The sequence below is a fragment of the Phocaeicola sp. genome (assembly GCF_057861905.1).
Genome location: NZ_DBMACV010000012.1, coordinates 1 through 57,671, shown reverse-complemented (window position 1 = coordinate 57,671; position 57,671 = coordinate 1). Strand labels below are relative to the sequence as shown.

56 protein-coding genes, 1 pseudogene and 1 riboswitch (1 of these 58 running past the window's edge) are annotated in these 57,671 nt (G+C 43.7%); of the genes and pseudogenes, 28 read left to right on the top strand and 29 right to left on the bottom strand.

The genetic code is table 11. The features are described from left to right. From ACZM60_RS04030 to ACZM60_RS04020, 3 genes are all read right to left on the bottom strand, one after another. Positions 1-383 carry the 5' end (the start) of a lytic transglycosylase domain-containing protein gene (locus ACZM60_RS04030; RefSeq protein ID WP_489520886.1) on the bottom strand. It extends 523 nt beyond the left edge of the window, so 383 of the gene's 906 nt are visible here — the first part of the coding sequence; its start codon is at positions 381-383; its stop codon lies off the left edge, out of view. 115 nt (positions 384-498) lie between these two features. Continuing rightward, positions 499-969, bottom strand: coding sequence for a hypothetical protein (locus tag ACZM60_RS04025; RefSeq protein ID WP_489520884.1), 471 nt, complete (start codon positions 967-969; stop codon positions 499-501). After that, on the bottom strand, positions 966-1,193 hold the full coding sequence (locus ACZM60_RS04020) for a DUF2007-related protein (RefSeq protein WP_021970015.1): 228 nt from the start codon (positions 1,191-1,193) through the stop codon (positions 966-968). The genes ACZM60_RS04025 and ACZM60_RS04020 overlap by 4 nt, the downstream gene beginning before the upstream one ends. Before the next feature lie 167 nt (positions 1,194-1,360). Here ACZM60_RS04020 and ACZM60_RS04015 point away from each other — a divergent pair, with 167 nt between their 5' ends. Together ACZM60_RS04015 and ACZM60_RS04010 are read left to right on the top strand one after the other, a co-directional pair. Further along, positions 1,361-2,608 carry a glutamate-5-semialdehyde dehydrogenase gene (locus ACZM60_RS04015; protein ID WP_489520883.1) on the top strand — a complete coding sequence of 416 codons (1,248 nt, stop codon included), beginning with the start codon at positions 1,361-1,363 and terminating at the stop codon, positions 2,606-2,608. 94 nt (positions 2,609-2,702) lie between these two features. Continuing rightward, positions 2,703-3,668 (top strand): Rossmann-fold NAD(P)-binding domain-containing protein, encoded by a 966-nt coding sequence (locus ACZM60_RS04010; RefSeq protein ID WP_021970017.1) that lies wholly within the window; start codon positions 2,703-2,705, stop codon positions 3,666-3,668. A gap of 81 nt (positions 3,669-3,749) precedes the next feature. Here ACZM60_RS04010 and ACZM60_RS04005 read toward each other — a convergent pair whose 3' ends face one another. From ACZM60_RS04005 to rpmH, 7 genes are all read right to left on the bottom strand, one after another. Next, a complete protein-coding gene (locus ACZM60_RS04005) occupies positions 3,750-4,148 on the bottom strand; it encodes a rhodanese-like domain-containing protein (protein WP_021970018.1) in 399 nt (132 codons plus the stop codon). Positions 4,149-4,160: 12 nt separating this feature from the next. Then, a complete protein-coding gene (locus ACZM60_RS04000) occupies positions 4,161-4,823 on the bottom strand; it encodes a NigD1/NigD2 family lipoprotein (protein WP_489520882.1) in 663 nt (220 codons plus the stop codon). Then, entirely contained in the window at positions 4,820-5,974 is a 1,155-nt protein-coding gene (locus tag ACZM60_RS03995) for a 1-acyl-sn-glycerol-3-phosphate acyltransferase (protein WP_489520881.1), read from the bottom strand. Before ACZM60_RS03995 ends, ACZM60_RS04000 begins: the two co-directional genes overlap by 4 nt. A gap of 46 nt (positions 5,975-6,020) precedes the next feature. Further along, positions 6,021-7,001, bottom strand: a complete 981-nt coding sequence (locus tag ACZM60_RS03990) for a D-alanine--D-alanine ligase (protein WP_489520880.1) — start codon at positions 6,999-7,001, stop codon at positions 6,021-6,023. 10 nt (positions 7,002-7,011) lie between these two features. Continuing rightward, positions 7,012-8,079 (bottom strand): RluA family pseudouridine synthase, encoded by a 1,068-nt coding sequence (locus ACZM60_RS03985; protein ID WP_021970022.1) that lies wholly within the window; start codon positions 8,077-8,079, stop codon positions 7,012-7,014. A 26-nt stretch (positions 8,080-8,105) separates the two neighbouring features. Then, positions 8,106-8,756 carry a PASTA domain-containing protein gene (locus ACZM60_RS03980; protein WP_340319381.1) on the bottom strand — a complete coding sequence of 217 codons (651 nt, stop codon included), beginning with the start codon at positions 8,754-8,756 and terminating at the stop codon, positions 8,106-8,108. 127 nt (positions 8,757-8,883) lie between these two features. Further along, entirely contained in the window at positions 8,884-9,045 is a 162-nt protein-coding gene (gene rpmH, locus ACZM60_RS03975) for a 50S ribosomal protein L34 (protein WP_489520879.1), read from the bottom strand. Positions 9,046-9,234: 189 nt separating this feature from the next. On the opposite strand from rpmH, the gene efp reads away from it, so the two are divergent. Continuing rightward, complete coding sequence (efp, locus tag ACZM60_RS03970; RefSeq protein WP_021970464.1) at positions 9,235-9,801, top strand: elongation factor P; 567 nt, start codon at positions 9,235-9,237, stop codon at positions 9,799-9,801. Between the two features lie 85 nt (positions 9,802-9,886). Here efp and ACZM60_RS03965 read toward each other — a convergent pair whose 3' ends face one another. The 4 genes from ACZM60_RS03965 to ACZM60_RS03950 are packed head-to-tail and all read right to left on the bottom strand — an operon-like array spanning position 9,887 to position 12,240. Next, a complete protein-coding gene (locus ACZM60_RS03965; RefSeq protein WP_489520878.1) occupies positions 9,887-10,774 on the bottom strand; it encodes a hypothetical protein in 888 nt (295 codons plus the stop codon). 28 nt (positions 10,775-10,802) lie between these two features. Then, on the bottom strand, positions 10,803-11,252 hold the full coding sequence (locus tag ACZM60_RS03960) for a DUF6108 family protein (RefSeq protein ID WP_489520877.1): 450 nt from the start codon (positions 11,250-11,252) through the stop codon (positions 10,803-10,805). An 8-nt stretch (positions 11,253-11,260) separates the two neighbouring features. After that, positions 11,261-11,761 (bottom strand): hypothetical protein, encoded by a 501-nt coding sequence (locus tag ACZM60_RS03955; protein ID WP_340319384.1) that lies wholly within the window; start codon positions 11,759-11,761, stop codon positions 11,261-11,263. Further along, positions 11,734-12,240: an RNA polymerase sigma factor gene (locus tag ACZM60_RS03950; protein WP_489520876.1), complete on the bottom strand. Its 507-nt coding sequence runs from the start codon at positions 12,238-12,240 to the stop codon at positions 11,734-11,736. The genes ACZM60_RS03955 and ACZM60_RS03950 overlap by 28 nt, the downstream gene beginning before the upstream one ends. Before the next feature lie 374 nt (positions 12,241-12,614). On the opposite strand from ACZM60_RS03950, the gene ACZM60_RS03945 reads away from it, so the two are divergent. The 4 genes from ACZM60_RS03945 to ACZM60_RS03930 are packed head-to-tail and all read left to right on the top strand — an operon-like array spanning position 12,615 to position 15,464. Further along, positions 12,615-13,604 (top strand): glycosyltransferase family 2 protein, encoded by a 990-nt coding sequence (locus tag ACZM60_RS03945; RefSeq protein WP_021970459.1) that lies wholly within the window; start codon positions 12,615-12,617, stop codon positions 13,602-13,604. Then, entirely contained in the window at positions 13,605-14,294 is a 690-nt protein-coding gene (radC, locus tag ACZM60_RS03940; RefSeq protein ID WP_340319387.1) for a RadC family protein, read from the top strand. Positions 14,295-14,354: 60 nt separating this feature from the next. After that, on the top strand, positions 14,355-14,675 hold the full coding sequence (locus ACZM60_RS03935; RefSeq protein ID WP_021970457.1) for a metal-sulfur cluster assembly factor: 321 nt from the start codon (positions 14,355-14,357) through the stop codon (positions 14,673-14,675). Positions 14,676-14,696: 21 nt separating this feature from the next. Next, the gene (locus ACZM60_RS03930) at positions 14,697-15,464 is read left to right on the top strand and encodes a UDP-2,3-diacylglucosamine diphosphatase (protein WP_418586231.1); all 768 of its coding nucleotides are present in this window, start codon (positions 14,697-14,699) and stop codon (positions 15,462-15,464) included. A gap of 119 nt (positions 15,465-15,583) precedes the next feature. On the opposite strand, the gene ACZM60_RS03925 is transcribed toward ACZM60_RS03930, so the two are convergent. The 3 genes from ACZM60_RS03925 to pta all read right to left on the bottom strand — a co-directional run bounded on the left by ACZM60_RS03925 (position 15,584) and on the right by pta (position 19,095). Next, positions 15,584-16,624, bottom strand: a complete 1,041-nt coding sequence (locus ACZM60_RS03925; protein WP_418586226.1) for a PfkB family carbohydrate kinase — start codon at positions 16,622-16,624, stop codon at positions 15,584-15,586. 150 nt (positions 16,625-16,774) lie between these two features. Further along, positions 16,775-17,980 carry an acetate kinase gene (locus tag ACZM60_RS03920; RefSeq protein WP_021970453.1) on the bottom strand — a complete coding sequence of 402 codons (1,206 nt, stop codon included), beginning with the start codon at positions 17,978-17,980 and terminating at the stop codon, positions 16,775-16,777. Positions 17,981-18,084: 104 nt separating this feature from the next. Continuing rightward, positions 18,085-19,095, bottom strand: a complete 1,011-nt coding sequence (gene pta, locus ACZM60_RS03915) for a phosphate acetyltransferase (RefSeq protein ID WP_489520875.1) — start codon at positions 19,093-19,095, stop codon at positions 18,085-18,087. A gap of 246 nt (positions 19,096-19,341) precedes the next feature. On the opposite strand from pta, the gene ACZM60_RS03910 reads away from it, so the two are divergent. The 4 genes from ACZM60_RS03910 (at position 19,342) to ACZM60_RS03895 (ending at position 22,400) form a co-directional block, all read left to right on the top strand. Further along, a complete protein-coding gene (locus tag ACZM60_RS03910) occupies positions 19,342-19,692 on the top strand; it encodes a CidA/LrgA family protein (RefSeq protein WP_418586447.1) in 351 nt (116 codons plus the stop codon). Further along, a complete protein-coding gene (locus ACZM60_RS03905; RefSeq protein ID WP_021970450.1) occupies positions 19,673-20,368 on the top strand; it encodes an LrgB family protein in 696 nt (231 codons plus the stop codon). The genes ACZM60_RS03910 and ACZM60_RS03905 overlap by 20 nt, the downstream gene beginning before the upstream one ends. 110 nt (positions 20,369-20,478) lie before the next feature. Further along, positions 20,479-21,369 carry a DUF2156 domain-containing protein gene (locus tag ACZM60_RS03900; protein ID WP_489520874.1) on the top strand — a complete coding sequence of 297 codons (891 nt, stop codon included), beginning with the start codon at positions 20,479-20,481 and terminating at the stop codon, positions 21,367-21,369. Beyond that, entirely contained in the window at positions 21,366-22,400 is a 1,035-nt protein-coding gene (locus tag ACZM60_RS03895; RefSeq protein ID WP_489520873.1) for a GNAT family N-acetyltransferase, read from the top strand. Before ACZM60_RS03900 ends, ACZM60_RS03895 begins: the two co-directional genes overlap by 4 nt. A 2-nt stretch (positions 22,401-22,402) precedes the next feature. Here ACZM60_RS03895 and cdaA read toward each other — a convergent pair whose 3' ends face one another. Continuing rightward, entirely contained in the window at positions 22,403-23,182 is a 780-nt protein-coding gene (gene cdaA, locus ACZM60_RS03890) for a diadenylate cyclase CdaA (RefSeq protein ID WP_021970447.1), read from the bottom strand. A 10-nt stretch (positions 23,183-23,192) separates the two neighbouring features. Continuing rightward, positions 23,193-24,056: a dihydropteroate synthase gene (gene folP / locus ACZM60_RS03885; protein WP_489520885.1), complete on the bottom strand. Its 864-nt coding sequence runs from the start codon at positions 24,054-24,056 to the stop codon at positions 23,193-23,195. A gap of 114 nt (positions 24,057-24,170) precedes the next feature. Between folP and ACZM60_RS03880 the strand changes: the two genes are divergently transcribed. Further along, positions 24,171-25,454 (top strand): UDP-N-acetylmuramoyl-tripeptide--D-alanyl-D-alanine ligase, encoded by a 1,284-nt coding sequence (locus ACZM60_RS03880; protein ID WP_489520872.1) that lies wholly within the window; start codon positions 24,171-24,173, stop codon positions 25,452-25,454. 410 nt (positions 25,455-25,864) lie between these two features. Here ACZM60_RS03880 and ACZM60_RS03875 read toward each other — a convergent pair whose 3' ends face one another. After that, positions 25,865-26,749, bottom strand: coding sequence for an NAD kinase (locus ACZM60_RS03875; protein ID WP_340319390.1), 885 nt, complete (start codon positions 26,747-26,749; stop codon positions 25,865-25,867). Between the two features lie 109 nt (positions 26,750-26,858). On the opposite strand from ACZM60_RS03875, the gene ACZM60_RS03870 reads away from it, so the two are divergent. From ACZM60_RS03870 to ACZM60_RS03835, 8 genes are read left to right on the top strand one after another with little or no spacing between them, the layout of a single operon-like run. Next, on the top strand, positions 26,859-27,572 hold the full coding sequence (locus ACZM60_RS03870) for a pyridoxine 5'-phosphate synthase (RefSeq protein WP_021970443.1): 714 nt from the start codon (positions 26,859-26,861) through the stop codon (positions 27,570-27,572). A gap of 3 nt (positions 27,573-27,575) precedes the next feature. Beyond that, positions 27,576-28,295, top strand: coding sequence for a MotA/TolQ/ExbB proton channel family protein (locus ACZM60_RS03865; RefSeq protein ID WP_340319391.1), 720 nt, complete (start codon positions 27,576-27,578; stop codon positions 28,293-28,295). A gap of 6 nt (positions 28,296-28,301) precedes the next feature. Continuing rightward, complete coding sequence (locus ACZM60_RS03860; RefSeq protein WP_021970441.1) at positions 28,302-28,721, top strand: ExbD/TolR family protein; 420 nt, start codon at positions 28,302-28,304, stop codon at positions 28,719-28,721. Between the two features lie 11 nt (positions 28,722-28,732). Next, positions 28,733-29,584, top strand: coding sequence for a TonB family protein (locus ACZM60_RS03855; protein ID WP_021970440.1), 852 nt, complete (start codon positions 28,733-28,735; stop codon positions 29,582-29,584). Positions 29,585-29,620: 36 nt separating this feature from the next. After that, positions 29,621-30,169 (top strand): DJ-1 family glyoxalase III, encoded by a 549-nt coding sequence (locus ACZM60_RS03850; RefSeq protein ID WP_340319392.1) that lies wholly within the window; start codon positions 29,621-29,623, stop codon positions 30,167-30,169. Beyond that, positions 30,169-30,834, top strand: a complete 666-nt coding sequence (locus ACZM60_RS03845; RefSeq protein ID WP_489520871.1) for a 2-C-methyl-D-erythritol 4-phosphate cytidylyltransferase — start codon at positions 30,169-30,171, stop codon at positions 30,832-30,834. The genes ACZM60_RS03850 and ACZM60_RS03845 overlap by 1 nt, the downstream gene beginning before the upstream one ends. Positions 30,835-30,838: 4 nt before the next feature. After that, entirely contained in the window at positions 30,839-32,938 is a 2,100-nt protein-coding gene (gene recG, locus ACZM60_RS03840; protein WP_340319394.1) for an ATP-dependent DNA helicase RecG, read from the top strand. 21 nt (positions 32,939-32,959) lie between these two features. Continuing rightward, on the top strand, positions 32,960-33,766 hold the full coding sequence (locus ACZM60_RS03835) for a hypothetical protein (protein ID WP_489520870.1): 807 nt from the start codon (positions 32,960-32,962) through the stop codon (positions 33,764-33,766). Positions 33,767-33,783: 17 nt separating this feature from the next. Here ACZM60_RS03835 and dnaG read toward each other — a convergent pair whose 3' ends face one another. The 3 genes from dnaG to ACZM60_RS03820 all read right to left on the bottom strand — a co-directional run bounded on the left by dnaG (position 33,784) and on the right by ACZM60_RS03820 (position 38,888). Further along, on the bottom strand, positions 33,784-35,979 hold the full coding sequence (dnaG, locus tag ACZM60_RS03830; RefSeq protein WP_489520869.1) for a DNA primase: 2,196 nt from the start codon (positions 35,977-35,979) through the stop codon (positions 33,784-33,786). A 105-nt stretch (positions 35,980-36,084) separates the two neighbouring features. Further along, entirely contained in the window at positions 36,085-37,482 is a 1,398-nt protein-coding gene (locus tag ACZM60_RS03825; RefSeq protein ID WP_489520868.1) for a phosphatase PAP2 family protein, read from the bottom strand. 404 nt (positions 37,483-37,886) lie between these two features. Next, positions 37,887-38,888 carry a malate dehydrogenase gene (locus ACZM60_RS03820; RefSeq protein ID WP_340319398.1) on the bottom strand — a complete coding sequence of 334 codons (1,002 nt, stop codon included), beginning with the start codon at positions 38,886-38,888 and terminating at the stop codon, positions 37,887-37,889. 318 nt (positions 38,889-39,206) lie between these two features. Between ACZM60_RS03820 and ACZM60_RS03815 the strand changes: the two genes are divergently transcribed. The 3 genes from ACZM60_RS03815 (at position 39,207) to tatC (ending at position 40,987) form a co-directional block, all read left to right on the top strand. Then, positions 39,207-39,779 (top strand): superoxide dismutase, encoded by a 573-nt coding sequence (locus tag ACZM60_RS03815; protein WP_021970728.1) that lies wholly within the window; start codon positions 39,207-39,209, stop codon positions 39,777-39,779. A gap of 195 nt (positions 39,780-39,974) precedes the next feature. Beyond that, the gene (locus ACZM60_RS03810) at positions 39,975-40,190 is read left to right on the top strand and encodes a Sec-independent protein translocase subunit TatA/TatB (protein ID WP_021970729.1); all 216 of its coding nucleotides are present in this window, start codon (positions 39,975-39,977) and stop codon (positions 40,188-40,190) included. A 5-nt stretch (positions 40,191-40,195) separates the two neighbouring features. Then, the gene (tatC, locus tag ACZM60_RS03805; RefSeq protein ID WP_489520867.1) at positions 40,196-40,987 is read left to right on the top strand and encodes a twin-arginine translocase subunit TatC; all 792 of its coding nucleotides are present in this window, start codon (positions 40,196-40,198) and stop codon (positions 40,985-40,987) included. A 400-nt stretch (positions 40,988-41,387) separates the two neighbouring features. On the opposite strand, the gene ACZM60_RS03800 is transcribed toward tatC, so the two are convergent. After that, the gene (locus tag ACZM60_RS03800; RefSeq protein ID WP_489520866.1) at positions 41,388-42,221 is read right to left on the bottom strand and encodes a hypothetical protein; all 834 of its coding nucleotides are present in this window, start codon (positions 42,219-42,221) and stop codon (positions 41,388-41,390) included. A 103-nt stretch (positions 42,222-42,324) separates the two neighbouring features. On the opposite strand from ACZM60_RS03800, the gene ACZM60_RS03795 reads away from it, so the two are divergent. The 5 genes from ACZM60_RS03795 (at position 42,325) to ACZM60_RS03775 (ending at position 50,734) form a co-directional block, all read left to right on the top strand. Further along, entirely contained in the window at positions 42,325-43,743 is a 1,419-nt protein-coding gene (locus ACZM60_RS03795) for a CCA tRNA nucleotidyltransferase (RefSeq protein ID WP_021970732.1), read from the top strand. Positions 43,744-43,995: 252 nt separating this feature from the next. Continuing rightward, positions 43,996-44,190, top strand: a riboswitch (cobalamin riboswitch). Positions 44,191-44,220: 30 nt separating this feature from the next. Then, entirely contained in the window at positions 44,221-46,608 is a 2,388-nt protein-coding gene (locus tag ACZM60_RS03790) for an anaerobic ribonucleoside triphosphate reductase (protein ID WP_489520865.1), read from the top strand. Positions 46,609-46,751: 143 nt separating this feature from the next. Then, on the top strand, positions 46,752-47,219 hold the full coding sequence (gene nrdG, locus ACZM60_RS03785) for an anaerobic ribonucleoside-triphosphate reductase activating protein (RefSeq protein ID WP_021970734.1): 468 nt from the start codon (positions 46,752-46,754) through the stop codon (positions 47,217-47,219). A 672-nt stretch (positions 47,220-47,891) separates the two neighbouring features. Beyond that, complete coding sequence (locus ACZM60_RS03780; protein ID WP_021970735.1) at positions 47,892-48,239, top strand: DUF8478 family putative metalloprotein; 348 nt, start codon at positions 47,892-47,894, stop codon at positions 48,237-48,239. Positions 48,240-48,439: 200 nt separating this feature from the next. Further along, positions 48,440-50,734: a TonB-dependent receptor gene (locus tag ACZM60_RS03775; RefSeq protein ID WP_445323127.1), complete on the top strand. Its 2,295-nt coding sequence runs from the start codon at positions 48,440-48,442 to the stop codon at positions 50,732-50,734. Between the two features lie 123 nt (positions 50,735-50,857). Here the strand turns inward: ACZM60_RS03775 and ACZM60_RS03770 are convergent, their stop codons facing one another. The 5 genes and pseudogenes from ACZM60_RS03770 to ACZM60_RS03750 form a co-directional block, all read right to left on the bottom strand. Beyond that, positions 50,858-52,801: a BT_3987 domain-containing protein gene (locus tag ACZM60_RS03770; RefSeq protein WP_489520864.1), complete on the bottom strand. Its 1,944-nt coding sequence runs from the start codon at positions 52,799-52,801 to the stop codon at positions 50,858-50,860. A gap of 58 nt (positions 52,802-52,859) precedes the next feature. Next, a complete protein-coding gene (locus tag ACZM60_RS03765) occupies positions 52,860-54,053 on the bottom strand; it encodes a DUF1735 and LamG domain-containing protein (RefSeq protein ID WP_021970739.1) in 1,194 nt (397 codons plus the stop codon). 8 nt (positions 54,054-54,061) lie between these two features. After that, positions 54,062-55,081, bottom strand: a complete 1,020-nt coding sequence (locus ACZM60_RS03760) for a glycoside hydrolase family 18 (RefSeq protein WP_489520863.1) — start codon at positions 55,079-55,081, stop codon at positions 54,062-54,064. 28 nt (positions 55,082-55,109) lie between these two features. Next, positions 55,110-56,741 carry a RagB/SusD family nutrient uptake outer membrane protein gene (locus ACZM60_RS03755; protein WP_021970741.1) on the bottom strand — a complete coding sequence of 544 codons (1,632 nt, stop codon included), beginning with the start codon at positions 56,739-56,741 and terminating at the stop codon, positions 55,110-55,112. 12 nt (positions 56,742-56,753) lie between these two features. Next, positions 56,754-57,572, bottom strand: a pseudogene (locus ACZM60_RS03750) (SusC/RagA family protein); the annotation flags it as partial. Between the last annotated feature and the right edge of the window lie 99 nt (positions 57,573-57,671).

Below are 57,671 nucleotides of genomic sequence, written 5' to 3'. Positions count from 1 at the left end.
CTGTGTCCAACTTCCAGACCGAAGTCACGCGCTGTACCCGGCATTAGTTGCCAGAGTCCGGCAGCTCCGGCTCCCGAACGTGCCAGCGGGTTATTATTACTTTCTATCGACATCAGGTATTTGAAATCGTCGGGAATTCCGTTCTCACGCAGAATGGATTCCACTATCGGGAAATACCGGTTAGCCCGCTTGATCATTTGGATGGAGGTACTGTGCATATACGTGAAAGCCAGTAATTCACGATCGATACGTTCACGCCGGTCAAATCGGGTCAGGTCAATATTTTTCCCGCAGAAAGTTATGCTTTTGGGAATATCCTGACAACTATAAGTTAAGGCTGTGGTTTCATTGTAATCTTGAGCTGTTGCTGGCAGAACTCCCATCGGCAATAAAATGGCCAATAAAAACAAAGTGTTCCACCAGCGAGTTGAAATATAGGTTGGTATAGGTTGTTTCATTATATCGTATCTTTTTATAATGCCTTTGGATAGTGGCATATTATTCCTCCAGCGTAAAGCTTTTCAGAATAGCCTCGGGAGTATTGTCTTTCTTGTCTGTATAAGTGATGGACACGTAAAAACCGCTGCTTCCATCTTTTGTCAGCAGATAAGAATATACGCATTGTTCGGTTTCACAGTTCCCTTTCAGTTGCGCACCATAAAACTGAGGAAGTTCGAAAGTGGTAACAGGCGTTTGATTAGTCACTTCATCGTCAGTCGCAATGTTTTTCAACTCTTGTGAAAGTTCCGAAGGCTGAATACCTTCTCCTTCCAAAAGCTGTACCATAATGTAATAGGTTGGCGTACTGATAATGTATCCTTCTTCTGAATCATCTTCGACATTAAAGCCTGCGGGAGCTTTAAAACTAACCCCGTAGGCTTTCCATGTAGTTGATTTTAATGTTTGTGCATTCATGCTGAATGCTGAAAAAGCCAGAACAGCCATCGCTGCAAAGATCTTTCTTTTCATACTTTTCTTTCCAATACTACTTTTTTAGCATAAACTTCTTCCTCTTTATTAACCATTACCAGTACATCTCCCGTTGGTAAATAAGGAGAGGTGACAGCTGATAATGTTTCATTCTTCAGCATAGCTGATACTCCGGCTGATTCTAACAAACCTTTTATTAATTCTGCTTCCCAGAGGCTGCCTCTGAAAACTTCTACCAGTGATCCGTACGTTTTAGTTTCCATAGCTCGTTGTTTTAGTGGTTAATAAAAAGGGTTGATACTCTCTGTATGTTTATCCAAAGATAAGAAAGTTTTCGTAATATCTTATATAAAAATAAAGAAAAGAATTGAAATCATGGAAATAATGATATTTTTGCAGATAATCATTGTATTGAGTAACAAATAGTCGTATGAATATAAATGAAGTTTTACACGATGTCCGTCAGGCTTCCCGCCGGCTGCCATTGTTGGACGAAGAACAGATAAACAAGGTGTTGCTTGCAGTTGCAGATGCAGCCGTGAAGCATAGTAGAGAAATACTGGAAGCCAATCGGGAGGACCTTCAGCGGATGGATCCTGCAAACCCGAAGTACGACAGGCTGAAGCTGACGGAAGAACGTTTGGAAGGAATTGCATCCGATATGCGGAATGTGGCAGCTCTGCCTTCCCCACTTGGCAGAATCTTGGAGGAAACCGTTCGTCCGAACGGGTTGCATCTGAAGAAAGTAAGTGTTCCTTTCGGGGTTATCGGCATTATTTATGAAGCACGTCCCAATGTCAGTTTCGATGTCTTTTCGCTTTGCCTGAAAAGTGGAAATGCATGTGTGCTGAAAGGTGGAAGTGATGCCGACTGTTCGAACCGGGCAATAGTAAAAGTGATACACGAAGTCTTGGCACAACTGGGAATAGATACACATGTAGTAGAGTTACTGCCTGCAAGTCGTGAGGCAACAGCCGAATTACTTCACGCCGAAGGACTGGTCGATCTGATTATTCCGCGTGGCAGCAGCAATCTGATTAACTATGTACGTCGGGAAGCCACCATTCCGGTTATAGAAACAGGAGCTGGTGTTTGTCATACTTATTTCGATGCCTCGGGCGATGTTGTAAAGGGGGCAGCTATTGTCAACAATGCAAAGACCCGTCGTGTCAGCGTATGCAATGCACTCGACTGCCTGCTGGTTCATGCATCCCGACTGGCAGATTTACCAGCTTTATGTGCTCCTCTTCAGGATAGTAAAGTTACGATTTATGCCGATGAGGCTGCTTATAAAGCCTTGGATGGTCATTATCCGTCAGAATTGCTTTGTCATGCTACAGCCGACAGTTACGGAACAGAGTTCCTCGATTATAAAATGGCAATACGGACGATAGCCGATATAGAAGAAGCTTTATCGCATATTTATACATACGGTTCGAAACATAGCGAATGTATTGTTGCCGAAGATAAAAAGGCTGCCGGTTATTTTTGTGCCATGGTCGATGCGGCTTGTGTGTATACCAATGCACCTACCTCATTTACAGACGGTGCACAGTTTGGACTGGGAGCAGAAATAGGTATCAGTACCCAGAAATTACATGCACGCGGACCGATGGGATTGCGAGAAATAACTACTTATAAGTGGCTGATTGAAGGCAACGGACAAATCCGTAAATAGAATATTTTTGCAAGAATTCGAAATGATATACTATTATATTGTATTTTTATAGTATATTTGCCGTACTAATATTAATTTATATACAATAGATCGTATGAAAACCTATACAAATGTATTCGATCTGGGTGATTTGAAGACCGCCCTTGCAGAAGCTTTCGAAATAAAGAAGGACCGTTATAAATATGAATCGCTGGGCAAGCATCGCACTTGTTTGCTGATTTTCTTTAACAACAGCTTGCGTACCCGCCTTAGTACGCAGAAAGCGGCACGTAACTTAGGTATGGATGTGATTGTCCTCGATGTAAATCAGGGAGCTTGGAAGCTGGAAACAGAACGTGGAGTCGTGATGGATGGTGACAAGAGTGAACATCTGCTTGAAGCTATTCCTGTAATGGCTTCTTATTGCGACATCATCGGTGTACGTTCGTTTGCCCGTTTCGAAAGTCGTGAAGACGATTATACTGAAAAGATCTTGAATCAGTTCATTCAGTACTCCGGCAAACCGGTGTTTTCGATGGAAGCAGCAACCGGACATCCGTTGCAGGCATTTGCCGACTTGATTACCATTGAAGAGTACAAAAAGAAAGAACGTCCGAAAGTTGTGTTGACATGGGCTCCTCACCCTCGTGCACTGCCGCAGGCTGTTCCTAACTCATTTGCCGATTTTATGAATGAGGCAGATGTAGATTTTGTGATTACTCATCCTAAAGGTTATGAACTTGATCCGAAATTTGTACGTGGAGCACATGTAGAATACGATCAGATGAAAGCTTTCGAAGGGGCAGATTTTATTTATGCCAAGAACTGGGCTTGTCCGGGAGTGACAAATCCTGCCGATTACGGTAAGATTCTGAGTAAGGATATGAGCTGGACGGTGGATACTGCTCACATGGCTGTAACAAACAATGCTTACTTTATGCACTGCCTGCCGGTTCGTCGTAACATGATTGTGACAGATGATGTGATAGAAGCACCTACTTCGCTGGTTATTCCAGAAGCTGCTAACCGCGAAATTTCGGCTACAGTTGTATTGAAACGTATGCTTCAGTCGTTGAAGTAAGCCGGTATTATGATAAAAAGACATGCGGACATTTGCGTGGAAAGTTCAGATATTTCCTATAAATGTCCGCATGTGTATTTTTTAGAGTTCGATGTCTTTACCAGATTCCTTCCAGTTTTCGAATCCTTTATCCAGGTTGTAAACCTTAAACCCTTTTTTAGTCAAGATACGTGCTGCATTACGACTTCTTCTTCCGCTCTTGCAGTACACAGCCACCGGGCGTTCCTTGTCGAGCAGTTCATCTGCTTCTGCTGCAAATTTTTCGTCCAGAACATTGATGTTCAGGCTACCCGGAATATGTCCCTGACTATATTCGGCTACAGTACGTACGTCCACCCGCTGAATATTTTCGTCCTGAATCAGTTTTTCGAAGTCATCGGATGACAGGTTCTTGAATTTATCTTGTGATTTGGCGCTGCATGCGAATAACCCGAACAGGCAGGCGCATACAAAAAACATAAAGTAAATGCTCTTAATCATAGTGTTTACTGTTTATTGGTAATCAAATTCCCGATAGGTTTCTTGCTCCTTGTAAGTATTGAGGCTAAAGCGGATTTTATCGCCTTTTCTCAACAATTGCAAATAATTCTTGAGCGGAACCGACAAGTATACTTGTTTGGTAAACGCTTCATAATCGTTCCTCCGGTCGTGGTACAGGCGCAGGTTCAGTGTCTGCGTACCGTCTTCGTTGGGAGTAAAGCCTTCATCAATGAAATGATATGCATGAGTCTGGTCCTTATACTGTACCAGCAGTATCATATTCACATAGTTGCCCGACAGCCAGATACTTTGTATATCTACCGGATCGGTTTTGATGTTTCCTTTGAAAGCGGCTTCAGCAACCGGATCCATCGATAAAACAAGCTGACATGAATACAGTTGGGCGGCAGTTTCTTTTCCTTCTTCCTGTACGATAGGCTCATAAATAGATACAGTACGATAGAGTGTATCGGCTACCAGTCCTCCCAGACCGTCACGCTGAAGCACAGGATATACGGTTCCGTTATCTGCAACCAGTTGTGAAATGGTTCCCTCATGGTCAGTCTGTACACCGATAAATTCGGTTACCACACTGGGGTATACATAGTCTTCTTCCTTGCATCCTTCCCAAAGAAGCATGCAAAGAAGAAGAACCATTGCTATCGCTTGTTTCATACGTTCAGAGCTTTCTGGTGGTTGAGTGCCGGATTGGCATACATTGTCAGCATACAACGGCGCAGGAAGGCTTCGTCCTTGTTGGGCAACTGAATCATATCCAGTTCCTTCTGCAAGTAATTTTCGAAGCGCACCTTATCGTCATTTGTATAATGACTGGCAAAAGTTTGTCCGCCTTCCAGCAGATCGCATGCCACATAATTTCCCGGATAGATACGGTAATTGCGGTGGATATGCACATCAATCAGTTCGGATATCTTGGAGAACACTTCCGTTTTAGGGAGTCCTCGCAAGGCTTCCAGTTCTTCGTTGATGCAGGAAGCTGTCTGGAAATGTACTCTTCCCTTGTAACCGAATATACCTGTCTGCATATTGTTCAGGTCGTCTTCCTGACTTTTCTTGAACCCTTCGATATCACGCTTCTGCTGCATCTCCTGCGCTTTCAGATAATCACACGGATCATATTCATACGATAAGGCAGTAGGAACGATATTCAGTTCTTTCAACCGGTCGATGATATCACCTTCGCCCGCCATGGCAAGCATTTTCAATACGCTGTCCTGTGTCCGGTCGTTCGAGTCTTTGGCTCTTCCTTCCCGTTGGGCAATCCATACGTTTTCCTTTTTTTGCGTAATCGCAAAATGAATGTAACGCGACATGCGAGCCGATGATTCCAGCATCTGGCGCATCGAAAGGGCACGCTGTACGATAAATGCCTTGTTTATACGTACCAGTTTCTTGATCCATGGGAAGATCAGCAGATTATCGCCGATGGCAATTTCTACGGTTGTCGGAAAATGATTGTCTAAAAGTCCGACAGACAGAAATCCTGGGTCTAAAACAATGTCGCGGTGATTCGAAACGAAAGTATAATTCCGGCTCTTATCACTCAGCGAAGATGTGTCCATGTCGAAACCATCGCTGTACTTGTCGATGATATCGTGGAGCAGTTTGTGGAAAAATGTCTTCTGTACATCCAGATTCGTCTTACATTGATACAGCTTTGCAGCAAGCATTTCAACAGGTACCCCGGGAATGATATTTGTCAGCACTGCCTGAAATGAGGGATCGGCTAACAACTCCTTGAAGATCTGTGGAAGCTCTTCGGGAGAATAGGGACGGATTTCGTCAAACTCGGCAGGTATGTTCATGTTTTTCTGTTTTATAAGTCAATGTTCAAATATACGGAATTTCCGGTTATTTTTGAAATGAATCTTCGATAATATCTGTCATGACATTCTTGATGTCAATGCCGGCGGCACGAACCTGCTGCGGGATGAAGCTGGTAGCTGTCATGCCCGGAGTGGTATTGATTTCCAGCATGTTGATTTTTTCTCCTTCCGTGATGATGTAGTCCACGCGTACAATACCCTTGCATCCCAGTATGTCGTAGATAGCCGAAGTCAGTTTCTGTACACGGTCGGTCAGTTCCGGGCTAAGGCGTGCCGGAGTGATTTCAGTCACTTCGCCTTTATATTTTGCATTATAGTCGAAGAACTCATTTTTGCTGACAACTTCGGTAATGGGAAGGACAACCGATTTGTCTTTGGTCTTGTAGCAGCCGTTGGCAAGTTCAATACCATCCATGAAAGCCTCAATCATGACATCGTCCGATTCGGCAAAGGCCTCTTTCAGGGCAGGCTGTATCTGGTCGGCTGTCTTTACCTTTGTTACTCCGAAGCTGGAGCCACTGGCATTAGGCTTGATAAAGCAGGGAAGACCAATTTTCTCGATGACATCCTGATCGCTTATGCCGTGGCGTTTGTTTACCAGCAGCGATTCGGCTACACGTACACCGAAACCTTTCAGGTACTGGTTCAGTGTGAATTTGCTGAATGTCATGGCCGAAACCAGCACGTCGCAAGTAGAGTAGGGGATACCCAGCAGTTCGAAATAGCCTTGCAGAATACCATTTTCTCCCGGAGTGCCGTGGATGGTAATGTATGCAAAGTCGGGTTTCACCTTCTGACCGTCGTGACTGAAGCTGAAATCGTTCTTGTCTATCGGTGCACGACTGCCGTCGGGCAACAAAGCCTCCCATTTTTTCTTGGTGAGCTCTACTATATATAAGGTGTACTTATCTTTGTCGATAAAAGAGTATATGCCTTCTGCGCTACGCATGGAGACATCATGTTCCGAAGAATCTCCTCCGGCAACAATAGCAATGATGCGTTTCATAATTTGTTTGTTATTCTTCTCTGTTACTTATATATGTTCTCCATTTGTCCAGCAGACGGGTCATGTCTTCGGGCAATTCGGATGTAAAGAACATCTCTTTGCCTGTACGCGGATGAACAAATCCCAGCGTTTTGGCGTGAAGTGCCTGACGGGGACAAATCTCGAAGCAGTTGTTTACAAATTGTTTGTACTTGCTGAAGTGAGTACCTTTCAGTATTTCGTGACCACCGTAACGCTCATCGTTGAACAATACGTGTCCGATGTGCTTCATGTGTACACGAATCTGATGGGTACGTCCGGTTTCCAGCACACACTTTACCAGTGTGACATAACCCAGACGCTCCAGTACCTGATAATGAGTCACAGCATGTTTACCCTGAGTAGGGTCGCTCATGACAGCCATCTGCATGCGGTCTTTGGGGTTGCGTCCGATATTTCCGGTGATGGTTCCTTCGTCTTCATCGATGATGCCCCACACCAGTGCATTGTATTCGCGCTTGGTGGTTTTGTTGTAGAACTGCAATCCCAGGCTGGTCTTTGCATCGGGAGTCTTGGCCACAACCAGCAATCCCGAAGTGTCCTTGTCGATACGGTGAACCAGTCCCACCTGCGGGTCGTTTGGATCGTAGGAAGGTACGTCACGCAGATGCCAGGCAATGGCATTCACCAGCGTGCCGTGATAATTTCCGCACCCCGGATGTACTACCAGTCCCGCAGGTTTGTTGATGACCATCAGGTCATCATCCTCGTAAACAATGTTCAGCGGAATATCCTCGGGAATAATATCATTGTCGTAGCGTGGACGGTCCATCATGACGGTCAGTACGTCGAGCGGCTTTACTTTATAGCTGCTTTTTACCGGCTTGCCGTTTGCCATGACAAACCCCGCATCGGCCGCAGCCTGAATACGGTTGCGCGAAGCATTCACGATGCGTTCGAACAGATACTTGTCTATACGCACCGGAGTCTGTCCTTTATCTACTACTACACGGAAGTGCTCGTATAATTCGGAAGAACGCTCTACCGGCTCTACATCATCCAGCGAGTCGTCCAGTTCGTTTATATAATCTTCTGCCATTCGTTGTCTTGAACTTGTTGAATCTTTTAGAACCACGAATCGTCTACAGTAGGAGCCTCTTCTCCTGCTGCATCCATTTCTATTTGCATATTAAGTGAGTCCATGCTCAGCGAATCACGTATTTGCGTGCTGCCGATACACAGCGTCAGCAGCGCTTCGCTCGGTACTTTGTCGCCTGCTTTCAGCGAACGTCCTCTGTACTTGATGCCGTATACCCAGTCTTGTTCTCCTGCTACCATTTCGGGTTCCGTCAGGCGGAATCCCATGGCTTTCAGCTTGGCGGCAGCCTGACGCATGGAGCTGTTGTCGATGACATCAGGAATTTTCACCTTAGGAACCTCGTTGGTATTGATGGTCAGGTAGATGGTTCTTCCCTTCTTTACCCGCATTCCTCCAGCCGGAGTCTGGTCGAGAACGATGCCCGCGGGCAGTTCCTTTACATAATTCGAATCTATTACTACGCCTTGCATGGATTGCTGGTTCAGCAATATCTGCGCCTGGCTTAACTCCTTATTCTTAATGTTGGGCACTACATACGATTCTCCGTGATGAGTATAGATGTCAAGTCCCCACAACGTACCGTACACGATAACAACAATGGCTACCACCATACCGATGATGTTGAGCCAGAAAAAACGGTTATTCTTGAATGAAAAGAAATCTTTCAGTGTCACCATATTATTCAGCTATATAATTTTTGCAAAGATACAATTTTTTCTTTTCCGCTATGCTTTGTGAAAAGAAAAGCCGCAAAACGCTATCTCAGTATCTTGCGGCTCTCTTAAATCTTTCTGTCTAACGTTCTTATGCTTTAACGTCGTTGTATTCGTCTGATATAGTCAGTTTTTTACGACCTTTAGCACGACGTGCAGCCAATACTCGGCGACCGTTTGCAGTTGCCATTCTTTCGCGGAAACCGTGTTTGTTTCTTCTCTTTCTGTTAGAGGGTTGGTAAGTTCTTTTCATTTTCGTATATACTATTTATGTTATTATTCTATGCGTTCGGGCTGCAAAATTAGTGACTTTTTTTAAATAAACCAATAGCTAAATCATTTTTAGACAAATCTTTTTGCGTTTTTTCGTGATTTAGATTAATTTTGCACTCGAATTATTACGCAACAATCAATAATAACATAATAATAAAAGGATTTAGTTATGATTAATGCTCAAGACATTAAGATCGGAACAGCTATCCGTATGGATGGAAAGCTGTATTTCTGTATCGACTTTTTGCATGTAAAACCGGGTAAAGGAAACACTTTCATGCGTACAAAACTGAAAGATGTTGTTGATGGTTATGTATTGGAACGTCGTTTCAACATCGGTGAAAAACTGGAAGATGTACGTGTAGAACGCCGTCCGTACCAGTATTTGTACAAGGAAGGTGAAGATTATATCTTCATGAACCAGGAAACATACGAACAGGTGCCTATCGCTCACGATCTGATCGAAGGTGTTGACTTCCTGAAAGAAGAAATGGTAGTAGACGTTGTATCTGATGCTTCTACTGAAACTATCTTGTTCGCTGAATTGCCGGTTAAGGTTCAGTTGAAGGTTACTTACACAGAACCGGGACTGAAAGGCGATACTGCTACAAACGCTACTAAGCCTGCTACTGTTGAAACAGGTGCTACTGTACGTGTGCCTTTGTTCATCAATCAGGACGAAATCATCGAAGTTGATACTCGCGATGGTTCTTACGTAGGTCGTGTAAAAGCATAATTTATCAGACTGATATATATAATAGGTGAAAAGCCATTCCTGCAATGAAGCGGGAATGGCTTTTTGGTTTATTGCCGGCTCATCGTCAGAACAGGATAAGTCCTACCGACAATGCCGTAAATTCGGGGCCGTATGCTGTGTCGAGTACTTTGCACGGGCTGTATTTTACGTAGAATCCTACAGACTTGTAGCTGATGGAGGCTTGGAGGTCGACTGTAACCGGAGTCTGATGAATGTTATTGTCGGTCAGTTTGTATTCCTGTCCTTCCAGCTTATACCGTGTTTTCAGACTGGCATGCGTGTTGAAATTGACGATGGCTCCTACGCTGAAGCTGAAATCGTTTTTCGTTTCATGAGTAAACATAACGGGAAACGCCCAACTGAATACTTTGATACGTGAGAACTGAATGTCGGCTCCCTCCGGATAACTGCCGATATATATATCGGTTCCTGCATCTTTTATAAAACGCTGCTTGCCCGTCATCCGGTAGTTGCGCCAGCTACACGCAACTCCGATGGAGAGGGAGGTTTCTGTATTCCACGGGTAATAGGCCCATCCGAAGGTAGGAGTGGTGATTTCCCACGATGAGCCCATGTTCACATCCATGCCATCGGGAGCTCCTTGCACGCTGGAAAGTCCTATCTTGAAGTCTTTCACCTGAAATTCATTCCGCTTGTTTCTTTTGGCCGATGTGCGTTTTTTGAACGGAATGTTGAAATCCCAGTTGCTGCTGCGTTCCTTGGTAACGGAAACTTCCGAAGGAGATAATTCCACATCACGGGTGTAACGGAAGTTAGGATTCCCTTTCTTACCCTCTATTTCGACCTTGAAACGATTGTCTGATTCCGTAATGGTTACCCGTTCCGGATTTTCCACACTTACTACACTTTCTACTTTCAGCGAGTCTGTACTTCCGGCATATCCGTTTGCCGCAGCCAGCAGGAGTCCTGCCAGCAAAAATATTTTTCTCATATTTTCAGTTGTATTATGAATTACCATTTTATTTGAACAGTTGTTTCAGCTCTTCCAGCGTGACTTGTCCCTCCATGTATACCACAGTCACTTCCGGTTTCTTGCTGCCGCCGGGAGCTACTGCGGCATTCCGGTAGAACAGATACCGGTAACTTTCATCTCGTGCCGGGAAACAGTAGAAACCATAGTAGAGCCGTTTCCCTACCGTTCCCACCTCCTTGTCGACAGCCGATGCGGCATCCTGGCTGACGAGTGCTTCGATTTCTTCCGACAACGCCGGAGCATCGGTCACCGTCAGGCTGCGGAAAAGCGTCAGGTGGTACTTTTTCAGTTCCTTACCTTTGATAAGAACTTCTACCGCCCGTTTGTCTTGCTTGAAGCGCCCGCCGAACAGGGACTCTACATGCATGCCTTTCTGTGCCCACAGAGGCAGTGCAATCAGCAGAGTCATCCATATTATAATCCATCGTCTTATCATATATCTATTTATTTTTGATTGTCAACTGATGCAGATTCTCCTTCCTCCAGCGTCTGGAAGATATCCGATAACTGCCCCTGAAGGGTTTCTTCGGGTGAATCGTGGCGTACCTTTTCCACCGATTTCAGGGCCTCGGCCAGTACAATTTCCTTGTCGGTACAGCGTTCGCCGTTGATGTAGGCCACGCATACGTTCGCCCTTTCCGTCCACTGCCAGGCGGTTACCATCGTTAGGATGGCTGCAACTGCCGCTGCTGCCGCATAGTACCGCAACCGTATGCTGCGTGTTCGCTGCTTGCGGTGTACGGCGCGTCCGGTAGCGACATATCCCATGACGGCACGAAGTTCATCGAACTCTTTGCCTTGTGCCTCCGGAGTAGCCAGAAAGCGTGCCAGCGCCTCTTCTTCCGCATCGGTCGTTTCGGCCTCGAAATACCGTGCGGCCAGCTCCTTCCACTGTTGAAAAGTCCGTTCGTATTCTTTCATCGTTCCATTTGTTTTAAGTAACATTCCCTGATTTCTTTTCTCGCTCTCGACAGTTGCATGCGTACGGCAGGTTCCTGCATGCCCAGACTCTCGGCTATCTCGCTGTACGTCTTCCCGTCGTATTCTTTCATGTGCAGAATCTGCTGCTGGAGAGGTGTCAGCCGGAGTTCGATGATACGTTCCACCATGCGGAAGCGTTCTTCTTTCTCCAGACTTTCGGCTGCCGAATCGGAGATGGAATCATCCCGGTTCTCGTCCAGTTCCACCGTAGGCAGGTGATTCTTCTTGCGCAAGGTATCGATGCACAGATTCTTTACCGTGACTACCGTGAGGGCTTCTGCTTCTTCGCGCGAACCGATCTGGTCGGCATGCTTCCACAAGCGGAAGAACGCCTCCTGTAGTGCATCGTCGGCATCCTCCTTATTGGGCAGGAAGCGCATGGCCAGTCTGAGAAAACCGTTTCTCAGCTCGGTGAAAGTCGATGTCAGTGTTTCTTTACTCATGCTTTGTTAATCGGGTCGTACGAATTGTTTTCAAAAAGGTAAACGTAAAGCTATATGTTTTGTAACAAGGGAAGAATAAAAATTTCTTCTTTTTTTTTTCTCTCGCCGAAGATGGGGAAAACAAATCGTTTGTTGCCGAAAAAAATCGTGCTGGCGATGTTGTCGGCTGTCCGTCGTCTTTCCCGGAAAATGTCGGGACGTTTTTTTATTTTTTGTACAAAATCCAAAAAACTTTGTACAAAAAATATCCGGAACCCGGCAGGCTTTCAGAAACCGTTCATTGTGTATGCGGAAAATGTTGAAGAAACTCCGCCAAAGTTCAGCATACTTTCAAGAAAGACGTATCTTTGTAAAATAAACCGAACGAACAGACTATGAGATATTCTTTTATTATTCCCGTATACAATCGTCCCGATGAGGTGGATGAACTGCTGCAAAGCCTTACGGAACAGACGCTGGATGATTTTGAAGTGCTGGTTGTGGAAGACGGATCGTCCGTACCTTGTGAGCAGGTAGTGGAGAAATACCGTACGCAACTGGATGTACATTATTATAATAAGCCTAACTCCGGACCGGGGCAGACCCGCAACTTCGGGGCTGAACGCAGTCGGGGAGAGTATCTGCTGATTCTGGATTCGGATTGTGTGCTGCCGCCGGGTTATCTGGCTGCCGTCGACGAAGAACTGAAGCGTCAGCCTGCCGATGCTTTCGGCGGACCGGACCGTGCACACGATTCTTTCTCGCCTACCCAAAAGGCAATTAACTATGCCATGACTTCTTTCTTCACTACAGGAGGCATCCGCGGGGGAAAGAAGAAAATGGATAAGTTTTATCCGCGCAGTTTCAATATGGGCGTACGTGCCGAGGTGTATCGTGCGCTGGGAGGTTTCTCGAAGATGCGTTTTGGCGAAGACATTGATTTCAGTATACGTATCTTTAAAGGAGGGTATCGTTGCCGCTTGTTTCCCGAAGCATGGGTATGGCACAAGCGTCGTACCGACCTGAAAAAGTTCTTCAAACAGGTGCACAATTCGGGTATCGCACGCATCAATCTGTATAAGAAATACCCGGAGTCGCTTAAACTGGTACACATGCTTCCTGCCGTTTTTACGGTAGGTGTGGTGCTGGTGCTGCTTGCTTCGCTGGTGTGTCCGTGGGCACTTTTGCTGCTTGCCTTGTTTGCTGTGATTATATTCATTGATTCTTCCATACAAAATAAAAGTTTGTATATCGGTATATTATCCGTCATTGCTGCGTTTATACAGTTGACGGGGTATGGAACCGGCTTCTTGTCGGCATGGTGGAAACGCTGTGTGCGAGGCAAGGGAGCGTTTTCCGCCTTCGAGAAGAACTTTTATGAGTAAATGGAAAACAAACTGACTATCAACCAATGGGCGGAAGAAGACCGCCCGCGTGAGAAAATGATGCAGCATGGCGCTGCGGCGTTGTCGAATGCCGAACTGCTGGCAATCCTGATTGGTTCGGGTAATACGGAAGATTCGGCGGTGGAGCTGATGCGGAAAGTGCTGGGCGACCACCGCAACAGCTTGGGTGAACTGGGAAAGACAACTATCGAGGAGCTTTGCCGCTACAAGGGAATAGGTCCGGCAAAGGCTGTCACAATTCTGGCTGCTTCGGAGATTGGCAGGCGACGGATGGAGGAAGAACCTCTGGAACGTCGGCAAGTGAGATGTTCCAAAGACATATACGAAGTGTTTTATCCGCTGATGTGTGACCTCTCGGTGGAGGAATGCTGGGTGTTGTTGCTTAACCAGTCGTCGAAGGTAATAGACCGTATTCGTATCAGTCATGGCGGACTGGCTTCCACACAGGTGGATGTCCGCTGTATTTTGCGTGAAGCTTTGTTGAAACGTGCGGTATCGATGGTGCTTTGTCATAACCATCCTTCAGGAAATACCTCTCCCAGCCGTGACGACGACCGGCTGACGGAGGCTGTACGGCGTGCTGCCGAGCTGATGAACATCCGCCTGCTCGATCATCTGGTGATAACCGACGGGGATTATTACAGTTATTGCGACGAGGGAAGGTTGTGACTGTTTTTCGGTTATTCCATTTTTTTATTACATTTGCAGATGTAACTAAAAGCATGCTTTATGGATAACGAAACAAAACTGAAAATAGAAGAAGGTATTGTAGAAATGCTGAAAACCGTATACGATCCGGAGATTCCGGTCAATGTATACGATTTAGGTTTGATATATAAGATAGATTTGAAGGACGATGGTGAGGTGGTGATTGATATGACACTGACGGCTCCCAATTGTCCGGCTGCCGATTTTATCATGGAAGATATTCGTCAGAAAATAGAATCGGTAGAAGGTGTGAAGGCTGCTCAAATCAATCTGGTGTTCGAACCCGAATGGGATAAGGACATGATGACCGAAGAAGCCAAACTGGAACTGGGATTCCTATAAAAAAGAATAGTTATGGAAGCGATGAAGAATGTCTATTTTCTGTCGGATGCTCATCTGGGTTCACGTGCGATAGCGCATAGTCGTACGCAGGAACGCCGGCTGGTTAATTTTCTCGACAGTATCAAGCATCAGGCGGCAGCCGTATATCTGCTGGGCGACATGTTCGATTTCTGGTACGAATTCAAGCTGGTCGTTCCGAAAGGGTATACCCGTTTCTTGGGAAAAATATCCGAGTTGACAGATCTGGGAGTAGAGGTGCATTTCTTTATCGGCAACCATGATATCTGGTGCGGCGACTATCTGGAAAAGGAATGTGGGGTTATTATTCATCGTGAACCGCTGACTTGTGAGATTTATGGCAAGGAGTTTTTCCTGGCGCATGGCGACGGGCTGGGTGATAACGATCATAAGTTTAAGTTGCTGCGCGCTATGTTTCATAGTAAAACGTTGCAACGCCTGTTCTCCATGCTGCATCCCCGCTGGAGTATCGACTTCGGACTGGAGTGGGCAAAGCACAGTCGTATGAAGCGGAAGGACGGAAAAGAACCGGAATATATGGGTGAGGACAAGGAACCGCTGGTATTGTTTACCAAGGAATATCTGAAAATGCACCCTGATATCAATTACTTTATCTATGGACACCGTCACATTGTACTCGACCTGATGCTGAGCCGTTCGTCGCGAATGATGATTCTGGGTGACTGGATCAGTGAATTTTCGTATGCGGTATTCGACGGGGAATCTATGTTTCTGGAACAATATATCGAAGGAGAAACTTCTGTGAGATAAGAGATACAGAACGTAACTGGTTAAAACATGAAAGAACCATATCAAACTCTGCTTATGAGTAGTGATATGGTTCTTTTTATTATACAGATGTGTAATCTCGTAAGTGTATGTGCATTGCCTTATCGGGCTACCTCTCCGCTTTCATGTTTAGCCAGCAAGCCTTCCACTTCGGATACCTTTACGATGTTATAGTCGCCGGCAATGGTGTTTTTCAATACCGAAGCGGCTGTTGAGAAATCTACACGTTTCTGTTCGTCTTCGTAAGCGTGCTGGGCATATAGCATGGCACCGCAGAAGGCATCACCCACACCTACACAGTCGATTACGTTGTCGATATCGAATACACGTGTATATTTCATGGTGCCGTGCGAGTAAAGTACTCCTGCAAAGGTGTGATGTTCGGAACTCATGACGTTACGTAAGGCGATATAGATGTACTTGCAGTTTGGAATCTGTTGGCTGATTGCCTTACAGAATTCTTCATATGCTTTAATGTCGTAAGTATCTCCACTCTTGGTTGCCTTGAAACCCGGTGCCGGAATACCTGTCAGCAGGGCATATTCGCCTTCGCTACCGAACATGATATCACTGCTTACCATCAGCGGACGAAGTACTTCCTGTGCGCTTTTTCCGTAGTTCCAGAGATTCTTGCGGTAATTAATGTCGTACGAAATGGTCAATCCCATTTCTTTAGCAATGGTTATTGCTTCCTTACATACGTCTGCCAGTCCGGGAGTCAGTGCGGCATCGATGCCCGACCAGTGGAAAATAGCTGCGTCGCTAAAGATGGTGCGCCAGTCTATCATACCCGGTTTCAGTTCGGAGAAAGCAGAACCTTCGCGGTCGTAGATGACTTTTGAGTTACGCATGGCAGCTGCTTTTTCCATGTAGTAGGTACCTAAACGGCGTCCGCCTATCAGAATGTGTTGGGTACCGATATTGTGTGAACGCAATTCTGCCAGACAAGTTTCTCCCAATGCGTTGTCGGGAAGGCGGGTTATATATTCTACATCTCCGCCGAAATTGGCAATGGAAATAGCCACATTGGCTTCACTGCCACCGTAATTTACCAGAAATTCCCGGCTTTGTTGCATACGTAGATTGTCGGGGGTAGTCAGGCGAAGCATAATTTCGCCAAAAGTTACGATTTTCTTTTTCATAATAAGGAGTGTTTCTTGTTGTTTGAATAGCATAAAAAAAGAGGATATTCCTTATGAAGTTATCTTCTCTTTACGTTTTGCTCGCTGCAAAGATAAGAAAACTCATGGGGAATATCCTCTTTTTTAAGCTATTTAAGGGTAAGCAGTTCCTTATTTGTTCATGTCGTTCAGGATGTTCATTGTATCTGTTGCAATCATCAATTCCTCATCGGTCGGGATAACTACAACCTTCACTTTTGAGTCATCGGTAGAAATGATGGCTTCTTTGCTGCGAACTTTGTTCTTTTCCGGATCGATCTTGACACCCAGGTAACCCAGTGTCTTACAAACACCGGCACGAGCTGTAGCCTGATTTTCACCAACACCACCGGTGAACAAGATTACATCTACACCGTCCATTGCTGCTGCGTATGCACCGATGTATTTGGTGATACGGTAGAAGTACATGTTTTCTGTCAGGATAGCACGTTCTTCTCCTCTTGCTACTGCGTCTTCCAGTTCACGCATGTCGCTTGATTTTTCGAACATACCCAGCACGCCGCTCTTCTTGTTCAGCAGGGTAGACATCTCATCCGGAGTCAGACCTTCTTTCTTCATGATGTAAGTGATTGCACCACCGTCGATGTCACCACTACGTGTACCCATCATCAGACCTTCCAGCGGTGTCAATCCCATTGTTGTATCGATACATTTGCCATCTTTTACAGCAGCGATAGAACCACCGTTTCCGATGTGGCAAGTAATAATCTTAGAGCCTTCCTGAGGAATACCCAAAAATTCGCATACACGTTTTGAAACGTAACGATGAGAAGTTCCGTGGAAACCATAACGGCGGATACCGTATTTTTCGAAATATTTATAAGGTATTGCATACAGATATGCGTAATCAGGCATAGTCTGATGGAAAGCGGTATCAAATACAGCTACCTGAGGAACTTCCGGCAACAGTTTCTGTACGGCATAAATACCTTTCAGGTTTGCAGGATTGTGCAGCGGACCGAGGTCACAGCATTCTTCTACTGCTGCAATAACGGCGTCGTTAATCAATACAGAACCGCTGAATTTTGTACCTCCGTGCAGAACGCGATGACCTACAGCCTTGATTTCGTGCAGATTTTTTACAGCTCCGTATTCGGCATTAGTCAAAGTGTCGAAAATAAACTGTACGCCGGTTGTGTGTTCAGGTACGTCCTTTTCGAGGATTTTCTTTTCTCCATTAGGCAAAGTCAGCTTCAGGAAAGAACCCGGCAGACCGATTTTTTCGATACCTCCTTGTGCGAGGACTTCTTTGGTAGTCATTTCGAACAGTTTGTATTTGATAGATGAACTACCGCAGTTGAGTACTAATACTTTCATATATGAATTTTAATATTTTTATTGATGTGAAATAAAAACATTTGTCATTCAGAACGAGATTGAATGGAATGACGCCTGAATGACAATGTTATAAATAAGTTCTGTTATTGAGCTTTAGCTGCAATAGCCTGATTGGCTGTGATAGCAATCATTTTGTATACGTCGTCGACAGAACATCCGCGTGACAAATCGTTAACCGGACGTGCGATACCTTGCAGGATAGGACCAATTGCTGTAGCGTGTCCCAGACGTTCAACCAACTTATAAGAGATGTTTCCAACTTCCAGACACGGAACAACCAATACATTGGCTCTTCCCGCGATTTCTGAACCTGGAGCTTTGCTGGCACCTACTCTTGGAACCAGAGCTGCATCGGCCTGAAGTTCGCCGTCTATCTTCAATGAAGGATCCATTTCTTTAGCAATTTTCAATGCTTCTACTACTTTGTCTACTACTTCGTGCTTAGCAGAACCTTTTGTTGAGAAGCTTAACATAGCTACACGCGGGTCTAATCCGGCAACAGACTGGGCAGTTTGTGCTGTACAAATTGCAATCTGAGCCAACTGATTTGCATCAGGAACCGGAGTAACAGCTACGTCACCCATAACCAGGACACCGTTGTCACCACATTCAGGAGCGTGAGTCAGCAACAGCATGGCACCTGAAACACAAGTAATGCCCGGAGCTGTTTTGATGATTTGCAGTGCAGGACGCAATACATCACCTGTAGTGTTGCGTGCACCAGCCAGCTGACCGTCAGCATCGCCCGACTTGATAATCAGACAGCCCAAGTACAATGGATTAAGAACCAGTTTGCGAGCTTCTTCGATAGTCATACCTTTTTTCTTACGGAGCTCACACAATAGCTGTGCATATTCTTCTTTTTTCGGATGATTTTCCGGGTCGATAATAGTTGCTTTGTGGATATTTCCTAAGCCCCATTCTTTTGCAAGGCTCATAATTTCATCAGGGTTACCCAACAGAATCAGGTCGGCTACACCATCTGTCAATATCTGATTGGCAGCTTTTAAAGTACGTTCTTCAGTTCCTTCCGGAAGTACAATGCGCTGTTTGTTTGCTTTAGCGCGTTCAACGATTTGATTAATTAAATCCATGAGTTTATGAATTATTTTATTATATGTGATTCTTTTTATCGTGTACGGTAACAAAAAATGTATATCGCATTGCAAAAGTACTCATTTTTGTAATATCAAGTTTGCAAAAGCGTGTTTTTTTTCTCCTAAAGTATGCAAAAAACTTATGTTTAATGGCAGGAGAAATAAAAAATGGTGCTTTCGGTACAGCGTTTTATCCTATTATATAACTTTACAGCCGTTTTCAAGGTATTATTTTATATAGGTATGATTCGTCAATGTTCTATCCTTTTTGGATGTTTGGCGTTAGGTGAACTGATAGTTTACCTGACGGGGATTAAGCTGCCGTCGAGTATAATCGGCATGCTTTTACTTACGTTATTCTTACAGTTAGGTTGGATAAAGCTTCAGTGGGTACAAGGCTTGTCCGATTTCTTGGTTGCAAACCTGGGTTTTTTCTTTGTTCCTTCGGGAGTCGCTCTGATGTTGTATTTCGACATCATTTCGGCAGAGTTCTGGCCTATTGTGGTTGCTACGTTGGTTAGTACTGTATTAGTGTTAGTTGTAACAGGTTGGGTTCATCAATTGGTTCGTAAGTATGGAATATTTAGAAAGTAAGTTCTTTCTGCTTGCTATTACGTTTGGATTCTTCTTTCTTTCCAAACAGTTGCAGAAGAAAACCGGATTGATTATTCTTAATCCGATATTGATAGCAATTGCTTTGCTGATTTGTTTTTTGAAGTTGACAAATATCTCGTATGATAAATATTCAGAGGCGGGTTCTCTGATTGAGTTCTGGCTGAAACCGGCAGTAGTCGCATTGGGAGTACCTTTGTACTTACAATTGCGCATGATTAAAAAACAATTGATGCCGATAATTGTTTCTCAATTAGCAGGCTGTGTTGTCGGGCTGGTTTCGGTTACGATTATAGCTAAAGTAATGGGGGCTTCTCCTGAAGTAATCATGTCTCTGGCACCGAAATCAGTGACTACCCCGATTGCCATGGAGGTTTCGGGAGCTGTGGGAGGCATTCCTTCATTGACGGCAGCCGTAGTGATTGTCGTAGGATTGTTCGGAGCTATCTGCGGATTTAAGGTTTTGCAGGTAGGACGTGTAGGAAGTCCTATTGCGCAGGGCTTGTCGATGGGAACAGCTTCGCATGCCGTAGGTACGTCACGTGCCATGGAAGTAAGTGGAAAGTATGGAGCTTATGCCAGTTTGGGACTGACGCTGAACGGTATTCTGACTGCTTTGCTGACTCCGACTATCTTGCATTTGCTGGGACTTTATTAAAATAGTAATATTTAAAGTGAGTATATTTGCATGGAAACGTGCCGATGTTTTTGAAGGATATCGGTACGTTTTTTTTGAGCAGTAGTGCATTTTATAAATAAAGAACAGATATGATACCATTTAAACCTATAGAACTGGAAGACAAGGCTACCGTACAGCGGTATACCTTAAAGAGCAAACGTCGTAACTGCGATCTTTCTTTTTCCAATTTGTATAGCTGGCGATTTCTGTATCGTACGGAGATTGCTGAACTGAACGGCTTTTTGCTGTTTCGTTTTTATGCAGATAATGAACTGGCTTATATGATGCCGGTGGGAGAAGGTGATATACATAAAATTATTGAAGCCTTGATAGAGGATGCACGAAACGAGGGAGCTCGCTTCCGTTTGTTAGGAGTGTGCAGCAGCATGCGTGCGGAACTGGAAACAGCTTTCCCCGAACGTTTTACGTTTACTGCCGACCGTGATTATTTTGACTATGTATATCTTCGTTCTGATCTGGCTACGCTTCGCGGAAAGAAATACCAGGCAAAACGTAATCATATCAATAAGTTTAAGGCATCGTATCCTGATTATGAATATAAGGAGCTGACACCGGAACTGGTTCCAGAGTGCCTTCGTCTGGAAAGCGAGTGGTGCAAGGCGAACGATTGTGCCGAAAATGAAGCACTGATAGCCGAACGCCGGTCGATGACTGATGCACTGAAGCATATCGACGAACTCGACTTGCAGGGAGGAGTTCTGCATGTCGGTGGAAAAATCGTAGCCTTTACCTTTGGAGCTCCCATCAACAATGAAACATTTGATACGTGTGTAGAGAAGGCAAATACAGACATCGAGGGCGCATATGCCATGATTAATTATGAGTTTGCCGGTCATATTCCGGAACAGTATATTTATATTAACCGGGAGGAAGACCTCGGACTGGAGGGATTGCGTAAGGCAAAGCTGTCTTATTGCCCGGAAACTCTTCTCGAAAAATACATCGTCGAGTTACAATGAGTACCAAAGAACAAGTCAGACAGTTGTGGAAAACCTGCTTCGATGATGACGATGCTTTCATCGATTTGTATTTTCGTCTGCGTTATACCGATAAGATTAATAAGGTAATAGAAGAAGACGGAAAGGTGATTTCCGCACTTCAGATGATACCGTATCCCATGACCTTTGGCGGGCAGACGGTAGCAACTTCGTATATCTCAGGGGCATGTACGCATCCCGATTATCGGGCAAGAGGGGCCATGCGGCGCTTGCTTCTGGAAACGCATCGTGCCATGTTTGCCGAAGGGGTGATGTTTGCTACCTTGATTCCTGCCGAAGAATGGTTGAAAGGGTATTATGCTCGCTCGGGATATGCAACTTGTTTTCATTATGGCTTGGTGAAAAAAGTTATCAACAGTTATGAACAACCTGTTGATAACTCTGTATCTTATCTGAAAATGAATAAGATAGATCTGTTGAAAATTCCGCAGGAACACATTTATCCCTACTTTTATGAACAAATGAACAGGCGCCCGTGCTGTGTTCAACATACGTCCGATGACTTCCACGTGGTATTATCCGATCTTGCTTTGAGCAAGGGAGATGTGTGGAGTGTTGACAAAGACGGGGTGATGTCGGGGCTTGTTTTCTGCCTGATGGACGGAAATACATTGTCCGTCAAAGAGATTCTGCTGTCGGATGAGGCCGATTTTGCCGAGGTCTTGCGTCAGCTTGCAGCTTCTTATCGCGCAGAACGTCTGGAGTGCATCGTGCCACGTGCCGACGAAATGCACGAGCTGGGCATGGCTCGTCTGATAGATGTCGCTTCTTGTCTGAAGGTTTTTTCTGCTGTTTATCGTGGAGAAGGATTGTATATCCGCGTAACGGGCGATGAGGCTATCCCTCAGAATAACGGTTATTATACTGTATTTCCGGGAAAGGTGTCACGGGATATGCAGGAAGGACAAACGTATGTTACATTCACAATCGGTGAACTGACAGCCTTCATCCTGCACGATCTTCATCCGTACATGAGCCTGATGCTGAACTGATTTCAGGCTTCGTCGTCGTTGGTCAGCATACGCTCCAGCTCTTCTGCCGTAAGACGCAGGTGGAATTCTCCCTGATAGGCGATGGATATACCACCGGTTTCTTCGGAAACAATGATGGCCATGGCATCAGTTTCCTGCGAGATACCCAGAGCGGCGCGGTGGCGCAATCCCAGTTCCTTCGGAATGTTCAGGTTGTGCGATACCGGAAGAATACATCCGGCCGCCTTGATGCGCTTGTTGCTGATAATCATGGCTCCGTCGTGCAGCGGACTATTCTTAAAGAAGATATTCTCGATAAGCCGCTGGTTGATGTTGGCATCGATGATATCTCCCGTCCGGGCGATGTCATCCAGTGGAAAGTTCTTTTCAATCACGATCAGTGCTCCTACCTTTCCTTTGCTCATGCTGAGGCATGCCATCACGATAGGCATGATAGCCTCTTTGCTGTTTCCGTTCTTTTGTCCTCCCTTGAAGAAGCGGAGCAGGCTGCTTGTACGGTGGCGTGAGCCGAGCGACAGCAAGAAATGACGTATCTCATCTTGGAAAATAACAATCAGTGCAATGACTCCTACGCTCACCAGCTTATCGAATATGGAGCCGAGCAAACGCATTTGCAGCACTTGTGATACGATGACCCAAATGATGATGAATACCAGAATTCCGGTAAATACATTGATCGACCCTGATGATTTCATCAGCTTGTAGGTTTTATACAGCAGAAATGCTACCAGCAGGATGTCGATAATATCTTTGACGCTGAGTATGGAAAAATCGAAAGGCATAGCTTTATGTTTACAAACTTACAGGAGTTAACTTTTTCATGGCGGCAACTATCTTGACGGCTTCGGAAGCGGCACGTACGTCGTGTACGCGCAGGATATCGGCTCCCTTCATCAGCGCGATGGTATTGATGACACTTGTACCGTTCAAGGCGTCTTCTGGTCCACCTCCCAGCAGACGGTATATCATCGACTTGCGAGAGACACCTATCAGTATGGGCAGTTCAAAAATACTGAATTCTTCGAGCTTGTTCAATAGTTCATAGTTGTGTTCCAGGGTTTTCCCGAAACCGAATCCCGGATCGATGATAATATCCTTTGCTCCCAGGTCGCGCAGCTTCTGCACCTTTTCGGAGAAATAATACAACACCTCCTGCACCACATTGTCATAATGCGGAGCCTGCTGCATGTTTTGTGGAGTGCCCTGCATGTGCATCATGATATAAGGAACCCCCAGTTGTGCCACGGTAGGGAACATGTTTTCGTCCATGCTGCCTGCTGCGATGTCGTTGATGATGGCAACTCCATATTCTTCTACGCACATGCGCGCTACATCGGCACGGAACGTATCTACCGAAACAATGGCATCGGGACATTCACGGAATACGATGCCCAGTCCGTAACGCAGGCGTGCCATTTCTTCTTCCGCACTGATATGCTCGGCATTGGGGCGCGACGAGTAGGCACCCGCATCGATGATGCTGCCACCTTCCGATAAAATCTGGTGTGTACGTTCTACGATTTCCGCTTCAGTCTGTTTCCTGCTTCCGGCATAAAAAGAGTCGGGAGTAAGGTTCAGAATACCCATTACCTGCGGATACGACAAGTCCAATAACTGCCCGTTTACATTGATTTGTTTCACAATACTGTTTTCCATGTCCGATAATACGTCTTTAAGCGGTGCAAATGTACGCACAATAATTTGTTTTTTCGCAGTCGCGGGAAATTAAATTACGTTATCTTTGCGCCGGAAAGTTATGTTACAGAAATTATGGAAATAGCTGAGTTATATAAACACTTTATGGAATGCGGTAAGGTGACCACCGACAGCCGCAATTGTCCCGCAGGTTCGATGTTTATCGCCTTGAAAGGAGCTACCTTCAACGGCAACGCATTTGCCGCACAAGCCTTGAAGCAGGGCTGCCGTTATGCGGTGATAGACGAGCCTGAGTATGCAGGAGAAGGAACAATTCTCGTGGAAAACTGCCTGAAAGCCTTGCAGCAACTGGCAAACTACCATCGCCGGCAGTTGAATCTGCCTGTTATCGGCATAACAGGAACCAACGGGAAGACTACTACCAAAGAGCTGATCTCTACGGTGCTGAGCCGGAAGTTCAATACCTTATATACAGAAGGCAACCTGAATAACCACATCGGTGTGCCACTTACCTTGCTTCGCCTGACTCGCGAGCATGAAATGGCGGTTGTGGAAATGGGAGCAAGCCATCCGGGAGATATCAAGGAACTGGTAGATATTGCAGAGCCTGATTATGGAATTATCACAAACGTGGGAAGGGCTCACTTGCAGGGGTTCGGTTCCTTTGAAGGCGTTATCCGCACGAAAGGCGAGCTGTACGATTTCCTGCGTGCCAAAGGTGGGGCTACTATCTTTATCCAGAATGAAAATCCTTATCTGAACGGTATTGCCGAAGGGCTGACTTGTGTACGTTACGGGCAGACTCCCGGCTTGTATGTCAGTGGAGAACTGCTAAGTTGTTCGCCATTCCTGTCGTTCCGATGGACAGCAGGAGGAGTGTCGCACGAAGTGGTTACTCACCTGATTGGTTCCTATAACCTGGACAATATGCTGGCAGCAGTAGCCATCGGACGTTACTTCGGAGTACCCGATGAGGATATCAGCGATGCGCTGGCATCGTATTTGCCTCACAACAACCGGTCGCAGTTGAAGGAAACCGCCGACAACAAGCTGATTGTAGATGCCTATAATGCCAATCCGACCAGTATGATGGCGGCTCTCAAGAATTTCCGTCTGATAGATGCTCCTCATAAAATGGTTATTTTGGGAGATATGAAAGAACTGGGCGCGGTGAGCCGTGAAGAACATCAGAAGGTGGTCGATTATCTGAATGAGTGTGGTTTCGAACGGGTAGTGCTGGTGGGACCGGAGTTTGCTGCCACTACCCATACTTTCCAGACCTTTCAGAATGTAGACGAGGTGCTGGCAGACGTTCAGGCCCATAAGCCCAAAGGGTACTACATCCTGGTAAAAGGCTCGAACAGCATGAAGCTGAGTTTGCTGCCCGATCAGTTATAATAGCCTGTTTCTCATCGTATAAATATCAGTCTTGCGGTGAGGAACAGTTTTTTAAGGCTGTTTCAAAATAGAATTGCTCAAATAAAAAATGGATAGATTGAGCTTGAAAGAAAAAATCTCCTGCTTTTACCCGTGTTATTAAAATAAACAAAGGCTAAGGCAGGAGATTCCTTTTTAATTGTAACTTATAAATTATAAGTCGGTCTATTCATTTTCTCTATGCGAAAACAGTCTCTTATATAAGATAATTACGGCTTGTCCGATGGAGAACATCCTGAGGCTTCAGGTATAATTTGTACAAAGACTAAAATCTTTTGTACAAACTCTTGAAAGTTTTGTACAAAACATCGGTTGTTTCTCCTGATGTTTTTTCAGGACGTCTGCACAAATCCATTCATTGTTTACCACATTTATGAGCGGCTGTCTGCCCCCCACATCATCTTTTCGCGGAGTGTATTGAAGAAAGAGTGATGGCAACGCTTCACAATCCGTACGAAATAATCGGCACGGCGGATGGTCAGTTTAGTACCCTCGCGGCAAGTTTCACTACGCCCGTCTACCGCTACCAGAAAGTTGTGGCTGCGGCTTTCTACATCGAGCGTAATCTCCCAGTCGTCACGAATAACAATTGGTCGTACATTAAGACTGTGTGGTGCTACGGGCGTCAGGCTGATGGTTCCGCTTTGCGGGACAAGAATCGGACCGCCTACGCTGAGCGAATAACCTGTCGATCCTGTTGGAGTGGCAACAATCAGTCCGTCTGCCTGATAGGAACAGAGCAGCTCATCGTTGATGTAGGCCCGTATGGTAATCATCGACGAACTGTCGCGTTTCAATACCGCGATTTCGTTCAGTCCGTATGGATAGCCTTTCAGTACATGTCCTTCTGAGGTAAGATGTAACACTCGTCGCGGCTCTGCAAGGTATTTTCCGGCATAGATTTCATCGAATGCCTCTTCCATCTGGTCGGGCGATATGTCGGCCAGAAATCCCAGCCGTCCTGTATTGATACCCAGAATAGGAATTTCCTTTTTCCCTACACGGCTTGCTGCCCGCAGAAAGGTGCCGTCTCCACCGATGCTTAGTACCATGTCTGCATCAAAATCGTAGCCCTGAAAAATTTCCAGTCCGTCAAGGTCAGCCTTGGTATGCTGCTTCAAGAAGTCGTAGAACTCGTTGCTGATACAGATTTCAGCTCCTTTGCTCCGCAATATCTCCAGCAAGTGTGTGGCGTGTGCCGACTTATGTTCCTGATAAGTATTTCCGAAAAGGGCGAATCTGAGGTTGCGTTGCATATCTTGTAGCTTTTTTTATCAATCTTTTGTCACGTAAAGTTAACAGGTTTTTCGTAAAACCTGTTAACTTTGCAGGTTGTAGACGCAAAGATATAAAATTAAATTCAATATGACTAAGCTAAGTGTGAATATAAACAAGGTGGCAACCTTGCGTAATGCCCGTGGGGGGAATAACCCCGACGTAGAAAAAGTGGCGTTAGATTGCGAAGCTTTCGGGGCTGAAGGCATAACTGTTCATCCTCGTCCCGACGAACGCCATATCCGTTATGCGGATGTGCTGGCCCTTCGCCCGATTCTTCGTACGGAATTTAACATTGAAGGTTATCCCTCGAAAGAGTTTGTCGACCTGGTCTTGAAGGTAAAACCTCATCAGGTGACGCTTGTACCCGATGCTCCCGATCAGATTACTTCAAATGCAGGATGGAATACCAAGGAAAATCTTTCTTTCCTGACCGAGCTGATGGATACCTTTGGTGAAGCAGGCATACGTACTTCTATTTTTGTAGGAACGGACGCAGAAATGATTGAATATGCTGCAAAAGCCGGAGCCGATCGTGTGGAACTTTACACAGAACCTTATGCATCGATGTATCCGAAGAACCGGGAGGCTGCAATAGCTCCTTTTATCGAAGCTGCAAAAGTTACCCGCAAACTGGGTATGGGACTGAATGCGGGACATGATCTTAGCCTTGAAAACCTTGCTTATTTTCACGAAAATATTCCGTGGGTGGACGAAGTTTCCATCGGCCACGCTCTAATTTGCGACGCACTCTATCTGGGACTTAAAAAAACTATTGAAGAATATAAAAATTGCCTTCGTTAAATTATGATTACAATGACATTGCTGGCAGCCGCACAGACTGTTGCCGACACAATGACGGGAAATAATCCCGTGCTGACTCCTGTTGCTTCGGGAGAACCTGAAATGAACCTTTGGGACATGGCTTGCAAAGGTGGTTGGATTATGATTTTACTGGCTATTATGTCAGTTATTGCTTTTTACATCTTTTTCGAGCGTGCGGTGGCTATCCGTAAAGCAGGTAAAGAGGACCCTTTGTTTATGGATCGTATCCGCGACTATATCAAGACCGGAGAAATCAAATCGGCTATCAATTACTGCCGTATAACCAATACCCCTTCTTCACGTATGATTGAAAAGGGTATCATGCGTATGGGACGTCCTGTAGCAGATGTACAGGCTGCTATCGAAAATACCGGAAACATTGAAGTGGCAAAACTGGAAAACGGACTCTCTATCATGGCAACTATTTCCAGTGGTGCTCCGATGCTTGGCTTCCTGGGTACGGTTACCGGTATGGTCCGTGCTTTCTGGAACATGGCAAATGCCGGAAACAACATCGATATCACGCTCTTGTCAAGTGGTATCTATGAAGCAATGATTACCACTGTAGGTGGTCTGGTGGTAGGTATTGCTACCATGTTTGCTTATAATCATCTGGTATATCGTGTAGACAAGGTGGTTAGTCAGATGGAAGCTCGTACCATTGCTTTCATGGACTTGATGAACGAACCAAACGAAAAATAGAAGCCTATGTCACTGAAAAGAAGACAGAAAATATCTCCGGCCTTCAGCATGTCGTCGATGACCGACCTCATCTTTCTGCTGCTGATATTTTTTATGATTACCTCTACAATGGTATCTCCGAATGCCATTAAGGTCTTGCTGCCGCAGGGTTCCGAACAGACTTCGGCCAAACCAATGGCACGGGTAATCATCGATAAGGATTTGAATTATTATGGGGCGTTTGGTAATGACGACGAGATGCCGCTTTCGCTGGATGAAGTTCCTTCCTTCCTGCAAGAGTGCGCCGCAAAAGAGCCGGAAATGTATGTGGCACTTTATGCTGACGAGTCGATTCCGTATCGCGAAATCGTCCGTATCTTGAACATTGCCAATGAGAATCATTTCAAGATGGTGCTGGCTACCCGCCGCCCTGATAAACAGAATTAAAAGACAATACAGTGAAAAAAAGTAAAGTAACCGGAATAATAGGAACAGTGGTATTGCATATCCTTGTAATACTGTTGCTTTTCTTTTGCTCGCTTACTCGCCCGGAAATGCAAGAAGAGGGAGGAGTACCGGTTATGCTTGGTAATACGGAAACAGCTCAGGGCGATGCCGATCCGTTTACAATGACGGAGGTCGACGTATTGCCGCAGCCGGAAACTACTTCTGCTCCGGAGCCTGAAGTTACTCCGGAACCGGAGGTTAAACAGCCTATGATTACGCAGGATGATGAACCCTCCATTCAGGTGAAGAAAGAGAAACCGAAAGAAGAGAAGCCTAAAAAAGAAGTTACACCTAAAAAGAAGCAGGAAAAGAAACCTGAACCTGTCGTGACTAAGCCTAAGGAAAAAACGGAGGCTGAGAAACGTGCCGAACAAGAACGGGCAGCTGCTCAGGCTGCTGCCAGCAAGATTGCCGGAGCTTTCGGTAAAGGTTCCAAGATGGGCAGTAAAGGTACGGCCGGGTCGGGACAAGGTATACAGGGAAGTCCTGACGGAAATGGAAATACGGGAAAGACTTCGGGTGTAGGAGGATATGGAACATTCGACTTGAACGGACGTTCGTTGGGACCGGGTGGATTGCCTGTTCCGGTGTATAATGTGCAGGACGAAGGACGAGTGGTGGTTACAATCGTGGTGAATCCCGCTGGACAAGTGGTCAGTACAAGTATAAATAAACGGACTAATACGGTTAATCCCGCTTTGCGCCGTGCTGCGGAAGAAGCTGCACGCCGTGCCCGTTTCAATGCAGTAGACGGGGTAAATAATCAGAGTGGTACAATAACCTATTATTTCAAGCTGAAATAGAAAATTAGAAATGTGAATAATTAAATTCGTTGTAGTATGAAATCAATTTGTATCTTTTTGGCAGAAGGCTTCGAAGAAATGGAAGCCATGTTTCCGCTCGATATTATGCGTCGTGGGGGACTGAATGTGAAAACTGTATCGGTAACGGGTGAAAAAACTGTTGTCAGCTCTCATCAGGTTCCTATCGTTGCAGATATACTGTTCGAGGACTTGAAAGAAGAAGATGTAGAAATGGTCGTTTTGCCGGGTGGACTGCCGGGAGCAACGAATCTTGATGCTCATGCAGGACTGGATAAGTTGATTATGGATTTCGCTGCTGCTCGTAAGCCACTTGCTGCTATCTGTGCTGCTCCGATGGTATATGGAAAACGTGGTCTGCTGAAAGGCAAGAAGGCTACCTGTTATCCGGGTTTTGACAAATTCCTGGAAGGTGCAGAATATACAGGTAACATGGTAGAAATCGTTGATAACTTCATCTTGGGTAAAGGTCCGGGCGCTGCTCCAGCTTTCGGCTTTGCTATTCTTGAAAAGTTTGCCGGTGCTGAAAAAGCTCTGGAAGTTAAAAAAGGAATGTTGCTTGCCTGATGAAGAAATATATCATTGTCGTAGCAGGTGGCAAAGGTTTACGTATGGGAGGAGATATTCCCAAACAGTTTCTTCCAATTAAGGGGAAACCTGTCCTGATGCGTACACTGGAAGTCTTTCATGCCTACGATGAGCATATAAATATCATATTGGTGCTTCCGGCAGACCAGCAGGACTACTGGAAGCATCTTTGTTTAAAATACGGGTTTACATTGCCGCATCGTATTGCCGATGGGGGAGAAACCCGTTTTTATTCTGTAAAGAACGGACTGGCTCTGGTAGACGATGCGGACAGCCTTGTAGGAGTACACGACGGAGTTCGCCCATTTGTGTCGCAGGAAGTGATTACTGCCTGTTACGATGCAGCACGCGAAAAGCAAGCAGTCATTCCGGTTATCGGCGTCGTAGAAACTGTACGCCGGCTGGAAACAGATGAGCAGAGTGTAACTGTACCGCGCGACCGTTATAAACTGGTTCAGACTCCTCAGGTGTTTACTGCTTCTTTGTTGAAGCAGGCATACGGACAGCCGTATACTTCTGCCTTTACAGATGACGCTTCGGTTGTAGAGGCTTTGGGGCATCCGGTATATCTGGTGCCGGGAAACCGTGAAAACATTAAGCTCACGACTCCGTTCGATTTAAAGGTTGCTGAAGTTTTGGTTTAAATAAATGTTCGATTTATCTACGCGTGACATAAAATATTTGCAGGGGGTAGGACCGCAGCGTGCGGCGATACTGAACAAGGAACTGAATATCTATTCCTTTCGGGACTTGCTGTATTATTTCCCTTACAAGTATGTCGACCGTAGTCGTCTGTATTATATCCATGAGATAGACGGAAATATGCCTTATATTCAGTTGAAGGGTAAGGTCCTTAGTTTCGAAACCATTGGAGAAGGTCGTCAGCGGCGCCTTGTCGGACACTTTTCCGACGGAACGGGAATCGTCGACTTGGTATGGTTTCAAGGGCTGAAATTCGTTATGGGTAAATATAAGGCCAATGAAGAATATATCGTATTTGGAAAACCTACAGTCTTCAATGGGCGGATAAACATCGCTCATCCCGATATTGATCCGGCGGAGGAACTTACTCTTTCGTCGATGGGGCTTCAGCCTTATTACAATACTACTGAGAAGATGAAGCGCAGCAATCTCAATTCGCATGCGCTGGAGAAGCTGATGAAGAATCTTTTCGGGGCACTTCAGAAAGACATTATAGAAGAAACGCTCAGTCCGCAACTGGTGGCACAGCATCGCCTGATGTCGCTTACGGATGCACTCTATAACATTCATTTTCCCCAGAATCCCGATTTACTTCGGAAAGCACAGTATCGTCTGAAGTTTGAAGAGTTGTTTTATGTGCAGCTTAACATTCTTCGTTATACTAAAGAAAGAAGAAATAAATTCCGCGGACTGGTATTCGGACGGGTAGGAGAGATTTTCAATACCTTTTATTCTCAAAACCTTCCCTTTCAGCTTACAGGAGCTCAAAAGCGGGTTATCAAGGAGATGCGGCGTGACATGGGTAGCGGGCGTCAGATGAACCGGCTGTTGCAAGGAGATGTGGGCAGCGGAAAGACACTTGTAGCCTTAATGACTATGCTGATAGCCTTGGATAATGGTTATCAGGCTTGTATGATGGCGCCGACGGAAATTCTTGCAACCCAGCATTATGAAACGATATGCCGCTTCCTTGCAGGTATGAATGTAAGGGTAGAATTGTTAACGGGAAATATAAAGGGAAAACGCCGGGAAGCTATATTGAAAGATTTGGTAACGGGAGATGTACAGATTCTAATCGGCACTCATGCGGTGATAGAAGATACGGTCAACTTTTCTTCGTTGGGACTGGTAGTGATAGACGAGCAGCATCGTTTCGGAGTAGCTCAGCGTGCCAAGTTGTGGGCGAAGAACACTTGTCCGCCTCATGTACTGGTAATGACGGCGACTCCTATCCCTCGTACGCTTGCCATGACACTGTATGGCGATCTCGATGTGTCCGTCATCGATGAGCTTCCTCCCGGGAGAAAGCCCATTCAGACTGTTCATCAGTTTGATAATCGCCGTGCTTCGATGTATGCTTTCATACGGAAGCAGATACAGGAAGGGCGTCAGGCCTATATTGTATATCCGTTGATTCAGGAAAGTGAGAAGATGGATATCAAGAACCTGGAAGACGGGTATATGCATATTTGTGAAGAGTTTCCTGAATATAAGGTAAGTAAGGTACATGGCAAGATGAAGCCGGCAGAGAAAGATGAGGAGATGCAGCGTTTTCTTGCAAACGAAACTCAGATTATGGTAGCCACTACGGTGATTGAGGTAGGAGTGAACGTACCCAATGCCTCGGTCATGGTGATAGAGAATGCGGAACGTTTCGGCTTGTCGCAGTTGCATCAGTTGCGCGGACGTGTAGGACGTGGAGCTGATCAGTCGTATTGTATTCTGGTTACCGGCTATAAGTTGACGGAAGAAACGCGCAAGCGTATTGAAATCATGGTGCAGACAAACGATGGTTTTGAGATTGCAGAAGCCGATTTGAAGTTACGTGGTCCGGGTGATTTGGAAGGAACACAGCAGAGTGGTGTGGCATTCGATTTGAAGATAGCCGATATCGCCCGCGACGGACAGCTCTTGCAGTATGTGCGTGAGATAGCTGAACGACTGCTCGATGCCGATCCGAATGGGGAACATCCGGAAAATGCTATTGTATGGCAGCAGTTGAAGGAGCTTCGGAAAAAGAATGTGAACTGGTCGGTTATTTCGTAGTACATTTAAGAAGAAAGCGTTATGGCACTGACAGAAGAGGAAACGTACAAGGTGGAACGCTGGTTAAAACGCAAACATGTGAATGTGGAAGAGGTGGCTGGTTTTACATTTATGCAATACTATAAGCCTCGTCCCAGTAAATGCAAACCTTATTGGCGTTGCCTGTATGGATTGGGTGTGTTTATCTTTACCTTGAAGTCGGGTTTTGTACGTGGAACGCAACTGCAAGGCATGTGGTTGAATATGGGGCTTCGCCTGAATCCGGCTTGGATTGTGCAATATCTGCTGGCACGGAAGATTCCTTTTACCAATTATGAAACTCCCTTCAAGCAGGTGGATAGCCTGTCGGCAATTCGTACTTATGATGAGTTTTCAAAGAAAATGCGTTCGCGTCGCAGGTGGGGAATTTTTGAGTTGTTGTTTGGGCTGTTTATTTTCTTTGGGGCATGTTGGATGATTTTTGCAACTCCTCATGTATGGCTGGCGGGACTTTTAGTGTTGTTAATAGGAATAGCACATGTAGGACTTTCATTATCTACACTTTATCAGGGTATCTCTTGTCAGTATGCACTGAAGCTGGAACCGCAAGAAATGGTCTTGCTGCGGCCGGATGAAGATGAACCTGTAAAATTTGCTTATTCAGACCTTCGGAAGGTTAATTTCACGTCAGCACCTTTTGTGAGTCGCGAGTTTATCTCCTTCATCGAGTTGCTGGATGCCGATTTAGCTTATCACTGCTATCCGATAGAAAGAGTCCCGGTGAAAAAGTTCGATGAAATTGTTCTCATATTGAGACAGCTGGGGATTGATGCAACCAACTCTTTTTAAGAAGATGGCAGAGAAGATTATATTTTCAATACCACGCGGTCGCCGGCACGCTGAGCCATGATGCTCTGTGTTTCGTGCAGTTCTTTGTAATGTTTCATCACTTCCATGCAGCGTTGCGGGTCATTGGCTATCTCCGGATTGGCAAGTGCCTGAAGCGTATGTTTCATTTCTTCATCTACAATGGATAATTTAAAATCAAGTAGCAGTCGGGGTACCAGTTCATGCAGGCGTTCTTCATCAGTGATGATTTTCTGTCCTTTGGAATGATACTTGCTAAGCTGATAACGGTCGCTGGCCAGGTCGACGGCTGCTTTGCTGATTTCAGGTACGGGATGTGCGATGAAATAATGTTCAGCCGTAAAGTTCTCATCGTGGATGTGCATTTCTGCTTCTTTCAGCATCCGGCGATGAAGCGCAACATGGAACTGCAATTCGTCTTCCTTTAATCCTTCTGCTATGTATTCGGTTACGGTAAGCGGTTGCTGTTCTCCGTTTTCATCTTCCATATAGCACATAACCTTTTCTCCATATCGCACAATCATGCGCATCAGGTCTTCTTCCTTGGCGTAAAAGACTTTCTGTTCATTCCCTTCGGTTGGAATATACGAATTGTAGGTATCAGTTGGAATTTCATCAGGAACAGTCGAAGGCACACTCTCTTGTCCCATTGTTTCAACAGGAGGTAAGTCGGTTAAGATTCCACTTTCCCCAATATTTTCAGCAGGAGGAGGGGGAAGGGGAATGTCGCTGGCTGTTGCAAAAGGAGAAACTTCTCCTGTAGTTCCATACGGTTCGGGAGTAGAAGAAGTAGAAGCGATCGGCTTGTTGACGTTCGATGCTCCAGAAGCCAGCTGCTTTTCCCGATATTGTTTGCGTTGTTCTTCCTTGAATTTGTTTTCTCTTGCCTGTTCTATCAGCTTGGCAGTAGCTTCTACCAGGATCTTTTCCTCCATTTGTAGCAGTTGGCTACATTCGCGTATATATACTGAACGTACGATAGCATCAGGAATTACTGAAATACTTTTTACGATGCTCGAAATCAGCGAGGCACGCTTGATAGGATCTTTACCCGCCTCTTCCATAAGCAGGTTGGTCTTGAAGCGGATAAAGTCGACTTCATGATCATTAATATACGCCTGATAGTCGGTTGCATTATGCTTTCGGGCAAAGCTGTCCGGGTCGTCACCGTCGGGCAAAAGGCAGACCTTGATGTTCATGCCTTCCTCCAGCAACATGTCGATACCGCGGATGCTGGCTTTGATGCCGGCTCCGTCACCGTCATAAAGTACAGTTATATTGTTTGTAAACCGATGAATCAGTCGTATCTGGTCGGCGGTCAGTGCCGTACCCGATGAGGCTACTACGTTTTCTATTCCGCTCTGGTGCATAGAGATAACGTCGGTATATCCTTCGACCAAGAAACAACGATCCTGACGAACGATGGCTTGCTTGGCAAAATAAATGCCATAAAGCTCACGACTCTTATGATAGATTTCCGATTCTGGCGAATTGACGTACTTCATTTGTACGTTCTTGGTTGCGGAACTTAATACACGTCCGCCAAAGGCTACGACTTTTCCCGACAGTGTATGTACGGGAAATATTACACGTCCCCAGAAACGGTCGTGCAGTGTACCGTTGTCTTTGCGGTAACACAGTCCCGTCTTCAACAGAAATTCCTCTTTGTAACCCTTTTGCAGGGCAGCTTTCGCCAATGCATCGGGGCTGTCTGTACTATATCCCAGTTGGAATTTCTTGATGATGTCGTCGCGGAAACCACGGCCGCGCAGATAGGTCATACCAATACGCTGGCCGTCGATGTTGTTATGGAGAACATCTTGAAAATAATCGGATGCAAACTGATTGACAACAAACAAACTTTCGCGCAGGCTTTGTGCTTGTTTTTCTTCGTTGGTCAGTTCACGTTCCTTAACTTCAATGTTATATTTTCGGGCAAGCCATTTCAATGCTTCGTAATACGAAAGCTGTTCATGTTCCATGATGAAATGAACAACATTACCTCCTTTCCCACAACTGAAACATTTACAGAGTCCTTTGCTCGGTGAAACACTGAAAGATGGAGTTTTTTCGTTGTGGAAAGGACACAGTCCGATATAGTTTACTCCTCTACGTCGGAGAGTAACAAATTCGGATACCACGTCTACAATTTGTGCGGCATCGAGTATGCGGTCTATGGTGGCTTGGTCTATCATATCAAGAGGCGAAAATAATAAAAATAACTATAATGTGCAATGACTTTCTGTATGCCTCTTTGTCGGATAAGAGCTATATGATGTCTTCAGCAGGGGTGATAAGCGTCAGAAAACAAAAGCAATAGAAGCCCCAAACGTGAAGTTGTGCATTGGCGTTCTCTTGGTGTATGAATGAACATTCCGGTTGCCTTCTCCGTCTACCCATGAGTTTTTCAGGTCGTAGGTCAAGCGGGGAGAAGCAAAATCGTAGTCACAGTACAAACGGAAAGCGGCATCTTCTTTATAGCGATAGGTAAACGATATTCCAGTACCGATTTTATATGTTGAACTTTTACGTATACTCAGAAAGTCATCATCTACAAAACTACTATTCAACAATTCATCACGACTGATATCTTCCTGTTGCATGTAATATTCTATGTCCTCTTTATAGAATTGGTTATAAGCTGCTTCGCTTACAATGCCACGGTCGAATATCTGAGGATTAATACGGCAAATGGAATTCAATTTAAAGTTGGCATTCATTCTTCGTCCTACGAGCAGTTTGCTTCCAATTTGAAAATGTCGGCTGAATGGGTATGAGAAATAGAGTCCTAAGTCTACATCAAGCATTCCAAGATGGTCCGATTCTAATCCATCGAGTAAGAACATGTTGACCGGAGCACCTTCTTGCAGGTCGCTGTCCATATCGAAGTTCTTCATGTTTTCGGCTGGTATATCCGCTATGACGGGCAGGGTGGCAACTTTCAGACGTCCTCCGGCTCCGATGAAAGCATTGAAAAAGTAGGCACCTTCTACGCTGACTACGGTTGCTGTTCCTACTTTTAGGCGCATGCCGAGGGGAGATCCACCTTCAGAATCGTACAATTCGGCGGTTCGTAATGTGGAGGGACCGGATGCAATACCCATATTGAAACTTAAGAAAGAAGGCGCATCATAGCGGTTGTAATCTGCATTTAAACTCCATGTGTCTATATTCTTTTGTTTAAAAATCAAGTCTGAAAGAAAATATCCCAGATCTGTAGAAATCATTCCAATGCCGGCACCTACCAGTACGTCGCCAATCCAGTGACGGTTGTTTAGCTGACGTGTTACTCCGGTTAGTCCTGCCAGTGTGTAGCCGCCTATACTATACCATGGACTTTTCATACCATATTCCTTGTGAAGAATGGTTGCGCACATGAAAGCCGTAGCTGTGTGTCCCGAAGGAAATGAATTGTTTGAAGTGTTGTCCGGGCGGGTTTCCTTGGTTGTATATTTTAATGTGTTTACAAATCCAGCCATCAAGGCAGCAGAGAAAACATTGCTTACAGCCAGTTCTTTCCAGGAACTGCGGCTTTGTACTCCAGCCAGTTTTAATCCCCAGGTTGCAGCAAGAGGAACGTATTGAGTATAATCGTCATATTTGTGATGAAATTCGGGTTTGAACCGATTGCGTAGTGTACGAAAATCACTGTTTTGCTTTTTGACAATCAACCCGGATACGATAAAAGGAATCCCCATATACGAGAATTCTCTGTTAAAACTTTCTTGAGCAGTTATATATATCTTCCTTTCAGTCGGGGGGATGCTACTTGTTGAATCGTTGAAGTAGCAGGAAGACTCATCATTTATCTGATGAGCATATAGGGAAATGTTGCAGAACGACAGACAGAAAAGGAGAAGGAAAGTTCTTGATTTCATAGTATCCGTTATAAAAAGAATTCAAATCTATACAACGGAATTGGAGGGATGAAGGTTCATATTGTTTAGTTAAAAAACTTTGAATGAGGAACTTTTGACTTTTCCCTTTTGATTATGTACGAGAAGTAAATAGTAAAGTTCTTGGAATAGCAGTGAAATCTGGACACAATAAAAAAAGGAGATTGATTCGTCAATCTCCTTCCTTGTTATACTCGAAATATAAATTATTTGATATTCGGGTTCAGTTTGTTCCATTCAGAGATAGCTGGAAGAACGCCCATTGCGATAACTTCGTCACGCAATTCGCACAAGTGAGCATAGCTCTTATCCAAAGCAGCCTGTTCTTCTGCAGTACCGTTCAAAGCAGCGCAGTGGCAACCGTCAGCAGTAATTGAAGTTTCCCAAGCCATCATGATGTGATCGTACTTATCATTTGAAATGTAAGTACCAGCCGGCCAGCGGAATGCTTTACCACCCATAGCAGCACCAATCATTTCGATAGAAACGTATGCCGGGCTCTGGAATGAAGAACGTCCACGCAGGTTGATGATGTTAGCACCACCTTTTGTTACTTTCTGCTGGATTTCAGCCCACTGTTCTTTAGTCAAAGCGTCAGTACCGATCATGTCGATCAACGGTTTGCCGTTAACTTTTGCAGTAGAAGCGAATACAGCCATCTGTTCGCCGTGGCCACCGTAAGTACGGCAGTTTTCAACAGCGTCCATAGATACGCCGAAATGTTTAGCCAATTCACTGCGCAGACGAGTAGAGTCCAAAGCAGCCAAAGTAGTAACCTGACTTGGTTTCAAACCAGAGTACAGCAATGTGATCAAACCAGTGATGTCAGCCGGGTTGAAGATAACTACGATGTGTTTTACATCCGGGCAGTACTGTTTTACGTTCTTACCGAATTCTTCAGCGATAGCAGCGTTACCTTTCAGCAGGTCTTCACGAGTCATACCAGCTTTACGAGCAGCACCACCTGAGTTTACGATATATTTAGCACCAGTCAGCGCTTCTTTGATATCAGAAGTGAAAGTTACGTTTACGCCTTCGAAACCGCAGTGGTATAATTCTTCAGCTACGCCTTCCAATCCCGGAGCATACGGGTCATACAAACAGATGTTCGGAGTCAGACCCATCATGATAGCAGTCTGAGCCATGTTAGAACCGATCATACCGGCAGCACCAACAATGGTAAGTTTTTCGTTAGTTACAAATTCCATAATTCTTATTATTTAAGTTATGTTATAAAAGTGTATTTCTTTTTTTTCTTGCGCTACAAAGATAGGAAAGTTCTTTTGTAAAAACGAATCTTTCGTTACGTAAAAGTGGGCAAATCTGCGGGCTTTCGACTTAATTACGGAAAAATTTCACTATTTTTAAATTTGGATGTGGTGTTTTGCTATGAGGAGTTATCAATTGTCTGATTATGCTTGTCGGACATATTTCTTTGCCTTCAGTCTTCTTTTTTTCAGAAATAAGAATTAAGTTTGTATATGCGAAAGCAGAATCTATATAGATTAACCTAAATACTACAAATTATGACACATGTAATGCCTCAGTTACCTTACGGGATGGACGCACTTTCCCCGTATATGAGTAAGGAAACACTCGAATTTCATTATGGTAAACATCTGCAAACTTATGTAGATAATCTGAACAAACTGATACCTGGGACGCCTTATGAGAGTATGTCTTTGGACGAGATCGTGACAAAGGCAGACGGAGGTATATACAACAATGCCGCACAGACATGGAATCATACTTTTTTCTTTCAGAGTCTGACTGGCGGACAGACCGAGATGCCGTTGAAACTGGCTGATGCGTTAAGCAGAGCTTTTGGATCGGTCGACACATTTAAGGAACTGTTTACGAAAGCGGCTTTGGGATTATTTGGTTCTGGCTGGGTATGGCTGGTTGCTGATAAGGAACATAAGCTTTCAATTGTTGCAGAATCGAATGCCGGCAATCCGTTGACAAAAGGATTACGCCCTGTGATGGTGATAGATGTATGGGAACATGCTTATTACATCGATTACCGGAATCGTCGGGCTGCCTTCGTTGAGGCTTTCTGGAAATTGGTAGACTGGAATAAAGTGGCAGAACGGATTTGAATCGGTAAAAGGAGGATATTCTGTCTTAGGCTTGCTTCCTCTCAGCGGGCAAGCCTAAGCAAAATGATGTTTTTTATAACTATTTTGTGTGAAAAAGTAACGGGTGGGTTGCCGTGGCTTGCACAAGTTAAAAACAATCTTTACCTTTGTTTGGTAAAGAAACACATCTGCTTTATTAAAACTAAATTAAAACACATGAATACCATGTTATTATTTATGGGAATCGGTACGCAAGAATTACTTTTCATAGCCTTGATAGTACTGTTGCTTTTTGGAGGTAAAAAGATTCCTGAACTGATGAAGGGATTAGGCAAAGGAGTGAAAAGCTTTAAAGACGGAATGAATGGGGTAGAAGAAAATCTGAAAGATTCTGCTGAAAAAACGGATAAACCGGAAAATAAGGAAAAGTAACTATCGTGGAGCAAAAAAATGAATCGGAACTGACATTCTGGGACCATTTGGATGAATTGAGAGCCACACTTATACGAATTGCGTGTGTGGTTGTTGTGCTTATGTTATTGTCCTTTTTCTTTAAGGATGAACTTTTCCATATAATCCTGATGCCAAAGGATAATGACTTTTATGTTTATCGCTTTTTCGAGTGGATAGGAAATGTCTTGCATCTGTCCGGGCTTGAGGCGAACGACTTTCATGTCCGCCTGATTAATACCAAATTGTCGGGGCAGTTTCTCATGCACATGAACGTTTCATTTTATGCGGGCATCATACTGGCATCTCCTTATATTCTTTATCAGCTTTTCCGTTTTGTTTCGCCTGCATTGTATGAAAATGAAAAACGTTATTCGTTGCGGGTTATAGCATGGGGGTATGTTCTGTTTCTCTTGGGCGTATTGTTTAGTTATTTTCTGATTTTTCCTTTCACCTTTCGTTTTCTGGCCCTTTATCAGGTGAGTCCGGAAGTAGAAAACACCATTACGATTAATTCGTATATCGATACACTTACCATGCTAAGCTTGATGATGGGAATCACGTTTGAAATACCTATTCTTGCATGGCTGTTTGCTAAACTTGGCTTTCTGACGGCTGAGTTTATGACTAAATATCGGAAACATGCACTGATCATATCGCTTGTCATTGCTGCTATTATTACACCTACTTCCGACGTAGTTACATTATTGATGGTGACCTTTCCTATGTTTGTCTTATACGAAGTAAGTATTCTGATTGTTCGGAGAACTGGTAAATAAGAAGAGATGATGCGGTATGCGGTGAAACGTGCTGTGAAGTTTTTCTTTTTCTGTAATTGCCTGCTCGTTTTTTTGTACAAAAACAAAAAACTTTTGTACAAATTTTCAAAAAACGTCGGGAGAAATTTGACGAGATATGCTGACGCTTTTATTTAATAAAGGTGTTTATTGGTCTTTTTGCCCTTCACGCCCTTCACGAAGGTTGCTTTACTTTTCAGCTTATGATTAGTAGATGAAATTCAAGACTCTGTTTCTTAATAGATTAGATAGCCTTTTGCTCGGGAAAGAAATTTCCTTTTCATGCTTAGAGGACCGATGCAAAAAATAGTCATGTCATAACTCCGAACTCGAGTATTGACATGACTATTTTTTATGATTATGAGATACTTTATCAGAAGCTCTATTTCTGTTTGGCTTCTCCCTCTTCCATTTTTCGGGTAACAAACTGAATTTTTAAGTTTGCTTCTTTTTGTTCTTTGCGTATTTCTTCTATGCCGGCAAGGATACGTGCCAGATTGCTGACCTCTGTTATAGCCTTGATATCATTGGCATACATAATTGTCTTATAGTTGCGGTCGCCAATAAATTCCAGCTTGAGGCTTTTCTTGTCCTGATTGGCGGCAATATAAGCTGCAACTCCTCCATCATTGCCTACCTTGTAGTCGGCTTTTTCGATGGCCCGTCCCAGGTCGGTTGTTTCATAGCTGTCGTTGGATGCTGGTGTTTCGGCAAATGTGTCATCGCCTGCGCTGACTCTTACAGCCGTATGGTGGATATTTCCTCCTGCACAATAAATAGAGGTGAGTGACATTTCCCCCAGTTCGTTAACCTGTGCACGCAGGAAAGAACGTCCGATATTCTTTTCTACGACCTGAGTCGGATAGAAGTAGTTTCCTATTTCCTGATAAGCCGTATCTTTTTCCAGCACGAAATTGCCTTTTATAGAATCGAGTTCTGCCTGTTTGACGACCATCATGCTGTCCAGATAAGTTAGCGTTTTCTGTTGTTCCTGCAAGTCTATTTGCTGCATGAGCTGGATGCCCGCCTTCCGTACGTCTACAGCTTTGGGATAATAGGTGCGTATGCTGTCTATCTGTAACCGTGCAAGGTTATAGTCGCCCGCAGCAAAAGCCAGTTCCGCGCGCTGGAACAGTTTTCCTGCGTTTTTGCTGTCATTGTTACATCCTGACAATAATACAATCAGGGCTGCGGCTGCTAAAGTTATCTTTTTCATATAATTAATCAGTTTATTACGGAACAAAAATACAATTAAATCAGTTATTCCCTGCGAGGCTTTTCATTTTTTTGTAATTTTGCACGCTAATTTTGTAATAAACATGGAATTGAAAGAACACTTTACAGGCAAAATATTCAATCTGATATCCGAAACTGCTGACGAACTGGGACTGGAATGTTACGTGGTAGGAGGTTACGTGCGTGATATATTCCTGAATCGTCCGTCGAAAGACATAGATGTGGTAGTAGTAGGCAGTGGAATTGAGATAGCCGAAGCGTTCGGAAAGAAGTTGGGACGTGGTGCCCATGTTTCTGTCTTTAAGAACTTTGGAACTGCACAGGTGAAGTATCACGATGTGGAAGTTGAATTCGTTGGAGCTCGAAAAGAATCGTATAGCCATGATAGCCGTAAGCCGGTTGTAGAAAACGGAACGTTGGAAGATGATCAAAATCGCCGCGATTTTACCATAAATGCATTGGCAGTATGTTTGAATAAAGCTCGTTTTGGAGAGCTGGTAGACCCGTTCGGCGGTCTGGACGACCTGAAGGAACGTACCATACGAACTCCTCTTGACCCGGATATAACATTCAGTGACGATCCTTTACGCATGATGCGCTGCATTCGCTTTGCTACTCAGTTGAATTTCTTTATAGAGGATGAAACATTTGATGCCCTGAGCCGTAACCGTGAGCGCATCAAGATTATTTCACGGGAGCGCATTGCCGATGAATTGAATAAAATATTGCTTTCACCTGTACCTTCGAAAGGTTTCGTTGACTTAGACCGTTGCGGACTGCTGGAACTGATCTTCCCGGAACTGGTTGCTTTGCAGGGAGTAGAAGTCAGAAATGGAAGAGGACATAAGGATAATTTCTATCACACTCTGGAAGTGGTAGACAATATTGCAAAGGTTACCGATAATTTATGGTTGCGCTGGGCTACTTTGTTGCACGACATTGGAAAGCCGCGCACTAAACGCTGGGATCCTCGTGTAGGATGGACATTCCATAATCATAATTTCATCGGAGAAAAGATGATACCTGAAATCTTCCGGAAGATGAAGTTGCCTATGAATGAAAAGATGAAGTACGTTCAAAAGCTGGTCGGTCTTCATATGCGTCCTATTGTGATAGCCGATGAAGAAGTGACCGATTCGGCTGTTCGGCGACTGCTTTTCGAGGCTGGCGATGATATTGACGATTTGATGCTGCTGTGTGAAGCAGATATTACTTCGAAGAATGAAGTGCGCAAACAACGCTTTCTCGACAATTTCAAACTGGTACGTCAGAAACTGAAAGACTTGGAGGAAAAGGATCGTATCCGTAATTTCCAGCCGCCGGTAGATGGTGCTGAGATTATGAAGGTATTCAACTTGCAGCCGTGTCGGGAAATCGGCAGTCTGAAAAGCTCTATAAAGGACGCTATTCTGGATGGGATTATTCCTAATGAACACGATGCTGCTTTTGAGTTTATGCTTAAGAAGGCAAAGCAAATGGGACTGGAGCCCGTCAATCAATAAATCATTATACCGTTTTCGGGTTTCCGATCTGTATTTTTGCAAATAGGAAACCCGAAAACAAGAAAAAGATTATTCCTTGTTTAGAGTAATAAGAAATAAATCTAATTATCCAAATAGAAAAGTTTATATAAATAAGAGTTGTCCGTTTGTACGCTCTGTATGTGTCTGTAGGTTGGTTTTGCGTTTTAAAAGTTGCTCAATTTAGAAAAACATCTGTTAGTCCGTTTTTATTTATTCGATCAGAAGATATATCTTTGTAGAGCTTTTCGTTAGGTAACATAAGCGTTTCAAAAGGGAATGTCGTGTAAATCGGCAACAGTACCCGCTGCTGTGATTCTTAATGAACCGGAGACAATGCATGTGCAAGCCACTATTGTTTGAATACAATGGGAAGGTGTCTGCCGGGGAGAGATCAGTCAGAAGACCTGCCACGAAAAGCAAATCCAATCTTTTTATTAACTTTTCAAAGCAAACAGTATGAATTTAACTGAAATCTGTATTATCAAGCGTGACGGGAAGCGGGAAAACTTTTCGCCTTCAAAGATTACAAATGCCATCAGTAAAGCTTTCAATGCCACAGGACTGGCTCATCAGGAAGAGCTGATTGATGAAATTACTCAGCGTGTTATTGCTCATTTTGAGAATCCGACGATCGGAGTTGAGGAGATTCAGGACCTTGTAGAAACAGAATTGATGAAAGTGCAGCCTGAAGTTGCCAAGAAATACATCATTTATCGCCAGTGGAGAAATACAGAACGCGACCGCAAAACGCAGATGAAGCACATTATGGATGGCATTGTGGCTATCGACAAGAATGATGTAAATCTGAGCAACGCTAACATGTCGAGTCATACTCCGGCGGGACAGATGATGACTTTTGCTTCGGAGATTACCAAAGATTATACGTATAAATACCTTTTGCCCAAGCAGTATGCTGAAGCACATCAGTTGGGAGATATTCACATTCACGATCTGGATTATTATCCAACCAAGACAACAACTTGTATTCAATATGATCTTGATGACCTGTTTGAACGTGGTTTTCATACAAAGAATGGAAGTATCCGTACTCCGCAATCCATTCAGAGTTACGCAACGCTGGCAACTATTATCTTCCAGACCAACCAGAATGAACAGCATGGAGGACAGGCAATTCCGGCTTTCGATTTTTTCATGGCAAAAGGTGTACTCAAGAGTTTTCAGAAAGCAGTAGCATCGTCTGTTTCCTTTTATCTTGATATGAGAGATATACAGTTGGATGAGGCTGCGATACTGACTGTATCCAAACAGTGTTTTACTTCTATTGTTCCGACAGAGGATGAAAAGAAAAGTTTCCTTTCGGCAGCGGCCGGACAAGGCGTTACACTGACGGCCGGTGAACTGGAACACATTTTACGTAAGTCGTATGCTCAGGTACGCAAGGATACTCATCAGGCTATGGAAGGATTTATCCATAACTTGAACACGATGCATTCGCGTGGAGGAAATCAGGTAGTGTTCAGCTCAATCAATTATGGAACAGATACTTCGGCTGAAGGACGAATGGTGATAGAAGAATTATTGAAAGCGACCATCGAAGGCTTAGGTACACGTGGAGAGGTTCCTGTATTTCCAATTCAGATATTCAAAATAAAAGATGGAGTATCTTATTCTGAAGCAGACTATAAACGTGCGATGGAGGACTTTGAAGCTGCTATGGATGGGAAAGTTGAATTTGAAGCTCCAAACTTTGATTTGTTTCTGAAAGCTTGTCGGACAACGGCCAAGGCTTTGTTTCCGAACTTCATGTTCCTTGATACACCTTTCAATCGTCACGAAAAATGGGATGCAAGCGATCCGAAACGCTACCGTTATGAACTGGCGACGATGGGATGTCGTACACGTGTATTCGAAAATCTGAACGGTGAAAAGACTTCATTGGGACGTGGAAACTTGTCGTTTACTACCATGAATCTGCCGCGTCTTGCCATCGAGGCGCGTATTAAGGCTGAAAGTGTAGCTGAGAATCAGGGACAGGATGCCGTAGAACGTCTGGCGAAAGAAACGTTTATCAATTCAGTACACGATATGGCTGTCTTCATAGCCGAGCAGCTCTATGCCCGCTATCAGTATCAGCGTACAGCACTGGCACGGCAGTTTCCGTTCATGATGAGTAACAATGTGTGGAAAGGAGGCAGTGAGCTGAATCCGAACGATGAGGTAGGTGACGTACTGAATCAGGGAACATTGGGTATTGGTTTCATTGGCGGTCACAATGCCATGGTAGCTCTGTACGGACAAGGACACGGACATTGTCAGAAGGCATGGGACACATTGTATGAAGCTGTAGAAGAAATGAATCGTGTAGTAGAAGAATTTAAGCAGAAATATCATTTGAACTATTCAGTACTGGCTACTCCTGCTGAAGGGCTTTCCGGACGATTTACTCGTATGGACCGTCGTAAATATGGTGTGATACCAGGGGTAACCGACCGCGATTATTATGTGAATTCATTTCATGTCGATGTGAAAGAACCCATCAGGATCGTAGAAAAGATAAAATGTGAAGCTCCTTTCCATGCGTTGACGCGAGGAGGACACATTACTTATGTTGAACTGGACGGAGAGGCTCAGAAAAATGTGAAAGCAATTGCCAAGATTGTAAAGGTAATGCATGACGAAGGTATCGGTTATGGTTCGATTAATCATCCGGTAGATACCTGTCATAACTGCGGCTACAAAGGCGTTATTTACGATAAATGTCCAATCTGCAACAGTGAAAATATTCTACGCATGCGCCGTATTACCGGATATCTGACCGGAGATTTAAACAGTTGGAACTCGGCAAAGCGCGCAGAAGAACGCGATAGAGTAAAACACTGCTAATTCATTCGTTTGTTATTTAATAGAGGCTTTCTCTGCATACAGGTTCGGATATTGTGTAGTAGTCCCCTTGGGGAATAGATATCTGTATGTAGGAAAGCCTTTTTCATTTCGGATCGTGGTTAAGATTAAGGCTGAATTTTATTATGTTACATTATTTATATACATATTCCGAAACGATAGTCGATGGGGACGGTATACGTTTCTCCATATATTTGTCAGGATGTACACACCGATGTCGGGGATGTCATAATCCGGAATCGTGGAATCCACAGGCAGGTCAACCTCTTACCCGGGAGAAAATAGAGGAAATGATAGCGGCAATCAATGCCAATCCTTTGTTGGATGGAATTACTTTTTCGGGAGGAGATCCGTTCTATTCACCCGAAGAGTTTCTTTCTCTTGTCCGTGAATTCCGTGAGCGTACGCAGCAGAACATTTGGTGTTATACGGGATATACTTATGAAGAGTTGCTGGCCGATCCGCAACGCAAGCCGATATTGGCGTATATTGATGTACTGGTTGACGGGCGTTTTGAACAATCTTTATATTCTCCGAAGCTGGAATTTCGGGGAAGCAGCAACCAGCGTATACTTAAATTGACACATAAATAACTCCTTGTAGTGTATGCTTTTCGTTGTCGCACACGAATGAATAAATTGTTCCATGATATAAATCAAGAAAAACGTCTATTATAGAAGAAAAAGCATCCATCTTATTGCCGATTAAATAGAAAGCCATACCTTTGCATCATGGTTGTGAAACCAAAAGATAATAAAGATACACAAAGGTATTAGACTAGATTTTAAGGTAATTGAAAAAAGGTATTAGATTTAAGGTAAAAAAGCAATTTTAGTAAAAGGTATTAGATTTAAGGTATTAAGTTTTAGGTTTTTATTTTAAGGTATTAGGATAAAAAGGTAAATGTTTTCAGGAATTAGTTGAAATAGGATTAGAAAGATTGCTTTAAGGTAGAAAAGAAAAGGAAGGATAACAAACAAAACAACAACTGGATGAGAAAAAGATGCAAGAACCCTTAAATGGGGGTTCTTTAGGAAATCGGCGGTGTTCATACGAACAATCGCTTTTTTTATTTTATAGAGGCCCGTTTCCATTACTTTGACTTTACGGGTGTATCTTGTCAGATTCCATATACTATAATTTTTTCCGGATTCCTGTCTTTATATGGAAAAAGTACAAAGTATTATGGATGGCTTAAATCGTTATAATATGTTTTAAGGTATTTCATTTTTTTTAAATGATAACTTCACGTATCTTTGTGCCCGATGAAAGTAAAAACGCGTCATATACGCATTTGGGCGTTGGGCCTTTTAACCTTGTTTGCGGTATATTATACGGTTACGACACTGTATGTCCATATACACGAGGTGAACGGGGTTGTTATAGTCCATTCGCATCCTTTTACTGAACATCATTCTCATTCGGGCGGGCAAGCACTCACATTGCATTATTTGTCTACATTTACTTCGTTAGACTGGCATACGGCAGAATCAGTCTGTCCCGATTTTCCTCTACTTTATTTATTAACTTTTAATTTTAATGCATTCCATACCCTGGCATTGTACGGGGAAGGGATTTATTTGCGTGCACCTCCCATTAATCTTTTCATTTGATTTAATAAAAATAGGAAACCGAATTAGTGCCTGTTTTTTGTATTTGGATTGATTTTAAGTGAGTTACTTCGGATGGCCTTTAATGAAGGCTTGCCGGAGGAAGGCTTGAATTATGTCCAAACCAGGCTTCTTTATCTCATGTTGCAGGTAAGTCTTGGCGGAACAGGTTAATAAGTAACAAAAGAAAAGATTAATATAAAATGATAAAACATATTTTATTCATAATGGGATTGCTATGTTCTTTGGTGAGCTTAGCAACCGAACCGGTGAAGGAAGGAAATATCATAGCCGGACACGTGATAGAAAAAGGTACGGAAAATAGTTTGCCTTACGCTACAGTATTGATTGTAGAAACGGGAGAAGGAACGGTTACTGACGCTGAAGGCTATTTCCGTTTTAAAAATATTCCTGCCGGAAATTATACGTTGAAAGTGCAGAGTATAGGATACAATACTCAGACCAAGAAAGTTACGGTAAGTAAAGATTTCACGGTCGACATACATTTTGTGATGGAAGAAGAAACAATCATGACAGATGAGGTGGTTGTTTCAGCCAATAGAAATGAAACAAGCCGTAAGGTAGCACCGGTCGTTGTGAATGTAATGAGTAATAAACTGTTTGAGGCTGTCAATTCGAACAATCTGGCGAAGTCATTGAGTTATCAGTCTGGATTACGTGTGGAAAACAATTGTCAGAATTGCGGTTTTCCACAGGTACGCATAAACGGACTGGAAGGCCCTTATTCGCAGATATTGATAAACAGTCGTCCTGTAATGAGTGCTCTCTCGGGCGTTTACGGTCTGGAGCAGATTCCTACCAATATGATTGAACGTGTAGAAGTTGTTCGAGGAGGCGGTTCTGCTTTGTTTGGCGCCAATGCGGTAGGAGGAACGATTAATATCATTACGAAAGATCCTGTGAGTAATTCTTTTCAGGTAGCTTCTACCATGTCAAACCTGAATGGAAAGGTCTGGGAGCAATATATGGGAGCCAATGCTTCGCTTGTTTCATCAGATAATTCGTATGGAATCGCTCTCTATCAGTCGTACCGTAACCGTAATCCGTATGATGCAGATGGTGATGGCTTTTCGGAACTTGGCAAATTGAATATGAATACGTTTGGGTTACGTTCTTATTATCGTCCTACACAGTTCAGCCGTATTAGTCTGGAGTATCATACGACGAATGAGTTCCGCCGTGGGGGTAATAAATTTGATCTTCAGCCTCACGAAACGGATATTACTGAACAAACCAAGCATATTATCAATAGTGGAGGGCTGACTTATGATGTCTTTTTTAATGAATATCGTCATAAATTATCAGTCTATGGCTCTGTGCAGCATATAGACCGTAATAGTTATTATGGAGCCGGGAAAAATCCTAATGCTTATGGAAAGACAAAGGATTTGACTGCTGTAGGTGGAGCTATGTACGTAGGCAATATGGAAGATTGTCTTTTCTCGCCTGCAACATTTACTGGAGGTCTTGAATATAACTATAACTCACTGCATGATGTGATGACAGGCTACAACCGCGACTTACGGCAGAATGTGAGAATAATCAGCGGGTTTGCTCAAAATGAGTGGAAGATGAACTATTTTACGCTTTTGGCGGGTTTCCGTTTGGATAAGCATAACCTGATAGATAATGTTATATTCAGTCCGCGTGTCAATTTGTTGTGGAAGCCATCGGATAAACTCCAGGGACGTTTGACCTGGTCTACCGGTTTCCGTGCTCCGCAGGCTTACGATGAAGACTTGCACGTAGCGGCTGTAGGTGGTGAAGCGATGATTATTCGTCTGGCCGACGGGTTGAAGCCTGAACGTTCGAATAGCTTTAGTGGTTCTGTTGACTGGAGTTTCAACATCGGACATTTTCAGTCGGATTTGTTGGTGGAAGGATTCTACACTTCCTTAAATGATGTCTTTTACCTGACAGGAATAGGGAAGGATGCCGACACCGGTGCGGAAATACAGGAAAGACGAAACGGATATGGAGCACGTGTGTATGGAGCCAATATCGACTATAAAATAGCTCACGGGCGTGAAGCACAATTGCAACTTGGTTTTACCTTGCAGCAAAGTCGATATACAGAGGCTGTAAACTGGAGTGAAGATTCAGATGTTGCTCCTATTAAACGCATGCCTCGTACACCGGATTATTACGGCTATTTTACTTTTACTTCAGCCCCACTGAAGAATTTTGATTTTTCTTTCTCTGGAATCTATACAGGGCCGATGGTTGTTCCTCACTTTGCCGGTTATATTGAAAAAGACCGATTGGAACATACACCGAATTTTATGGAGCTGAACCTGAAGTTGAATTATACGTTTGTGCTGAATGACCACTTGAAGCTTCAAGTGAATGGTGGTGTACAGAACATGTTTAATGCTTTCCAGAAAGATTTGGATAAAGGTGCTTTACGTGATTCGAAGTATTTTTATGGGCCAACTCAACCCCGAACATATTTTATCGGGATTAAATTCTTCAATTGATCCATTGGTAAACTGTTGTTTTCTGACACGGTAATCAAACAAATAAATCCGGATTTCAGCCAATCATTTGCTGAAATCCGGATTTTATTGTTAGTAATACTTTAAAGTATTTAAAGTATCAGTTTATCTGCTGAAAGTATATACATGGCCTGCTGAATGCGCTTCCGTTACATCCATAACAGAAGTTTTTGTATTATCGTCCACTTTAAATAGTCCAAAGCCATATCTGCCATTCAAAGGCGATGAACTATAATAATACATTTGTACAGCTCCATTAGGAGAACTTTCCAGAATATATTTGCCATATGCATAGTTGTCAACCGCACTCCATTTCTGTCCGCTGTAAGTACCGATAGTCAATACATAATTGCCTGCATTCTCTCCAGTAGTAGGAGTGCCCACTATTTCTTCTGTTGCATCAATAAAGATACTACCATCTTCATTGTACTGTGCAATGAACGGGTATTGATCGGTAATGGCTTTTACTTTGCTTGAGTAATTTTCCCAGCCATATACTTTGTAAGTATTAGCTTCATCTCCTTCGGCAATTGTAACAGTAAATTCTTTCGAGTTAGTCCAGTCCCACCATGGTCCAGCTTCGTAATAATACAAAGAGGAACCGCTTGCCTTGACTGTCCAAGTTCCTAACCATTCTTCATAAGTCGGTTTAGAGTATTGCACAGGAGAAGTTTCTGTACGGGCATAAGTGTTTCCTGTCCATTCTACTGTATCATCCCAAAGAATTGATGCTACTTGATTGAATGTTGAAGTATACAGTTTACTTGATTTTAAGTTATAGAATGCCATATAACCGTAACCATTATTTTTGACTTTTTGCAAACTCGATTCGGAAACAGGAACAACAACAGGACTTCCGTTACTATCGGCAATTAGTGTAATTGCATATGGCGCTTCTATTTTGTTGTCTATGTCTTGACCATAATATTCGAAGAAAGAGCCATAACGACCATATACAGTATAATCAATTAAACTTTCAACTTCAGAGCCAAGAGGATGATCGCTGTACAGATACCAATAAATACCAAAGGCTATACCTTCTTCTTTAGGTAATTCTTCACGGCATGCCTTCAATAGGTTTGTATAGTTTTCAGGTGTACATTCAGCAGTACTTGCTACAACACCTGTTCCAGACTGTGCACTACCTTTGAAGCTTCCTTCGGCATAAGAAGAATATTCATCGTCGAAGTCAATTCCGTCCAGGCCGTAAATATCTACATAATATTTTAATTCTTTGGCGAAAGCTTTAGCTCCTTCTTCACTTAAGCTACGCATGCCGGCGTCATCGTGATTACCCAAGATGGACAAATGTACTTTGATACCTTTTTCTTGTAATGGACGGATAATCTTGTCTGCATTATGAAGAACATAACTGACTTGTTCGTTGCAATAAATATAAGGTTTTCCATCACTATCCAGATTAATGTTGGCAGCAAAGATACTTACGATGTCGAAGAATGGTTCTCCATTAGAAAGAGTATATTCGCCAGCGTTCAGTGGGTTCTCATTATTTACTTCGATGTAACACAAATTTTTGATTGCTTTATTGTGCTGTGGATAAGTAACCGATTTAACCTGATATATGTAAGACGAATTATTGCTTGATACAGTTACGCCGTTATCGGCTGTAGCTGTAATAGCTACGGCATTACCAGAATTTCCTGCCGGAATATTGACATCAATGTAGTCTGAAATTCTCTTACCAGCTGGAATTGTTACTTCTCCGTTGTTTGATAAGGTAGCACCTTCATATGTTGTATAATTCGTACCATTAGCAGCATTATAGGCGGTCAGTGCATCGTTGTCAATCTTGAATGTTACTTTGGTGTCCTGAGTAGCTGTCTTGCTCAGTTCAAAATAAACATGACCTGTGGCTTTTTCACCATTCTTTGCTGTCAGTGTAGCTCCCATTTGTGCTCCGGCAGCCGAACGTACAGCACCAAATGTACCATCCACATTACCCCATGGGTTGGTTATTCCATTTGTGATTTCAATATCGTCTTCACAGGCAGTGAAAGTAGTTCCCGCTAATGCGAGAACCACTGCCATGAAAGCTAATTTAAAACTTATATATCTCATAATAAATTACAAATTAAATTTAAGGTATTCATTCATTTGTTGCAGGAAGACTTACTTCCAACCATGTAGCTTCACTCTGAAATACACCATTATTGCCGTACTGGCTATAATCTTTTACATCATTTGTTTGATTATCACACAATTTCCAGTAGAGAATAAGATTCTCTTCACTTTCAGGATTTTCTACTACATAAAAATGGTTGTCTGCGTTGATTTCTTCCTTTGTTAATACTTTATCCCATACGCGAACTTCAGAAATTCTTCCTTCGAACCATCGGTTATCATTATAAGAATGTCCTACCCAAAAACTTCTTGGTTTGCCGTCATTATCATTCGAATGCTCTGGACTCCAATCTACCGTGCCGGCATTTACTCCTGTAAAGTGATCAACTTCTACTCCATTAAAGTACACGTACAAATCTTGTGCTTCACTATCATAAGTAACAGCGACATGTGTCCATGTATTCAGGTTTACAGCTTTTGATACGGCAAAGTTTCCAGCACCGCTTGTTGCTATTTGCAGAACATTAGGATCCAGACCTGCATCACCAAAGCGCAACAGGAAGCCTCCTTCTGTTCCCATTAATGTACTGATGCCACTTTCATGTCCATCACCAAATACTGTTGGGTAAATCAGAGCTTCGGCAGTCAGTTTTTTCAGTTTAAACTTTTCGGGAGTAGCCCAGGCATCTGTATAAATAGCATTCTTTGTAATATCTGGTACGACATCAATCAAGGCACCTTTTCTTACAACATAGTATTGGGTCTTGTTAGATGCCAGAATGTCTATGCTGCAACTTGTGACTGTAACAGGTAATACATAAGTTTTACTATCATCAATAACATCAAGTCCCTTGAATTTGATGGCAATAGGATCTGAGTTCAAACTTCCCGCAGGAATTATTCCTGAGGTTGTTGATAATTCATAGTTTTCAGATGGGAGCATTTCCATTCCACTGGTATAGTATATACCTTCGTATGCTTTCACCAAATTTGCGTCAGCTGCAATAGTGAAGGTAACATCCTGTCCTTCCGGTTTAGGAATAGATAATGTGAACTCTTGAATCTCTTCTACTGAAGTCGGTTTTATCAAGACTGTAGCGGGATTACTATCCGTCATGAATATCTTATTGCTAAAATTTTCTATATCGTCTGTACAGCTGGTAGCCAGAGCTCCGCTTAACAGCGCCAAAGAAATGAAAGAAATATTTTTAATTTTCATAATTCTGATTATTTAGTTGGAGCCGGGTTCAATATATTAATAGCTTCTTTTACGTAAGTGTAAGTTCCACCTGTAGCATAGTAATCGTTTTGCACGTTATATATAGCGATACCAGCTCTTGTGAAACCATCTGTTTCAGGATATCCTGCTGCCACCCAATAAGCAACTTCACTCAGTGCACGTACGTCTGTATCCCAATATCCTGTTTTCTTATCAGAAGTGTCAGCTCCTGTTGTTGATACTGCAATAACAATATTATCAGTAGGAACACCTTCGGTAAGAGCACTTTTTACAGTGAGTAACAACTGGTTTGTATCAGTTACCTTATCAATATCTAAAATGATATGCTCGCAATCGTTTAATATTGTTTTGTCTGTCAAGTTTTGAGGTTTCCCTTGCCATGTCAGCAACTTATCCTGATTTTCAGTTTTCCAGTTCTTTACAGCAGTCAACACAATATTTTGTGTTGTTGTATAAGCTTCTTTTTCTGCTGTATTCATAAATGTAGGATCTTGCCCCACAAACTTGACAATCACTCCGTCGAAAGATGAAGAGTATGCCAGTTGTTTATCCAGCTCAGATTGAAGATAAGCATTGAAGTCAGCTGCACTACCTTCTGTGCCAGCTACTGCCTGCTGATCTTCCCATGTTGTCTTGATATCGTCGTAACTGATTGTATAAACGACTTTTGACCCTTTGCTATGCATTGTTTCAATGTCAGATTTTTCAAAGTCAGCAAGAGCTTCTGGATACATTAGTGCAACAATATCTACACTATCAGGTATATTAGTCATGTGCTGTGCAGGGCTGGCAGGTACTTTTGTACTATTGTCGAACCATGCATATACGATTTTATGCTCTGCATTCTTGTAGTCACGAAGGCTTTGTAGATAATTGGCATAGGCTTCCGGGTTTTGTTCTTGTGCAGTTGGTCTGTTGATATCCAGACTTTCCACATCGGTGCAAGAAGCCATAGACAAGCTTCCCATCACGAGCAATCCCAGCGCTGATTTTATTATATTTTTCATAAGATACCAATGATTTTAGATTATAAAATTAGTTACCTGCCTGAATGTTTTCTCTTCCAGGTTTTTTGTCCCACCAAACTTTAGTGGCATAATTGTCTGCGCCTCCCAGAGCAGAAAGTGCTCCCGGCATATTTACAGCATTGCTTACATATTCGTCTGAAGGATAAGGAATACGGTTGGCGCCTACATTAGAGTCAACTACTCCTGCACTCTTGTTTCCTGCTTCAGTAGAAGGCATCAGGCGAGGATAGCCAGTACGGCGGTGGTCGGCCCAGGATTCATTTCCCAGCATCCAGTTTGCAATCCATTTCTGTGTAATAATACGTTCCTGTTTAACTTCTTCACTTGCTGTTTCATCCCATGCTATTGTGATAGAAGACAGTTGCGATGCATAACTGTTTGTTCCGGCAGGGTCACTGTATGCTGTTGGCTTGCTTGTATTATCTGTCAGATAGGTGGAAGCTCCGTTTACTCCCCATTGTTCGAATGACAATGTTACGCCATCTTCATAATATTCTTTGGCTGTTTTTGATCCAACATTAAAATTGAATGAAGGTAGTTTGGCTTCAGCACGCAGGAATGCAACTTCGGCAGCATTCATCCAATAAATAGGATCACCTTGACCAATATTTACTCCCGAATATTTACGGACATTATTACCCAGACTGGTAAGTTCAATACTACGTCGGATACCTACATATTCCATTCCTTCTCCCCATTCCGACTTTACAAAGTATTTCTCGCGTCGAGGATCGTTATAACCGTTCATGTAACAGATAATGTCGGCAGCAGCGTGAGTATCACCACCTGTTTCAGTCCCTTCTGCTGCATTATATCGAGTTGCAGTGTACAGCGGATTGGTTGTCGTTCCGAAGTAATTCCATTGAGCGTTGTCTGCATTTGATTCGATGACACCACCATTTTCTTCTTTTACTGCATCTTCAGCCCATTGCTTAGCCTTTGCAGGAGCAGCATAAGAAATACGCATAGCCAAACGGAGTTTCAATGAATTTGCGAATTTAATCCATTTGGTGAGGTCGCCACTATATACATAATCGGCAGTTGCTGTCAGCGCAGCTTCCGGATTGGCTTGCAGCACCTGTACAGCTTCTGTCAGTTCCTGGAAGAAAGTGTCGTAAACCTTTTCCTGTGTATCATAAGGAGTCGTAATAGAACCGTCCTTTCCAATTTCTGTGTAAGGAATAGGTCCATAAGCATCCGTGACACGACTCATAGCTGCTACCTTGATTATTTTAGCAATAGCCAAAGGAACCTGATTACCTGTTTGTGTAGCAAGATTTTCTATGGCAGTAAGATTTGTATATAGAATAGGAATAATACGATCCGATTTCAGGAATACTCTTGTCCAGTCGTCTGAAGCATTGAAATTGGCAATTGTCTTACTCCACGATGTATTACTATCGGCAAAATATCCACCATAGGGACCACCCAGCAGACAGTCTGTAAACTGTGCAGTATTAACATCGGATGAAACGACACAGCTGGCCAAATTATTCATGGCAGAACCCAGTGCATAATCGTCTGCACTCAAATCTCCCGGTTGATAAGGATTAGAGTTTATTTCCAGATAGTCGCCGGTACAAGCTACGCTGGCAACTGTCAAGGTTCCTAATAACAATTTATTTATGAAACTTCTCATAGCGTTTTACGTTTAAAATTTTAAAGTTACACTACAACCAATGTTGCGGGTTGAAGGCATCATAAAGTAGTCGATACCTTGGTAGAAATTATTTGTAGAAGCGACGTTTTCAGGATCGAACGGAGCTTTGCAATAAAGCAGCCACAAATTACGTCCTACAAGTGAAATCGTCAGGTCGCATACATCACCCAGCATTTTACGTGGGAATGTATATCCTATTGAAGCTTCCTGTAAACGGACGTTGGTTGCCGAATAAGTATAATACTGTGCAACAGCGTCACCGCTACCAATACCACGATACCATGCTTCCGGATTAATCTGGTCATTGCCGTTTACTAATACGTAACCTTGGTCACGTGCTTCGGCTGTAGATTCAGATACACCGAAATCATCGAGCATTGCTTGTGTACGAGAGAATACCACACCACCCAGACGTGCAGAAATCATGAAGCCAAAACGGAAGTTGTTCCACGAGAAGTCATTGCGCCATGCCATGTTTGCTTTGGGCAATACACTACCTAATTTAATATAATCGTCTACGTTCGAAATTGTTTCAGTCGCAATCTGTCCGGTTGCATCTACATAGATATTGCCGTTAGCATCACGTTTCAAGTCACGGTTTGAATAAATGTCACCCATTGAACCTCCTTCTTTCAATAAGAAACGTGCAGAGCCCAGTCCGCCCATGTTCAATGTACTGATAGAAAATGATTCCCCGGTTGCAGGATTGATTGCATTGTCAGCCAATTCCAAAATCTTGTTTTGATTGGTAGAGAATGTATAATTGCTGCTCCAGTGGAATTTGTTCCATTCTTTTTCATATCCTAAGGCAATGTTGTCCTAAACGATTTATAGGTACGATGAATATGAGGTTGTTGTAGATAACAACCCCTTCAAAGCTTTTTTTGGCCCCATTTATACTACTCCAGC

Coding starts and splice junctions, on each gene's coding strand:
- folP (WP_489520885.1), bottom strand. CDS start 24,056: ATGGAAAACAGTATTGTGAAACAAATCAATGTAAACGGGCAGTTATTG.
- ACZM60_RS03765 (WP_021970739.1), bottom strand. CDS start 54,053: ATGAAAATTAAAAATATTTCTTTCATTTCTTTGGCGCTGTTAAGCGGA.
- ACZM60_RS03820 (WP_340319398.1), bottom strand. CDS start 38,888: ATGGAATTTGTAACTAACGAAAAACTTACCATTGTTGGTGCTGCCGGT.
- ACZM60_RS03920 (WP_021970453.1), bottom strand. CDS start 17,980: ATGAAAGTATTAGTACTCAACTGCGGTAGTTCATCTATCAAATACAAA.
- ACZM60_RS03900 (WP_489520874.1), top strand. CDS start 20,479: ATGATACCATTTAAACCTATAGAACTGGAAGACAAGGCTACCGTACAG.
- recG (WP_340319394.1), top strand. CDS start 30,839: ATGTTCGATTTATCTACGCGTGACATAAAATATTTGCAGGGGGTAGGA.
- dnaG (WP_489520869.1), bottom strand. CDS start 35,979: ATGATAGACCAAGCCACCATAGACCGCATACTCGATGCCGCACAAATT.
- rpmH (WP_489520879.1), bottom strand. CDS start 9,045: ATGAAAAGAACTTACCAACCCTCTAACAGAAAGAGAAGAAACAAACAC.
- ACZM60_RS03790 (WP_489520865.1), top strand. CDS start 44,221: ATGAATTTAACTGAAATCTGTATTATCAAGCGTGACGGGAAGCGGGAA.
- ACZM60_RS04020 (WP_021970015.1), bottom strand. CDS start 1,193: ATGGAAACTAAAACGTACGGATCACTGGTAGAAGTTTTCAGAGGCAGC.
- ACZM60_RS03925 (WP_418586226.1), bottom strand. CDS start 16,624: ATGAAAAAGAAAATCGTAACTTTTGGCGAAATTATGCTTCGCCTGACT.
- ACZM60_RS03845 (WP_489520871.1), top strand. CDS start 30,169: ATGAAGAAATATATCATTGTCGTAGCAGGTGGCAAAGGTTTACGTATG.
- ACZM60_RS03985 (WP_021970022.1), bottom strand. CDS start 8,079: ATGGCAGAAGATTATATAAACGAACTGGACGACTCGCTGGATGATGTA.
- ACZM60_RS03760 (WP_489520863.1), bottom strand. CDS start 55,081: ATGAAAAATATAATAAAATCAGCGCTGGGATTGCTCGTGATGGGAAGC.
- ACZM60_RS03755 (WP_021970741.1), bottom strand. CDS start 56,741: ATGAGAAGTTTCATAAATAAATTGTTATTAGGAACCTTGACAGTTGCC.
- ACZM60_RS03870 (WP_021970443.1), top strand. CDS start 26,859: ATGACTAAGCTAAGTGTGAATATAAACAAGGTGGCAACCTTGCGTAAT.
- ACZM60_RS03980 (WP_340319381.1), bottom strand. CDS start 8,756: ATGGTGACACTGAAAGATTTCTTTTCATTCAAGAATAACCGTTTTTTC.
- ACZM60_RS03780 (WP_021970735.1), top strand. CDS start 47,892: ATGAAAGTAAAAACGCGTCATATACGCATTTGGGCGTTGGGCCTTTTA.
- ACZM60_RS03995 (WP_489520881.1), bottom strand. CDS start 5,974: ATGAACATACCTGCCGAGTTTGACGAAATCCGTCCCTATTCTCCCGAA.
- ACZM60_RS04005 (WP_021970018.1), bottom strand. CDS start 4,148: ATGATTAAGAGCATTTACTTTATGTTTTTTGTATGCGCCTGCCTGTTC.
- ACZM60_RS03810 (WP_021970729.1), top strand. CDS start 39,975: ATGAATACCATGTTATTATTTATGGGAATCGGTACGCAAGAATTACTT.
- ACZM60_RS03770 (WP_489520864.1), bottom strand. CDS start 52,801: ATGGCAGTGGTTCTCGCATTAGCGGGAACTACTTTCACTGCCTGTGAA.
- ACZM60_RS03955 (WP_340319384.1), bottom strand. CDS start 11,761: ATGTTACTTAAAACAAATGGAACGATGAAAGAATACGAACGGACTTTT.
- ACZM60_RS03835 (WP_489520870.1), top strand. CDS start 32,960: ATGGCACTGACAGAAGAGGAAACGTACAAGGTGGAACGCTGGTTAAAA.
- ACZM60_RS03990 (WP_489520880.1), bottom strand. CDS start 7,001: ATGAAACGCATCATTGCTATTGTTGCCGGAGGAGATTCTTCGGAACAT.
- ACZM60_RS03930 (WP_418586231.1), top strand. CDS start 14,697: ATGAAGAATGTCTATTTTCTGTCGGATGCTCATCTGGGTTCACGTGCG.
- ACZM60_RS04010 (WP_021970017.1), top strand. CDS start 2,703: ATGAAAACCTATACAAATGTATTCGATCTGGGTGATTTGAAGACCGCC.
- ACZM60_RS03935 (WP_021970457.1), top strand. CDS start 14,355: ATGGATAACGAAACAAAACTGAAAATAGAAGAAGGTATTGTAGAAATG.
- ACZM60_RS03910 (WP_418586447.1), top strand. CDS start 19,342: ATGATTCGTCAATGTTCTATCCTTTTTGGATGTTTGGCGTTAGGTGAA.
- ACZM60_RS03865 (WP_340319391.1), top strand. CDS start 27,576: ATGATTACAATGACATTGCTGGCAGCCGCACAGACTGTTGCCGACACA.
- cdaA (WP_021970447.1), bottom strand. CDS start 23,182: ATGCCTTTCGATTTTTCCATACTCAGCGTCAAAGATATTATCGACATC.
- efp (WP_021970464.1), top strand. CDS start 9,235: ATGATTAATGCTCAAGACATTAAGATCGGAACAGCTATCCGTATGGAT.
- ACZM60_RS04015 (WP_489520883.1), top strand. CDS start 1,361: ATGAATATAAATGAAGTTTTACACGATGTCCGTCAGGCTTCCCGCCGG.
- ACZM60_RS03825 (WP_489520868.1), bottom strand. CDS start 37,482: ATGGGGATTCCTTTTATCGTATCCGGGTTGATTGTCAAAAAGCAAAAC.
- radC (WP_340319387.1), top strand. CDS start 13,605: ATGGAAAACAAACTGACTATCAACCAATGGGCGGAAGAAGACCGCCCG.
- ACZM60_RS03800 (WP_489520866.1), bottom strand. CDS start 42,221: ATGAAAAAGATAACTTTAGCAGCCGCAGCCCTGATTGTATTATTGTCA.
- ACZM60_RS03905 (WP_021970450.1), top strand. CDS start 19,673: ATGGAATATTTAGAAAGTAAGTTCTTTCTGCTTGCTATTACGTTTGGA.
- ACZM60_RS03875 (WP_340319390.1), bottom strand. CDS start 26,749: ATGCAACGCAACCTCAGATTCGCCCTTTTCGGAAATACTTATCAGGAA.
- ACZM60_RS03860 (WP_021970441.1), top strand. CDS start 28,302: ATGTCACTGAAAAGAAGACAGAAAATATCTCCGGCCTTCAGCATGTCG.
- nrdG (WP_021970734.1), top strand. CDS start 46,752: ATGTTACATTATTTATATACATATTCCGAAACGATAGTCGATGGGGAC.
- ACZM60_RS03850 (WP_340319392.1), top strand. CDS start 29,621: ATGAAATCAATTTGTATCTTTTTGGCAGAAGGCTTCGAAGAAATGGAA.
- ACZM60_RS03895 (WP_489520873.1), top strand. CDS start 21,366: ATGAGTACCAAAGAACAAGTCAGACAGTTGTGGAAAACCTGCTTCGAT.
- ACZM60_RS04025 (WP_489520884.1), bottom strand. CDS start 969: ATGAAAAGAAAGATCTTTGCAGCGATGGCTGTTCTGGCTTTTTCAGCA.
- ACZM60_RS03775 (WP_445323127.1), top strand. CDS start 48,440: ATGATAAAACATATTTTATTCATAATGGGATTGCTATGTTCTTTGGTG.
- ACZM60_RS03880 (WP_489520872.1), top strand. CDS start 24,171: ATGGAAATAGCTGAGTTATATAAACACTTTATGGAATGCGGTAAGGTG.
- ACZM60_RS04000 (WP_489520882.1), bottom strand. CDS start 4,823: ATGAAACAAGCGATAGCAATGGTTCTTCTTCTTTGCATGCTTCTTTGG.
- ACZM60_RS03795 (WP_021970732.1), top strand. CDS start 42,325: ATGGAATTGAAAGAACACTTTACAGGCAAAATATTCAATCTGATATCC.
- ACZM60_RS03815 (WP_021970728.1), top strand. CDS start 39,207: ATGACACATGTAATGCCTCAGTTACCTTACGGGATGGACGCACTTTCC.
- ACZM60_RS03945 (WP_021970459.1), top strand. CDS start 12,615: ATGAGATATTCTTTTATTATTCCCGTATACAATCGTCCCGATGAGGTG.
- pta (WP_489520875.1), bottom strand. CDS start 19,095: ATGGATTTAATTAATCAAATCGTTGAACGCGCTAAAGCAAACAAACAG.
- ACZM60_RS03960 (WP_489520877.1), bottom strand. CDS start 11,252: ATGATAAGACGATGGATTATAATATGGATGACTCTGCTGATTGCACTG.
- ACZM60_RS03950 (WP_489520876.1), bottom strand. CDS start 12,240: ATGAGTAAAGAAACACTGACATCGACTTTCACCGAGCTGAGAAACGGT.
- ACZM60_RS03965 (WP_489520878.1), bottom strand. CDS start 10,774: ATGAGAAAAATATTTTTGCTGGCAGGACTCCTGCTGGCTGCGGCAAAC.